Source organism: Vibrio sp. Isolate23 (assembly GCF_022398095.1).
GTDB lineage: Bacteria > Pseudomonadota > Gammaproteobacteria > Enterobacterales > Vibrionaceae > Vibrio > Vibrio coralliilyticus_A.
In genome coordinates, this window is sequence record NZ_JAKEUV010000001.1 from 979980 (window position 1) to 1037650 (window position 57671).

Genomic DNA, 57671 nt, shown 5'->3' on the forward strand with positions numbered 1-57671 from the left:
GCCGCTCGTCATCACCGCGGCGTTGCTGGGCTGGCTGGTCCTGTCTGCTTTGGCGGGCGCGGCGCGAGTCTGGCTCGGCGTGCATTATCCCGCCGATGTTCTGGCGGGGATGGGGCTAGGCGGTTTGATTGCGTTGGTGGCGATGGGGCTTTATCACTTTCGGTATGCCAGCCAAAAGCGCGCCATTGAATCCAAGCGGTTATGGGCGCTGCTGCTCGTACTGTGTTTATATGGCACGCTGCAATTGCTCCAGCCGCTCTACCTCTTCGCGTGGTTCGCCTGCCTCGGGCTCGTCATCGCGCTATGCTTGGGTGAACCATCCCAAGAGGTGAAGGGTCAGAATCCTTGGCGGCAGGTGCTGATCGCCGTCGCAGGGTTAGTTGTGGTGGCCATGGCCGCTAAGATGTTGGTGACCCCTGCGACCACCAGTGTGGTGATCCTGACGACGTATTCGGTCGCGATCCTCGTGGGGATGCTTTGGATGGTCGTCGGGGCGCCGAAACTGAGTCGATGCTTCAGGAAAACACCAAGCCCGTTAGCCAGTTAATAGCCCGCCTTGTGCCTTTGGGTGACGGCGGGCCGATTTGGAAATCGAGCGAACGTCATGTGGGGCACGTGTTATTCTCCGTTATTACGAATAATGGTCGTCATTTAAATTGGTATACCTTGTTCACTCTTCTCATTAATATACAACACAATAATTAGAAGAGTAAATGTGACAATAATATCGATATCGAATTTTAAATAATATACGGTATTTAAATATATATATTGCTGTTTTAACATGACGGCCGTTTTGCATTATTGTTCGTCCCGAACTAGACAATGTTCACTATTCAATACGTGGTCATACCATTTCTATATTTCGCACCATTAAATGGTACACCATTCTGCAGATGAAATGTTTTTATATGGTTTAATTGTAATTTTTTTTATAAATAATTGTTGCCATAAACGTACATGTATAATAGATTTATGTGCAATTCATTACACATGGTATGGTTTCCTATTTGCGAAAACACACGGTGTGGAATCCTATCGAAAATTACTTAAATATAATGAATGACAATCCGCAGGAATTCAGTTTTCGATAAGGGTTGTGATCCCAAAGCGCCGAGAGGGGCGCAGGGGGGATGTGAAATATGCCCTAACTAAATACGGCGCTACCGAAAGCGCAGACCGTTACTGAAAGGGACGGGAAAAAACGGAATTTATTGGTCGCGACCGTTTCGAGACCTTAAACCAAATAAGCGGCACGGGCACTGTAAGGTGCCCTTTTGTATGCGTATTGCCCTGAAGTGCGTATACAAAATCCACACTAGGGAGTGCTGCAGCATGGCTCTACGAATCGTCTATCTGACATCCATTACCTCTGATATTCCCGTTCAACTCGGGAGCAAAATTTCCCCCTCCTCTCGCCTTCTTCGCGTTAAATATTTCGGCTCTGAAGGCAACAAGTTTCTTTACGCGGCTTTGGTCCAATGCTCCGATTGCTCTTCCTACCACAATTGGAAGATCCCTGAGAGTAAGGTTGTCGCGGAAAAGAAAATATCGTTCAGCAAATTGTATTCACCAATCATCAACCACGCAGGAAAGGATCTGCGTGATGTTGCCAATCGGAGTTTGTTCAAGAAGCTTAAAAAAGAACGCCGTAAACAGAATAATCGGTCATTGACTGAAAACAATTGGACTCAGTTTGTCCGCCGAAAAGAAGCGGTCCGCTTCGCCTCTTTTGGTGTTTAAAACAAATGTCTGCTTCAGGCTAGCCATTCCTTGACCGAAGGTCGGTTCATTTCATACGAGCACGACGTCGCCAACAATGGTCAGCTTTCCACCCGTGAAAAGTCTTAAGTCACTCATCCCTTTGCGTTGAAAGGCATCAGAATGCATGGCGTTACCCGTCGTCTTCACTCGCTCTGATGGCGAGCCCAGCCAGGTGGTAGGTGGCATTACCCAATCACGCAATTCATAAATAAGAGTTGGATCTTATCCAATACATAAGGACAAGTAGGAAAATGATGAATAAAAATGAAATCGTTGCGCACATCAAAGAGAAAATTATCTTTGAAGATCTCGAGCTGAGCGAATGGGGACACCAATTGCGAGACATTAAAGATGATACCCTTTTGCTGGCAGAGGAAGGCCTGGCATTAGACTCTGTCGATGTTCTGGATATTTTTGTGAGCATCCAAAAAGAATACAGCATTGATTTGGGTGAAATCACGAAGGAACTCATGGAGACACACTGCCAATCTCCGTTAACCCTCGCTGAATTGGTGATGGATAAATGCGCAGCGCATTGAGAACAATCGTATTCATGACGATTTCAGTCAGTTAACAATGATATACCACGCCCTAAACGTCTTAGGCTCTGATTGTTCAACACGTAGACAGTACTAGATAACATGAAAACACTAATAATAACCAATTACCAATCAACCCTGGTTGATTGTATGGTGGGGAATCTCATTGAAGGCAACGTCGACTTATTCTCACTCAATAATACCGATGAGGTAAAAGCAGGATTGGTCGAGACGTTAGAAACCGATGGCTTGGCATACGACAATGTCATTATTGATGTACGGTATAATGAAGAAGCGTGCTTGAGATCAATATTTAATGGCGACGTTATCCATGGTGATGACAATATATTTTCTAGCAAGTTAGTTGATGACATTCATTATTTAATGAAAGTAATAAAGCGAATCGTGTTGACCAACATGAAGTTAGATAACGCTAAGTTTTTCTTCTTGTTAAAAGACGATTCGTTTGGGTATTTAGATGAGCATGATAGTTCGCCCACCTACAACGAAGCGATTATATCTATGTCAAAATCCCTTGCAAAAGAATATTCCCGCTACAATATGTATTTCAACTCTCTGATTATCCAACCTGAATTAAAAGAACTGAACCTCAATAGACAGAGCAAAGATCTCTTAAAGAACTACGCACTAAAATACAAATCAAATCGTTACTCGGACGTGTCGAATTTTATTTTCTCGATGATCGAAAATAACTTTCCACTGAATGGTGCGACGATACGACTGGGAAATGGGGTGGTTGATTATGTCTAAAAAAGTAGTGCTCGTCACAGGAGGGGGACGAGGCATTGGACGAGAAATCTGCATGGCATTCGCCTCTGAAAATACCCATATCGCATTGACGTATACGCGCGATGCTCAGAGCGCAGAACAGGTCAAGCAAACGCTGACCGAACGCCACATATCCTGCTCGGTGCATCCGCTAAATGTCCAAGACTTTTCCTTGTGTCAGTCGGTGGTTGACGCGGTGGAACGTGAGTACGGGACCATTAATGTTCTGGTGAACAATGCGGGGGTCACCTTGAGTAAACAGTTCGTCAATTGCGACGAGACGGAAAATGAAGCCGTGTTATCGACCAACCTTCAAGGCGCGATGAACATGACGTTAGCAACGGTGCCCTCGTTGAAAAAGTCGACCAAGAACGCTGAGCTGGGACGCATTGTTAACATCTCATCCAATACGTCGTTGTGCGGCAATGCAGGTCAAGTGGCGTACAGCGTGACCAAAGCCGGGGTAAATGGCTTTACTCGCGTCTGCGCAAGAACACTGGCCCACCACGATATCGTGGTCAATGCCGTTGCGCCTGGTTACATCGATACGGACATGACCCACGATCTTCCTAAAAGTACGTACTCTCATGTGCTAAAGGTGTCTGCAATGAAGCGAACGGGCCGCGTGGAAGACGTGAGCGCCATCGTACAGCTGTTGTGCGACGATCACTGCCAATACATGACGGGCCAAGTGATCCACATTGATGGCGGGAAATTCTGTTAGAGAGTGAATGAGGTAGGATAATGAAAGGCTCAATCGTGATTGCTGGGATGGGGTTGTATACCCCACCTGTCAAAGAATTAGACGAATTAACCCGGTTTTCGACCGATCATCACCGGTTAATCAACAACCAAGAGTTCAATGCCCTAGGGATCAAGAATGCCACCGTGTCCGTTTTCGACAAACAGAAGACGGAATCTTTTAACAAGCAAGGTTGGATAAACAATGCGTCCCTGTTTGCGCTCCGAGCGACCGAGGCAGCGATCAAAAACTCGGGCATCGACCTCTCAGCGTACGATAATCGTCGGATCTCTGTCGTATTAGGCAGTTATAATTCTGGTACCGACAGCTACTCAACCCTGTTTAATAAGGTGCTGAATAACGAACAGGACGCTGTTACAAACAGCGAACTGATGTCTTCGATGTTATCGCATTGCGGGAACGCGATTGCCGCGCGCTACAATATTCAAGGCAAGAAGATCGTGGTCTCGTCCGCTTGCTCGTCCAGCTTGACAGCGGTGGGGATTGCGACGGACCTGCTTCACTCGGATAAAGCGGATGTGGTGATTTGTGGCGGTTCGGACTGTGTCGATCTCCCTGTTGTCGCGGGCTTTAACAGCTTAAGTGCGTTGAATGAAGGTCGATGTGCGCCGTTCTCCGAGCCTAAGGGAATCAACTTAGGCGAAGGTGCAGGCATATTGCTCCTCACCAAAAAACCTGATCACCGTCGTGAACAGTGGTTCATCGGCGGATACGGTGCCTCCAGTGATGCGTATCATGAAACCTCTCCAGAGCCGAATGGGGCGGGGGCGATTCAAGCCATAGATGCGGCATTGGCGGCGGCAGGGTTAGGCCGAGAAGACGTGGATTTGATTTCAGCGCACGCCACCGGCACGGGCGCAAACGATATCCCTGAGTCAAAAGCGTATGAGGCCTTGTTTGGTCTTGATGTACCTGTCAGTGTGATGAAACCCTTTTATGGCCATACCTTAGGGGCGTCGGGGATCGTTGAGCTGATCAGCGTCTTATCCCTCTTAAATGCGGGCATCACCCCGGAAAACAACAATATGAGGGAGCTCAGAGAGGGGTGTAGCCCGATCAACCTCTACTACAAGGACTACCCAAGCGAGACGATTCAAACGGTGTTGGCAAACAGTTTTGGATTCGGCGGCAGCAACAGTTCCGTTGTGGTCACCAAGCAACCAACGCAGTGCGTCCCTAACTTTGGGAAGTCGCCAATCCCAATTGTCAAAGCGAGCGCCAACGATGGCGAAACCAAAACAGTCATCGATGCGTCAATAGGCGTGACGAAAGACGCGTGCCAGATCCATTTGCAAAATAAGCGATTCAAACGTGATTCGCCAGAAATCAAATACTGCATTGAGTCGGTAGGCGATGTCGTGAAAGGATTTGAACCCCTGTTACACAGTAATGCCCGAGCGGGGGTGGTGACGGGGAACTCGCAACGTCCCCAACGATGCTTGGAGAGCTTCCTTTCCTCGATTTATGAGGGCGATCCTAAGTATGCTAGTGCACGACATTTTCCGGGGCACATTGTCAGTGCCACTTGTGGTCAGGTGTCCATCGCACACAAGATCAGCGGCCACTCAACGGTCTTGTGCAGTCCCACCGCGGCGTTTGAATATACCGTTGATCTGCTGAGAAGTGAAACACAAGACTTTATGATTTCTTGCTCGAGTGATGAAGTCACTCCGACGCAAAAAACGTTGACGCATCCGTTGTTTGCCCAGGCAGACGCGTCGATGGCACAAGGCAGTGCCGCGCTTCTTCTTTCGAGCAGGGCACAACTGGCTCGGTCTGAACACCTACCCATTGCATGGATTCGAAGCGTGTTACATTCCTCCTACAACGGTTTGGTGCTCAGACATGACGAGAAGTTTCATACCCTTTTAGATCGCCTCATCCTCGAGTCCTGTGAAGAGGCTTGCATCAGCTTTAATGACATCGATCATTGCTTGGTGTCCAGTGCATTAGCGGATCCCCTCATCGTTGAGGAAGTGCAGCATGTAGTGGCTAGATATCACCCTCAGCTTGTGGTGGAACAGAAGAAGGAGAAGAGGCTCTCCGCCGACTTCATGACCCACATTGTGGACGCGACCGAGAGGATTTCGACGGGCGAGTATCGCAACGCATTGGTGATCGCCATTGACCTGTCTTCGAATGTGGGTGCCTGCATCGTATCGAGTCAAGACGGTCCGACAGCCTAACCGGGATCAACCGACATCGGCAGCGCTCGGTGTTCATTGGGGACAATGACGCGTGCTGCCAGCATTCTTATCCGGTTTCCGAATCAAACAGTATGAAGTCTTGGAGACAATTTCTCATGAGCCACCAAAATACGCATGGGGCCATTATTGAGCCCTTATCGAATGGATCATTCTCGATGCTATTTGACCGTGACTGTGCTTTTTTTGATGGGCATTTTCCCGCCCACCCTGTGGTCCCAGGTGTTCTGCTGCTCGACACCATCTACGACAATGTCGTCAAACTTGGGACGTCCGTGATCACTCGGATTGATAACGCGCGGTTTTACAAGACCGTTTTACCAAATGAAACGGTCATCGTTAACATCCGTGAGCTCACCGATAAAGTGGTGTGCACCGTCAACAGTGAGGCAGGGAAAGTCCTCAAAGTCACTTACAGGAAAGAGCAATAATATGATCGACTACGCGATTCAATCCGATGTCACGACCCTAGGCGGCGCGCTTCATCTTGATGTCACTGGCGACACTCTGCTCAGTATTGCTCAATCGTGTCGCAACCTCGTAGAGCACCAAAGCGGTCTGAATGCCCACAAGATCCCGCTGTCTCGACATCAAGACTATGCGCTTCGAACCGTAACGGAAGTGCTGCAAGAAGCCCAACGACGTGGGCTGAATCCCAACCTAGCCAATCGGTTTGAAAAGAAAATCATTGGCAACTGCCAAACCATCTCATTGCTGTGCCTTGGTCTCTTGCGAGAGCGATCGATCCCGGCACGCTATCGGTTCTGTCTGTGCGAGTATTTTGAACCGCAGTCGTACGTAGAACACATTGTCCTTGAGTACTGGTGCTCGTCCAGTGCCCAATGGCGGATCCTAGATCCGACTGTCACGCACGAAATGGTTGAGCACAACCACACCCAAGCGTGGGTCAATTTCGACTTCGATAACATTCCAAGACACAAAGCGAATCTTTTTACCGACTTATGGAAACAGTATCGGTGCGGCGATTTGGAACTCGAGGCCATTCATCATCGCTCATACAAAAAAGTCCTCGGACTAGAGCGATTTGTCTGGCGTACCCTGCAAGACGTGTTGGCTCTCCAGAAAGTCGAACTGTTTTATTGGGACTACTTTGATTTTAAGCAGTATGTGCAGGCTCCCCAATTAGTGGACGAGCTCATTGAATGCATCGATGAACGTGGAAAAACGATGAACCGAATCCCTCTTGAGTTTGATGGGTTCATTAATTTCCATCCTTATCAAAGGGATTACACGTCATGTTAGAGTTTATTACTGGGGCCCATGAGGCGCCGTTTTCCTTCGTGGCGACGGTTGAGGCCTTGTCGGAAGATGAAATGACGGCCACGGCCGATTTTTCGGATGAACAGACCTACTCGCAGTGTTGCCAAAATGCGTGGCCGCTGATCGTTGAGTCCTTGGCTCAAGCCGCCGGTATCCACATAAAAAACCAGCTGGACCCTTCTTATCATGGTTATCTGGTAGGGTTGGATGCGCTCGAGGTTCAGCACGCTGGAGATTTGATGCCCCACTATCGCTTGGTGACAAAAATGGTCAGTCGAGTGGATCGGAAATACGTCTATCACTGCGAAGCCTTTACCTCCAGCAACCGCTCAATTCTAGCCTGCAACCTCATGCTGTCGAGCGCCGATTAAACGCCTCTGCCTGGGGCACCACAATCACGATCCTGCTCATAGACGTTGAAGCGTCAACCGCCATGTTGTACCTGCCAGAGAATCCAACCACCAAAACGACCTAAAGCGTTATTGGTGGCCGGGCAATACTAGGGAATACGTCCACATTGAAATGCCGTGCTTTCCAGCGAACTTGGCAATTTTAATGCGCAACAAAAAGACCGATTGAAATAAATTGATGGATAAAAATGAATATTGTAAATGAACATTGTAAAAAGCCAGTTCAGGACTCTAACGAGAACCTGCCTCATGCTGACATGACGAGCTTTCACCTGGTCTTAGGTCAAGAGGTGACGTTGGATGCGATTGCGCACGCGGCAAGACACCATTGTCCTGTGACTGTCGATGATGGCATCATCCAGAGAGTGACGGCGTCACGCAATATCCTCGAGGGTATGGTATCGGACGACCGAGTGATTTACGGCGTCAACACGAGCATGGGCGGGTTCGTCAACTATATTGTGCCCATCGATAAAGCCAACGAACTGCAGAACAACTTGATCCATGCCGTTGCGACCAATGTGGGCGAGTATTTTGATGAAACAACTGTTCGGGCCACGATGCTAGCGAGAATCGTGTCCTTGTCTCGTGGCAACTCGGCCATTTCGATCGTGAACTTCCAAAAATTAATCGACATTTACAATCGAGGGGTCGTCCCTTGTGTCCCTGAAAAAGGCTCGCTCGGGACAAGTGGCGATCTCGGCCCGCTGGCGGCGATTGCGCTGGTTTGTACAGGGCAGTGGAAAGCACGATATCACGGTGAACTGATGAGTGGGTCAGAGGCACTCAAAAAAGCAGGGATCGCACCGATGAGCCTCAGTTTCAAAGAAGGATTGGCTCTGATCAATGGCACATCAGCCATGGTGGGCTTAGGGGCATTACTGTATGACGAAGTGAAGCGCTTATTCGACACCTATCTGACCATCACTGCGTTATCGATTGAAGGGCTGCACGGCAAAACGAAACCGTTTGAACCTGCGGTACACCGAATGAAACCCCACCTTGGGCAACTGGAGGTCGCGACTACCGTATGGGAAACATTGGCGGACTCTTCGCAGGCGGTGAACGAGCATGAAGTGGAAAAAATGATTGCGGAGGAAATGGAAGGCACCGTCAAAGCCAGTAACCATCAGATTGAAGACGCGTATTCGATACGTTGTACCCCGCAAATCCTTGGACCCGTTGCAGACAGCCTTAAGCACATTCAGCAAACCTTGACCAATGAGTTGAATTCCTCCAACGACAATCCGTTGATCGATCAAGCCACTGAAGATGTCTTCCACAATGGCCATTTTCATGGCCAATACGTGTCCATGGCCATGGATCACCTCAATATTGCACTGGTCACCATGATGAACCTCGCGAACCGCCGTGTTGACCGATTCATGGACAAATCCAACAGTAACGGCTTACCTGCGTTTCTGTGCGCAGAAAATGCGGGCTTACGTTTGGGATTAATGGGTGGCCAATTCATGACCGCGTCAATCACCGCTGAATCTCGAGCGTCCTGCATGCCGATGTCCATACAATCGCTGAGCACCACTGGCGACTTTCAAGACATTGTTTCGTTTGGGCTGGTGGCTGCTCGTCGTGTCAGAGAGCAGCTCAAAAACCTTAAGTATGTGGTGTCATTCGAACTATTGTGTGCCTGTCAGGCAGCAGATATACGAGGCACCACAGGCTTATCGACGCGAACGCGTGCGCTCTACGAACGAACACGCACGGTTGTGCCGTATTTGGAACAAGACCACACGATTACCGATTACATCGAAGGGATTGCTCAGACGGTGCTCACCAACAATCACGCACTCTAATCTTCGGCGGGTGTGTCGCGGCGTTGCCTCCACCCGCATCGTATTGCTGACTTAATCGAGCCACGATGCTGGCTCATAAAATGACCGATATTGGATGTCCGAACATGGAAAAATCTGAGATTGAACAATTACTTAAAAATGAAATTCGGGTGATCAACCATTATAGTGACAGCGTTGAGATTGCCGGTGAGGTCAAATTGAAAGATCTCCTTGATTCGGTGGATATTCTTCAGTTTATTTATAAAATCAACACCGAATACGAATTGTCATTTGGCAATAACATTGGTGACGACCAGCACCTAGAGACGCTCGATAAAGTGGTGGCTTGGGTGCATTCCGCTATCAGGGAAAAGGCCGACCATGACGACAAATAACGTAATATCAAGGATAAAGCGATTTGAGCATAATCACGATATCGCTTACTACGATTTCGAAAGAGAGATGCCGTTTTCAGAGCTGTATTTGGAGATCATGGCCATTGTGCATTACTTCGAATCTGCCGACATCACGCAAGGCAAAAAAGTCGTCTCTTTCTTGGATAAGTCCTTTTCAGAATATGCCTTGTTCTATGCGTGCCTCTTGAAAGGGGTGGCATTCTGCCCATTAGACAAAACGTTGCCGGCGAATCGTTTGGCGATGATCATCTCCGATGTGCAACCCGACATGATCATGGCGACCGAGTCTTACATCGGCGAAGAAAACGTCTTCAGACAAGCCTTGCACGTCCCACATGAGTGCATTGTGTCAAACGGAAATGTTGACATCGTCAGTGGCGACGAGCACCGTGGTGTCGACCTTGGCACCCAGGTGGATGCCGATACCGTGGCCTACATCATTTTTACGTCTGGATCGACCGGGAAGCCGAAAGGGGTCCAGATCACCCACGAAAACCTCAACGTGTTCCTCGATGCACTGTATCCACGTTATGTGAGCGAGCAGTCTGAAAAGTATTTGTCTATTGGCCCGCTGTATTTCGATATGACCATACTCGACAGTATCGTGCCGCCTTTGTATGGGCACTCGGTCTATGTGTACAAGCCGCCTTTCATACCGGCTATTTTCTCAAGCATCATTGAGAAGTATCAGATCACCCGATTAAGCTGCGTGCCCTCCGTCCTGAGACTGTTGCTGCCACAGCTTAACGACGGGACAGGAATGGACGCTCTGCATTCATTGAACTTGATCCTGTTTGGTGCCGAGAAACCGCACGGGCAATCGATCAGGACGTTGTTAGAAAACCTGCCTGATCTGAAAGTTATGAATGCGTATGGTCCGACCGAGGGAACCATGTGCTGCTTTGCTGCGGAGATCACTTTGAACGATTTAGCGGGGGGTATCAGTATTGGTAAGCCCTTCGATGGCACACAATACTTGCTTGAAACCCGTTCCGGTTTCGCCACATCTGGGGAAGGAAAGCTGTTGATATCGGGCAAGCAAGTCATGAAAGGGTATGTGAATCAATCCTCCGTGGATTCCCCCTTCATTCAGGTGGATGGCCACCAATACTATTGTACCCACGATGTCGTCACCGTGGACGAGGACGGCGTGTTTTATTTCCTTGGGCGATCGGATGATGAGGTGAAACTGAACGGGTTTCGGGTGCACCTACAGGACGTTGCGGAAAACATCAGGAAAACACTGAATATTGGTGATCTGTTCCTGCATAAGCACACGGATAACGACAAAGACTATTTGGTGTTGTCGTACGAGCATACGTCCCGTCTCAACCCTGAGCATTGCATGACGTTATTGGGTAAGCAACTCCCTAAATACATGATCCCTCAGGTCTTCGCCACGTTTGATGCCTTGCCTAAGCTGAGAAACTCTAAGCTCGATAGGAATCAAGTCAAAGCGTCGGTGAACTCGGAGCTGACCCGCTCAACCGGTGGTTTCACCGATAAAAAATTCATTGCATTACATATTAAATGATTCAGCCTAGGCTCTGCTCAGTGCTTGTGCTTTCAACGTGCCCTCGTTGACGGTCATGTGTGGCGTGAAGCTTGGGAACATCGGCTAACGCTGACGCGCGGATGGGGCTTGCTCCTCAGCCGATAAGATGCCGAAGACACCTGCGCAGGGCGAGGTCAAACAATAAGGAAAGGTGAATCGGTGAAAGCCGCTGACTTGAAAGGGGTGCTTCGTGCGCTAAGAGCACGTCACGCACACCAACGCGCGATCGTGATGGATGGGATCGCATACTCATACAAGGAGCTAGAACAACGCATTGAGATTTGCAATCAAGCGATGTCTCGTAGTCCTACCCCAGTCATTATTAATACCCAACACAAATTGAACGCCATCATACTGATGTTGTCCGCCATCGATTGTGGTGTGACATTCATCCCGGTGGATGCTGACAGACCGCGGTCATTTGTGGCGAAGATTGCCACTAAGTTTCCCCACGTTCGAGTGTTCACCGACGTGTGTTTTGATACGGGGCACTGTGTCTGGCATGTTCTTACTCACCCAGAAAAGACGCTGGAACGAACGAGTGACGCCGATCAGGAAGTGATGTCCATCATGTACACTTCCGGTTCTACGGGAGAGCCCAAAGGTGTGCAGGTCAGAGCGAGTTCCGTGCTTAATTTGCTCTACCGTCCCTCGTTCATTGCGTTAACCCATGAAGATGTGGTGGCGTCGTATTCGTCGCTGTCTTTTGACGCGTCGACCTTCGAAATCTTTGCGCCTTTACTCTGCGGGGGCACACTGGTGCTACTGGATAAGATGGTGGTGCTGGATGAGACGCGCCTGCATGACGCCATTGAACAAGACGCGATCACCTGCATGTGGATGACAGCGGGGCTGTTTCGACGCCATATGTTGCCCGGTAATTGTCGTGCCCTTACCCGTTTGAGGCATCTGATTGTCGGGGGGGATAAAGTGGACTTGCGCGCGGCAGTGTCGTTTTTGGAGTGCGCCGCCAGTACACAACTTTATAACGGGTATGGCCCGACTGAAAATACGGTGTTTACCACCGTTGCCGCGTTAAATCTTCATCAATTGACCGGTGAACAACGAGTCCCTATTGGACGAAAGGTCGAAGGCGTGGATCATTTGATTGAAGACGAGCACACGGGCGAATACCGAAAAGCGGGCATTGGAAGACTGCACGTCACAGGCGAGGGGCTCTGCGCCGGCTACCACGCCAACCCAGTCGAAACCGCCAAGGCGTTTACGATGATCAATGGGCGCCAATATTATAATACGGGTGACGTCGTTGAGTGCACCGTGGGCGGCGACTTCTATTTCCTAGGCCGGCAGGATCGTCAAGTAAAGTTGAATGGTCATCGAGTGGAGCTCGATGACGTTGAAAAGACACTGGAAAGCGATCCGTCCATTGTCAAAGCCGTATGCTTTGTCTGGAAAACCCATCTGGTGTCCTTGGTCGAAACGCAAGATCCCGCGGAGGCGCTCGAGACCATCATTGCACGATGGCGTCAGCAATTGAGTGCTTTTTCTGTTCCCGATTTCGTGATTGAAAACACACGATGGCCGCTGACGAAGAACAACAAAATAGACACCCAAACCTTAATCAACGAGACGGTACAACAGTTAGAAAGACGCCACAGCCGCTCTGGTGAACAGTCGGTCAAGTGCGTCGCTGAGCAGGTGTTGAACAAGCCTGTTGAAAAACTGGAGGTTGGCTTGTTCGATCTTGGGTTTGATTCTCTCTCTATGCTGACGTTTAACCATCAGCTGAACGAACAATTTGAAATTCACCTCAACCTTCTGGACTTATATACCGCTGGCACCTTGCTAGGTGTCGAACAACTAGTCACCGCTAAAATGTCGGCTTAATGCCTGCCTCGAAGGGTGTGAACGCTGTCGAAGTTATCCCCCCTCATACGAACAATCACGTTTTAAGTTGAGCTCAGAAATATTGAACGTTGGAGGAAGATTCATCCAACGTTCGATGCTTGTATACGTTTTTTATTAACCCCAAACAAAAGCGCCTCTTTGAGGTGCGCTAGAAATGGATCAATATCATGACTGAATATAATGAAATCGAACAAAAAAACCTTGAAATCGTTAAATCTTTGTACACCGACATTTTTGATACCGGCAATTGTCCGGTGATTAACGATTATTACCACCAAGATGCTCAGTGCCATTTAAAAGGCAAAACGCTGCAGGTAGAGCAGATGAAAGGCGGCATGGCGGAGTTTGTGGACAAACACGCGTCGATCTCAACGTCGATTGAGTCGCTTTTTGCCGTCGGTGACCGCACCTACGCCCGCCTCAATCGCCAAGCCACGTTAAAAGGTGAAGGGCAGCCTCGCGACATCGAAATCATGGTAGAGAAGCGATTTGTGGATGGCAAGGTAGCCGAGCTGTGGTTCATGGTCGATGACGACATGTACAGCGAAATTTGGCTAAAACAACCATCTGCATAACCCTCGATAACCCAGGCATAGGATGAAGATTCTATGCCTATGATAACAGGTAATATAAAATGGATATTGCGATCACTGGCTTCTCTTTTCTCTTGCCTGGCGCAAGTCACATAGAAGAGCTAGACGCGCTGTTGGAATCCGGGCAGGACGCCTTGACCGACCCGCGGGCGGCTGAGCACCTTCCACAAGAGTGGGTTAGCCGAGCAGGTTATGTGCAGGGCGCGGAGCAGTTTGACTACGACTTGTTCGGGCTGTCATTGCGCGACAGTTACATTATTGAACCACAGCAACGGATGTTCATTCAGTGTGCATGGCGTGCGTTGGAACATGCTGGCTACAACCCGACACACGGTAAACGCAATGTCGGTGTCTACTCGTCTTCATCCGATAGCGATTACCCCTCTTTTCTTTCTGACAGCGAATTGGCTCTCGATAAGTACGATCCTTTCGAAATCGAAATTGGGTCGAACAAAGAACAGCAATCGTTACGGTGTGCTTACTTGTTTGACCTAAAAGGGCCAGCCATCGGAGTGCAGTCGGCCTGTTCAAGCGGTTTACTGTCGGTTCACATGGCGATGCAGGGGATCGCGACAGGGGATTGTGATATGGCCTTGGCAGGCGGTGCGTGTCTACCTTACCCTCTTCATTCTGGGTACCAGTATCAACCGGGCATGAACCTCTCAGAAAGTGGTGTGTTGGCCTCGTATTCGAACACGGCCGATGGCATGGTGCCTGGGTTCGGCTGCGTGGTGTTTGTGCTCAAAGCTCTTCACAAAGCGCACACCGACAAAGACACCATATATGGTGTCTTGACCGCCAGCAGCATCAACAATGATGGGCGAGCAAAATCGAGTTACACCGCGCCTTCAACCAGCGGGATCGCAAACAATATCCAAAACGTACTGGCGAAGTCAGCGCTGACGGCGCAGAACATTGACTTTGTTGAAGGGCACGGTTCTGGAACCAAGATAGGGGACGTATTGGAAGTGGCGGCGCTGAAGAAAGCCTTCATGAGTCATGGTTGGACTCCTCATCATACAGCGCTATCGTCTGTCAAAGCCAATGTCGGTCATCTCGATGTCGCGGCCGGCCACGCTGGCTTGCTCAAGTCGGTACTGCAAGTGTGGCACCGTAAGGTGTATCCTGCGGCCAACTTCTCTTCGCTCAATCCAAATTTATCCCTGGAAGGGACACCTTTCTACATCCCGAGAGACAGCCGTCAAAAAGAAAGTGTCACGGGCTTAGTGAACTCTTTGGGGATCGGTGGAACCAACTGCGCAATGGTCATTCGCTCAGACACCGCGAGAACCTTGGTTCAGGACTGTGCGCCGCAGACCGTCGTTGTGATGATTGGCGCGGACAATGACAAACGGTTGGCGCACCTGTTAAACCAGCTTCACACCGAGTTGCACGCCGCTTCAGTGTCCTTAGATGATGTGGCATACACTTTGGCAAGACGTTCGGTAGGGAAAGCCTGCATTACGACGTTCGCCGTGACATCATTGCACGAACTTTACGAGCAAATTGGCGCCGCTTTGCGCGCAGGGGTGACTGGTCATCCCCTGACGGTGTGTCTGAAAGAGTACTCAGGGCACGCGATTGCGCTCAGCGCCAGCGAAATCGAGACCGAACGTGTGGTTGCACTAGTGTCTTCCCCGGTATCACTCCCTCCTGAGTGCGAGACGAACCAAGAACAAACCACCAATAGCACGGTGATGGTCGAAGACGCGTTGCGTCACATTTGGTTCGATAACCTGATGTTGGATTCGATTGACGAGGAAGACAGTTTTGTCGATCTGGGAGGGCACTCGATTCTTGCTCTGTCGATGGTCACCGATATCAATGCCGCAATGAATCTCAGTTTGACCATGGACTGGGTGGAAAAATACGACGTCTTCAGTACGCAATTGAAGGAGTTGAAGCGCTTGAACCACTCTCACAGCGAGTCTTCTCTGATCAAACCGCTTTTTGAGCCTGCAGGTGAGCCAAGAGCGACGCTGATATGGGTTCACGCCTCGATTTCTGGCGTGGAAATGTATCAGGGGCTGTCGACAAACATTGGTCATGATATCCAAGTGCTCGGGGTCGACTCATACAACCTCTACCATGAGCAGAAGATACACTCTATCGACGCACTGGCCGACACCTATGCACGCCAGATTGCTGAGCGTGTGAAAGGGTCCACGGCGCCCATCTTCCTTGGTGGTTGGTCCTTAGGCGGGCTGTTAGCCAGAAAAATCACACAACGGTTGATCCAAGAGTTCCCGATCAAAGGGAATCTATTGCTGGATTCGGTGTTGTACTCTCAGAACAGTTCGGTGCTTTTCACCGACGAGGCCCTTTCATACTTCATGGATCTGAGCTATTTCTCTCGGTCGATGTCCGGAGAAGTGCGAGCTAGGGAGCATCTCAATGCATTATTTGACATAGAAAGACGCATGGTGACGTCGTTTGACGATCCCAAGCTCAATTTGCCTCTGCTCAACGTTGTTGCGACGTCGCCTCTTGCTCCGATTGACGATACCGCGATGGCCAACGCGTTTGAGGCGCTGAAAAAGGCCAACAATAACTGGCCAACGGACGACGCCATGTGGGTGAGAACCCTCCATACCGACCATGTGGGATTAATGACCGAATCGAACATGCAGGTTGTGTCAGGATTCATTCGGGAGTTTTTAGACCACCATGTATAAACATATCATTTTGTTTAAATTTCAGGCATCCGTTTCTCAGACGGACGCACTGGAATTACTCCGCCAGTTGGGGGAGCTCAAGCGACAAATCCCTGAGATCAAACAATACAGCTACGGAATGAACGACAGCGACAATGCTCACAACGCGGGCTTTGAGTACGCGTTTGTTATGGAATTTCGTTCAAAGCAGGACAGAGACGCCTATCAGATCAATGAACATCATCAAGCGTTTATTCAGGACACCCTGAACGCTGCGATCTCTGAGGCGATTGTTTTTGACATGGGAGAAGTCGAGGAAAAAAGATGAACGAGAAAATCGCTGTGACCGGCATGTCTGGGCTATTTCCAGAAGCCAATAACTACCACGAATTTTGGGACAACCTGTGCCAAGGCCGGGTCTCCTATCAGGCTTATACCGATCCGGATGGGCACGTTCGCTCAAAGGGGCAGTGTCCGGATCCCGAAACGTTTGATGCGCAGCGCTATCGGCTTTCTGAGAAGGAAGCGCTGGTGATGGATCCGCAGTTGAGAAAGTTCATCGAACTGGTCGACTCGGCGCTGCTAGATGGTGAATACCACGATCTCAGTGAGCTGGGAACGGTGGCGGTGATTGCGACCCAAGGCAGCAATCATACCTATCATGATCAACTGCAACAAAGCGTGACACAAGGGCAGATGGCCGCACCGAATGCGCTGCTCCTCAACCTCAATAAGGGGACCGATTTTATGGCGACCCGTGTTGCCCATATCTTCGATTTCCAGGGCCCGTGTTTCAATCTGCAAGCCGCCTGCTCTTCGTCACTGACCGCGATTGTGGAAGCCTACTGGATGCTGCAAACGAAGCGCTGCGACACCGTGATTTGTGGGGGGGTGCACATTTCCTATCCGCTGGAAACGGGCTACAAATACGAACCCGGATCCATTTATTCTCAGACGGGGGTGTGTCGACCTTTTGATCAGTCTGCCGATGGTACCGTGCCCTCGGATGGCGGCGGGGTTGTCATTCTGCGCCGGCTTCGCGACGCTGAAGCAAGTGGGGAACCTATCCATGCCGTGATTACGAACGCGTTCAGCAACAATGATGGGGCGAACAAAACCAGTTATGCGGCTCCTTCGGTCAGTGGCCAGGGACAGTTGTTGTCTCAAGTTTATCGTCATCTGGCCATCAATCCTCGTCAGTTGCAGTTCATCGAATGCCACGCCACCGGAACGATAGTTGGCGACCCGATGGAAGTGCAAGCGCTTAGCCATTTGATGCACAGCTACGAGCTTGATGACACGCTGTCGCCGGTCGTTGTCGGGTCGGTCAAAGGGAACATCGGTCATCTGTTTTGGGCGTCCGGTATCGCGTCTCTAATCAAGTCGGTGTTGGCGCTCAAGCACGGCGTCTACCCTGGCACCGGCAACCTCTCTCAGCTCAACGAATTGCTTCGAGAGTCAGAAAAACAGCATCTATTATATACGGCGGACAGCGTACCGTTGGATCTCAAGAAACCGGCCCTCGCTGCAGTCAGCTCAATGGGCGTCGGGGGAACCAATGCACACATTGTGATTGAAGGGTACGACCAAGCCCATCGCCATCCTAAGAACGTCCAGACGAACAAAGAAACGCAGTGCCGAGTGTATTCCTTCTTTACACAAGCACCCTCAACCAGTGATGCCCACGCAGAGTCGACACCGTGTACAGAACCCACATCGCTGAGCGCGTCATCGCTATTACCTCACATCCTAGCCTTCTACCGACAAGTGCTCGGGGAGGAAGAGGTCGAGCCAGGCAGTGACTATTTTGATCTGTATGGCGATTCCGTCACGGCCGTTGAGCTGTTGGCCTTATTGAAATCCGAGCTGGGTATCGAGGTCACCACCGACGCCATCTACGAGCACTCAACGCCTGAGGCGCTGGCAAACGCCATCGCCCAGTCTCCGTTGACGTCTGTTCAGCCTGTCTTGCAGCCAACGCCTAACAGCGACATCGAAGACCCACATGATGTGTTGTCGCCCTATCAGCAGCGTTTCTACTTGTTGGAAAAGCTGCAGCGAGGGGAAGGCAGTCAATATAACGTTCCCATGGCTGTTGAGATCCCCAAAGCGTTTCCGATCGCGTCCTTCACGCAAAGGTTGGAGAGCATTCTCAGCCAGCTTCCTCAGTTCTGTCACCAATACAGGATCGCCAAACACGGGGTGGCGTTAGGGGATAGGCGAGGTCTGATCGTGGAAACGGACGCGGTGGAGGTGCCCGCTGACGCGGCCCTAGAGGTGTCGTTACAGGCGGTGTACGAGCAACGGTTTGAACTCGACAGAGGGCCGCTGTGTCGAGTGACCACGTTGCGACGCGGTGAGCAGCGATGGCTTGTGCTGAATTGCCACCATATCGCGATTGATGGGATGGGCTTGCACAACTTATTGGAGGTGTTGGCCATGGCGCAAGCCGCGTCAGCGCCGCTCGACTCAGCCTACCTTCCTTTGCGCACGGCCCCCAGTCTGAGTGATGCCAGCCTGGCGTTTTGGCAGGAAAGGTTGAGAGGTGTATCACCGACGGCCTTGCCGGTTGAGCCTCACCAGTCACTGAACGCGACCCCCTTGGTCAGCGGGACGGTTGTCTCTCGCCTGTCATCGCAACAGGTGTCAAGGATTCACCATTTCGCACGGGGGCATAAAACGCCCCTTTTTGTTGTGCTCTATGCGCTGTTCAACACCACGTTGTCAGAGTTCCTCGACACCCCGGTGGTGTGCACCGGCATGACGTTGGCCAACCGCTCTGATTCCGAAAGGGCAGCGATTGACTGTCGAATGAACAATATTCCCGTTGTTGTCAATTGCGGTTCCGGGGAGTTCATTAAGATCCTCAATGAAACCGACGCGGCCCTAAAAACCAGTGGGCCACACGCTCACGTGCCGTTAGAAACCATCTCGTCATTAGTGGGGCGAAATGGACAAGGGGTGTACGACATTCTTTTTATGTATCAGAACCAAAACAGAGGGAATGTCCTGAACTATCAGGGACTCGCACTGAATGAATGTCCGACCCGTTACCAACCTGTGTATGGCAATTTGACGGTCAATATTGTGCCTGAGCACGCAGGGATCGCCATCGAGATGACATTCAATCAAGCGCACCACTCCAAGGACACAGTCGCAAGCCTAATGAATAGGTTTGTGTCGAACATCGACCGTGACTTGACCAATCTCTCTCCCACACAATACATGGAAACGTAATGAACTCTGCATTTATCGATAAATTTGACGCTATCGCGCAAACTCGCCCAACCCAGCTTGCGCTCATTACTGAGAGGGCGTCCATCACTTACGCTCAACTCCAACAAAAGGCAAAGCACATTGCCGCGGGTATCCAGTCTGAAATCGATGACGATGTCGAGGGCGTGGTCCTATGTCTGAAGAGAGATGACGCCCTGATCGCCACGATTCTAGCGTGTCATTATCTGAAAATACCGTATGTTCCCGTAGATCCGAGGACCGCCAACGAGAAAATCGATCATATCCTAGCTCAAGCGCGCTACTTATACATCAGCAATGCGAAGACGAACCAATGTCAACCAGCGGTGAGCATCACTCAGTTACTGAAGGTCGACGCGTCGTTTGAACCGGAGAGTAGGGCTCGGGCAACTCAAGAAGCCTATCGAATTTACACGTCGGGGTCGACTGGGGATCCCAAAGCCGTGATGGTCAGCCATGATGGGTGTGCCAATTTGATCGAGTATTTTGGCACCTTGTTGGCATTCCAGCCTGAACATACATGGCTCTCCTCGACGTCAATTGCCTTTGATATTTTCTTCTTGGAATACGCCGTGCCTTTATCCTGTGGTGGGACCGTCATCGTGCTGACAGATCAAGAGATCCAATCAGCGCAACAGGTTGCAAGACAGGTGCAACGGTGGTCGCCTACCGTCTACCAAGCCACGCCGTCGCTGTTCAAAGGCTTGTTGGGCTATCTCGAGACAGGATGGCGATTCCAAAAGGTCTTGGTCGGAGGGGAAGCCCTGTCCCCTCAGTTGTCGACGTCACTGTTTGAGCGAAGCGATTGGTTGTGCAACGTGTATGGGCCCACAGAAACCACCGTGTGGTCAACTGCGCATGTGATTCTCCAGGCGGGAGACACTCGTATCGGTCGACCCATACGTCAGACCCAGATCTGGGTATTGAACGAGGAGCGACAAGAGTGCGCGCCCGGCGAGCCGGGACGGATTTACATTGCGGGTGATGGCCTAGCGTTGGGGTACTTTAACAACCCAACTCTGACGGCAAGCAAGTTCACCGAGGTGTGCGTGGGAGGACACACGCAGCGCGTGTATGACACCAATGATATTGGGTATGTGGATCACGAGGGCGTCTTCAACTTTCTGCATCGAGAAGGTGGGTTTATCAAAGTGAATGGTCATCGAGTGGAGCCTACCGAAATAACGGACGCGCTTGAAACCATCGAGGGGGTGTCCGGTTCCGCCGTCACCCCCCTCTACGATGCCCGCTCAGACTCAACAAAACTGATCGGTTGGGTCGAATGTTCAGGGTTGACGGAGGCAACGATTCGGGCACATCTGGAAGCCAAGTTGAGCTACTATTTGATCCCTCATCATCTCTACACTCTCCAAGCCTTGCCTTATACGCTGAGTGGTAAAATCGACGGGAATCAGCTGGAAGCAATGAGTCGTCAACGGATGAATGAAACACCCATTCCGTCCGCGTTTCCGTCGAAGGAGGAGGCGATCGCCTCCCACCCTGTGGGGAAAATCCTAGGCCAATATGTGGACATCACTCGGATGTCAAAAGACGACAACTTCTTTGAGCGGGGGCTGACGTCGATGCAAGCCATCTCTTTTCATCTCGATATGCTTGACCTGTATCCCAACTTAGAGCTGCATGAAATCTTTGAACGGCCATCTTTTGATAAGCTGACATCAGAACTTGAATGCATATAAATTATCGAAATCTTCTTAGACTCATGGGGTTTGTTCAAGTGTCCAATGGGTCTGAGAAATGGAGACATACATGAACGATTCTCTCGCGCTCGAGAAAAAAGCCATTTGGTTGATGGCCTTGATCCAATTAGTTAATGCCGTGGACTTTATGATTGTGATGCCCCTTGGGGCGGATTTCGCCCGGGCGTTGCATATGTCGGCGGCCAATATTGGTTACCTTGGAGGCAGTTACACCCTAGCGGCGGCCGTTTCTTCATTACTAGTGGCGAAGTACATTGATCGGTTTGACCGAAAACACGTGGTGTTGGTCATGTTGATTGGGCTGTCAGTGGCCACGTTGATGTGTGCCAATGCCTGGAATATGGAAAGCTTGATGGCGACCCGTATGCTAGCAGGTTTTTTTGCGGGTCCCTTAGTCGCCATCGCCCTGGCAATAGTGACAGACTGCGTGCCCGTTGAGCGTCGTGGCCGAGCCATGGCAATCGTGATGGGGGCGTTTTCTATTGCTGCCATTGCGGGCATACCTTTGGGGCTTAAATTGGCCAGTTGGTATGATTGGTCGGCGCCATTTTACATCGTCGGAACGTCAGGGATGATGGTGGCTGTAGTGGTGATGGTGTTGCTGCCCAGTCTGAAAGGACACCTTCAAAGCACCGCGTCCACACCCGAAGAGGTGTCCCTCTTGGCATTGTTGAGTCATCGCCAAGTGCTACTGGCGATGGCATCGCTTGGCGTGGCCGTGTTCAGCACGTTCCTGCTGGTGCCCAATCTGGCGGTGTGGCTGCAACTGAACGTGGGTGTGGCTCGGGACGATTTAAGTCTGTATTACTTAGTCGGTGGCGTGACCAGCGTGATTGCTCTGCAGGTCGTGGGTCGCATGCTCGATAGCATGGGAGGGCGAGTGGTCGCGATGGGATTAGCGGTCGGTATCGTTGTCGTGATTGCTGACGGCTTTATGCACGTCTCGGTCTTACCACCTTTGGTCATCTTTACCCTGTTCATGGCGCTGACCGCCACACGAACCATCGTCGCGACGACCGTTAATACCATCGTGCCTGCTCCGAAGGTTAGAGGGGCATTTATGTCGCTTCAAAGCATCGGCCAACATGTGTTTAGCGGCCTAGCCGCCATCCTCTCTTCCTCTCTCTTGGTGGAAGAGCAACATCAGTTGCGTAACCTCGAGCTTGTGGCCGCCTGTGCGTTAGCGTTATCGATTTTGCAACCCCTCATCTTGCAACGATTGCTCAAGCAGCAAGCGTTGTCGCCAGCCACTTCATAACAATCCCCCGCTCGAGCCTTACATCGCTCAGGAGGGGGGCGGCCACTCGTTGGCGTAAGGATTTGACGTATGTCTCCATTTCTGATCACCAGTGAAAGGGTGAAATCCCCACGGTTTCAGTCTGCGGTTCTCTGGTTCAATGCGTTTGAACGCCAGTACTTCGAACCCTCACTGTTCTCAGACTTTGGCATCGACTGTCCCGCGCCTTTGTCCCGAGCCACCACCAAAAGGCAGGCTGAGTACTTTGCTGGCCGACTGGCGGCGCAACGTGCACTCCAGGCTCTTGCGTGTCAAACCCATGAGGTGCCCATGGGGGAGGATCGGTTGCCCCAATGGCCTTCGGGCTACCGAGGGTCGATTTCACACACGCAAGGGCTAGCGGTTGCAGTGGTCTGCCATCGCCATCACTATCAGGCAGTGGGCATCGACACAGAAACAGTGTTCACGGCAGACCAATGCACTAAGCTCACGAAGGCCATCGTGTCAGCCGTTGAATGGCATGACATCACCCATAGTGGGTGTGATCTTAGCTCGTCGCAGTTGATCACCTTGATGTTTTCAGCCAAAGAGGCCCTCTACAAAGCGCTCTATCCCCAGACGTTGCAATTCCAAGATTTTAGCGCTGCCAAACTGACAAAGGTCTCAGCCCTATCGGCGCAGTTTCAGATAGAACTGACCTGTGACTGGAGCGACGCCTATCGCGCAGGTACCCAATTTAACGGGTGGTTTCAGTTTCTCTCCGACACGGTGGTTACGGTCATTGCTGACGGCGCTTTCGCGTAACTAGGTCGCACGTTATGGGGAATTGTACGCCACATTCATTTTTCCACTGACAGACTCACTGAGATGGCGAGGCTGACAGAAACGCGGTGCCTCGCCCCTGACGTCAGGGGCCAGTTCTGTAAGTTATCAGAAAACGCCGAAGAGGAATGACTCTGACCCACCAATTAAAAAGGCAATGATTTTGAATTTTGACACGATGAAAGTGTTCTATGCAGAACGCACACCCACCCAATATGACGCTCTGTATCGCGATTTACCCAATGCTGTGAACGGCATTTTTCAGGCTGCACGAAATATCGTGGAGCACTATAAGGGGATCAATAAATACAGAATAAGCCCCGACAGATACCACGACATTGATATCAATCAGCCCGACATCATCCTGCAGCGATTGGCTCGTTCGGGGGTGACATCCGTTATTCACCCGATCCCCTTCGAGCATAAGCTTGTTGGACACTGCTTGACCATCGCCATCATGGCGCTTGATATGCTGCGGTACAAAAACATTCCAGCAAGACTTCGCTACGCCTACTGTACCTACTTCAGCCAAGACATCTACCCAGAGCAAATTTTGATTGAATATTGGTGTGAGGACAGGCAGGCGTGGTTATTGGGTGATCCCTCGATGAACCAAGAAGTGCTGGACCATCACCAGATTGCCGTCAACGTGGATTTTTGCGATGTAGACACGGCACTGTCTCAACCGATCCCTTGGGTGTGGCATCAGTTGAGAAAAGGCCAACTGAATTCTTCGATGTATCGGGGGATCCATGACAAGCAAGAGAAACGGCAGGTCTTAGAAGAAGTGGCACGGATCTTTGTGAATGACCTGGCGATGATGAACAATCTCGTATTGTCGATTTACGACTACGTCCTCTTCCCATATCAATCGGATCACCTCAGCGAAGAGTTGCTCGACTGCTTAGATGAGATTGCGGACGCGTTGTTGGCCTCACCCGCTACGATGGTGGAGTACGATGAATCCAATCTGATCCGCTGTCAGCCGAGCAGGGTCGTGAGAAAAAGTGTCTTCCGGCAAGAAGAACACGTGTTTGACGTTTAGGCGCCGGTGTCCTCCACCCGTCGTCGTCCTGTCCGTACGTCGGTTCAACGCTGTTACGCGTACACCAACGGACGTGTCAGGTTATCCCAGATCCTTTGACAGGCTCGGTCAAAGGATCAACCCTATCCCGACTCACTAGGCAGGCCCAGCCTGCCTGTATCACCTCTCTTTCTCACCTTGAGCATCGCTGCCTCTCCCTTGGCACGTTCACATCCGCTCACTTTTCTCTTTAAGCATTATGACACGCTGACCTCTTTTCTATGTGTTGTCGTTTGGGCGACCTAAGTACGCTCAGTCCCCGTGGCTTGATTTTGTAAGTGCTGAATAAACATCGGGATCTTCTTTGCTAAGTGCTTTCGAGACGCGTAAAAGGCATACAGCACCAAATCCGCCGGTGAGTACTCCATGTCTAGTTGGATCAATGTGCCCGCCTCTAACTCTTGTTGGCAGGCTTCAACTGGTAATAGAGCGGCACCAAGTCCGGCCAGAGCGCCTGTTTTGGCAAGATGACCACTATTGACCTTAAACGTGGAGTGCACCTTTTGTGTGATTAGCTCGCCAGTGGCATTTTGGAATACCCAAGGGCTGCCATTTAACGCCGTGTAGCTGGTGATGCAGGATACGCGGCTTAAGTCGGTAATATGGAAGGGCGTCGGGTGGCGATCAAGCCAAGTTGGGGAAGCCACCACCACACTGGGCCATCGGGCGATCTCTTTCGCCACCCAGTTGTAGTCTGTGAGTTTCCCTCGGTGAAAGCTGATCACAATGTCAAAACCATCTAGGGGATCGTCTTTGGGGTTAATACTCGTGTCGCAGCACAAGGAAATGGACGGATGTTGATGGCAAAATGACACAACGGCTTCGGCCAAGGCGGGCGAGTCTGGCATGAGCACTTTGAGCTGTCCTTGTACTTCATGAGAGTGCTGGGTCACTTCTTCGAGTGCATCATTGAGCTTGTTCAAAAGGGGTTGGGTGCGTACATAAAGGTGCTCCCCTGCATCCGTTGGACTGATGCGCCGTGTGGTTCTGTCAAACAGCCGAATGTCCAGCCGCTCTTCCAGCAACGCGATGTGGCGGCTGATGTTGGAGGTGGGCAACCCGAGAAATTCGGCCGCCCGTTTGAAGCTGTTGTTTTCGTAAACACAGTGAAAGCTGTTGAGCCATTGTTGGTCAATTTTATCTAACACTTTTAATCCCATAATATTAGATTGTAAAACCCATTTAACGCACTTTATTACCAATAATTGGCTTATACAATGATTGATTCGTAAGTTATTAGAAAAAGGTTCCCATGGGTTGGCTAGAAAATCTCTTTGATAGAAAAAATAAAATCAGTACTCGTCGTGCGTCGATTCCAGAAGGTGTCTGGACCAAATGCACCGCGTGTGAACAAATCCTCTACCGCTTGGCGTTAGAAGAAAACTTGGATGTGTGTCCCAAGTGCGATCACCACATGAGAATGAAAGCACGTCGACGGTTAGACAGCTTTTTGGACAAAGAGCATCGAGTGGAACTCGGAGACGATCTTGAACCGAAAGATTTGCTCAATTTTAAGGATCTAAAACACTACAAAGACCGCATCGCACAGGCCCAGAAAGCCACTGGCGAAACCGATGCGTTAGTGGTCATGAAAGGCAAGCTGTTCGGGATGCCCGTCGTCGCCTGCGCCTTCGAGTTTTCATTCATGGCCGGATCGATGGGGTCGGTGGTTGGGGCTCGATTCGTCAAAGCGGTGGAAGCGGCGATTGAAGCCAATTGTGGCTTAGTGTGTTTTTCTGCCTGTGGTGGTGCCCGCATGCAAGAATCTTTAATGTCATTGATGCAGATGTCAAAGACCAGTGCCGCGCTCAACCGATTATCCAGTCATGGATTGCCGTATATATCGGTACTCACCGACCAGACATTTGGCGGTGTGTCCGCCAGCTTGGCGATGTTGGGGGACATCAATATTGGCGAGCCAAAGGCCATCATTGGCTTTGCTGGTCGACGCGTCATCGAACAGACCGTGCGTGAGCAACTGCCCGACAACTTCCAGCGCAGTGAGTTCCTGCTCGAACATGGTGCCATCGATATGATTGTCGATAGACGTCAGATGCGCCAGCGGGTTAGCGGGCTGATCGCGAAAATGACCAATACCACCTTGCCTGTCGATGCTCATACCAATGCCTCAAATCAGCGCGACGCTCCAGTCATGACGAAAGAAATGGACGCCACCGCGGTAAGTTAAGGCGAATTGGTCTGGATTCCGCCCCGTTGGACAGGCAAAGCGGGAGCGGTATCGTTGTACGCCAAAAAGGGTCCCCGTTTTATTCGAGATGTTGGTGAGGGTAACTGCATGGATAAGCCGCTGGTGCTGTCCATCCCACCTTCCAATGGATCATGATCTCGTCAGTTCACTTCCTTCCCTCAGACGTCCTTGTCTATGGTCGACACGACGCCATAATCCTCTTTTTCTATAGACAACTGATTGTATATTTTTAGCGAATTGATATTCGTATCACATTTCCCTTGTTTATGTATGTAATCAAATAGGTGCATGATTGCAATGAAAATTATTGCATTATAGTTTCACCGCCCAGAAAACGATAAGCCTAATGAAAGCCCAATATATCTTTATATAACAAGGAAATAGAATGAAAAAAATAACAATTAAAACCCTACGAGAAATGAAAGCAAAGGGAGAAAAATTCAGCTGTATCACCTCGTATGACGCTACTTTTACCCACGCTATTAACGAAGCAGGTGCTGAAACCATTTTGGTCGGGGATGCTCTGGGTATGGTGGTTCAAGGTCATGAAACGACCGTACCAGTCAAAATGAGCGACATGGTCTACCATACTGAAGCCGTTGCCCGGGGCAATAAGTCGTCTTTGATCATGGCTGACTTGCCGTTTATGGCTTACTCCAATAAAGAACAAGCTCTGGCCAACGCGACAGCGCTGATGCAAGCCGGCGCACACATGGTGAAGATGGAAGGCGGAGCGTGGCTTTCAGACATTATTGCTTCACTGACGACCATGGGAGTGCCGGTGTGCGCGCACATGGGGTTGACACCGCAGTCGATCAATACCATGGGCGGCTATCGCGTTCATGGCAAATCAGTTGAAGAGGCCGATGCTATTAAGCGAGAAGCAAAAGAACTCGAAAACGCCGGAACTGCCATGTTGGTGCTGGAGTGTGTGCCCACTCAATTGGCGAAAGAAATCAGCGAGGAACTCTCGATTCCTGTCATCGGGATTGGTGCTGGGGCGGATACCGATGGACAGGTTTTAGTACTGCATGACCTCCTCGGTTTATCTACGCATACCCCTAAGTTTGTGAAAAACTTTATGCAGGGCCAAGACTCTATTCAGGGTGCCTTAAGCGCATTCGTCAATGCCGTAAAACATCGAGATTTTCCAGAAGAGAAGCACACATACTGCTAAGAACGCGTCGTTGATTCAATACACTTCCACGATCCTGAGATGAGGGCACATCATTGAAGATGGCCCTACTCCGGGGCGTGACTCGAAACAGGCTTTATAGGAGTTTTGGATGTCAAACATCATTTACCCTGGCACCCCCCCTCATGCAAGTGAGGAAATGCTGATCCAACGCGGCGAAGGGATATACGTTTTTGATCAACATGGAAAGCGCTATATCGAGGCCGTTGCTGGCCTTTGGCAACGAGGAACTGATCGAGGCGGCAAACCAACAAATGCGTAACATTGCGTTTACCCATATGTTTACCAGCACATCTCACGAAGTGGGCATGGAGCTCGCTGAGAAGCTCACTTCGATGGTCCCAACGAAAAACGCGAAAGTGTTTTTTGGCTGTTCCGGCTCCGACGCGAATGACACACTGATTAAGATCCTGCAATACCGTGCCAGTGCTCACGGCAATGAGAAACGCAAAATCATCACACGCGAAAGAGCCTATCACGGGACCGCCGTCGGTTCTGGTTCCCTGACCTGTCTGCCGGGAACCAGCACGCACTTTAATCACCCACGACAAGATCTCGGGGTCCTTGTCACCGACCACCCGCATTATTACCGAGGTAAGTGGGAAGGGGAGTCCGAAACGGAATTTGTCGATCGGATCGTGAACAACTTGGAAACTCTGATCGTGAACGAAGGGCCAGATACGATTGGCGCTTTCATCGCTGAGCCCGTGATGGGGGCAGGGGGGGTGATCGTACCCCCGAGTGAGTATTACCCAAAAGTGCAACAAGTGTTGCGAAAGTACGACATCTTGTTCTGGGCCGATGAAGTCATTTGTGGTTTTGGAAGAACCGGGAGCGATTTTGGTTCGACCTCGGTGGGGATCGAGTCGCCCGATATGATGAGTTTCGCTAAGCAATTGTCCTCGGGCTACATTCCAATGAGTGCTGCAGTCATGAGCGGAACGATTTACGACGAAGTGATGACATTGGCGTCTCAAGCGGGCTCCTTTGGTCATGGGTTTACCTACACAGGCCATCCCGTCTCATGTGCCGTCACGTTGAAAACCCTGGAGATCTATCAACGCGATGACTTGTTTGCGAAAGCCGACATGACGGGCCGCTATTTGCAGGAAAAACTGCAGGGATTCAATGACCACGAATTAGTTGGCGAAGTGCGAGGCCGGGGCCTCATGGCGGGGGTTGAATTGGTGGCGGACAAGCAACGCCATACACCATTTAGTGACAATCGTGTGTGCAAAACCGTGTATGAGGAGTGTAAGAAACGTGGCCTCATCATCCGTCCACTAGGTAACAATACCGTTGCATTCTGCCCACCATTGATCATCGAACCGTGGCAAATCGACGAAATGTTGGACATCTTTGCACAGGCGCTGGATGCCACCGCCGTCTACGTGTCCAAAAATGGGATCAAGTAACTCACGGACGTTTTTCAATTCTGAGGTTTAACGATGAAATTAACAAACAAAGTCGCCCTAGTGACAGGGGGGGCATCGGGTTTTGGGCAAGCGATTTGTGAAAAGTTTGCTCAAGAAGGTGCCAGTGTGTTGGTGGTCGACATCAACGGTCAGGGCGCTGAAAAAGTAGCGCAAGATATCGGCGGGCGTGCGTGGGCGTTTCAAGCGGATGTGTCCAAAGAATGCGATGTGCAACGTCTTTTCGCTCAAGTCAGAGAGCAACTGGGGACTGTGGATATCTTGGTCAATAACGCGGGCGTGACCCACCCAAGAAAAGCACTTGAGGCGGTCACAGAAGCCGAGTTTGATCGAGTCTTTTCGATCAACGTCAAATCGATGTTCTTTACCGCCAAATATGCCGTGCCGATGATGCGAGCGTCAGGGGGGGGAGTGATCATTAATACGGCTTCAACGGCAGCGTCCAGACCGAGACCTGGGTTGACGTGGTACAACACCTCAAAAGGTGCCGTGGTGACGATGACGAAATCCATGGCAGCTGAATTGGCCCAAGACAACATCAGAGTCTGTGCCCTAAATCCGGTCATTGGTGAAACGGGAATGCTCGAAGAGTTCATGGGGAAACCCGATACACCAGAAAACCGACAAGCGTTCCTCGACACCATACCATTAGGTCGATTCCTCAAACCGGTGGATGTCGCCAAAGCAGCACTGTTCCTAGCTTCTGAGGAAGCGTCTATGGTGACGGGTGTGGACTTGGAGGTCGATGGCGGCCGCTGTATCTAACTCAGCCTAGACTGTTCCCTACGGGAACAGAAACCAAAAGGGCAGCGTTCATTGTCTTGACGAACTGCCCCTTTCATTAACATCTCGAAAAGGCCACTTATGGAAATCATTGCTTATCTGCACAACAACTTTCTCGGTATTCCCACCTTTGATATTGGGAAATGGCTGAAAGAGGTGGACAGCAATATTCAGATCCATCTCATTACCTCATGCGCTGAGCAACATATTGATCACTCCCTGTTCGAGTCCATCCATTGGGTTGAAAACTGCCGTTCAGACATCGATGCCATCTCAGAGAGGTTGATACACCGTCACAATATTGAACTGCTTGTGTCACATTATGAAACCGACATGGAGAGAGTTTCGCAATTAAGAGAAAAACATGGGATCCCTGGGCAAAGCTTTGCGTCGGCCAGTGCTTACCGAAACAAGAGTGTCATGAAGTCCTTGTGTCAAAAGAAGGGCCTACGGGTACCTAAATTTAAGCAATACAGCTCCATCTCCCAACATGCTCAGGAGATAGAGGAGACGTTTGGTTTCCCACTGGTCACCAAGCCAATCAGTGGAGTGGGGGCGGATGCCACCCACATCATTCATCACCGAGAACAACTCGAACACTTGGGTGCTGAGGAGAGAGCCTGTTTGGTGGAAGAATATATACAAGGGGATATGTTCCATGTCGATGGCGTGGTAACGGATGGAGCAGTCGTCTTTAGTACCTGTCACAAATACTATGGTACGCCGCTCAACTTCCAGAATGGGGATGAAATTGGTACCTACCTAATCAACCCCGAGCTGGCGTTGGCCCAACAGCTTCGAGGCTTCGCACACGATGTGGTCGGTGCGCTACCACAGACCAGTGATTTTGTTTTCCACTGTGAATTGTTTGTGAAAAACGACGGTGAAGTCGTCTTTTGTGAGATCGCTTCTCGTCCTCCTGGCGGTCTTATCGCCATGGGGATTGAGCAAGCCTATGGTGTCCGCCTCAATGAGATTCACATCAAACAACAGGTGGGCGTCAAATACCCGAAGACGTTTTTCCCTACTCGACCTAATCAATACAGCGCGTCCGTTACGTATTCTCCGAAAAACGGAAAGCTGAAACTACTCGAGCCCGTATTGCCCGACGATAAAGGTGTTGTCTTGTCGTTTGAAAACTACGTGGAAGGGAAAGAGTACCAAGTCGGTGAGTCTGTGGCGGAGTATTTGCTTGGGGCAGTGCTGGTGGGCGCCTCGTTCGAGGATATGATGGCACGCTATCAGGCGCTGTCTGATTGGTTCTACGGCAATTTCTTGTTTGTAGAACAGCGGGATGGCCAAACGGCATAAAGTATCGAGATGGGGCCATGGTTGCCTTTGATAATAGTAGGAGTAGACGATGAGTGTCTGGACCGTCCTCGGAGGTGGGGCCATTGGAGGATTTGTGGCGGCCTCTCTAATGCGAAGTGGGATGTCGGTCAGTTTGTGTCTCAGTGAGCGATACCGAAACAAACCGTATCACCCGCTTAAGTTTGAAAGTGCAGAGGGGGTGCATGACGAGTTCTCACCTGATTGGGTGTTTGCACCTGTGGCGCAGACCAAGGTCTTACTGGTTTGTCTCAAATCGTATCATGTGGTTGCGGCGCTTGAGAAACATCAGCGTCATATCGACCCAAAATGTGTGATTGTCTTGCTGCACAATGGCATGGGCGTGTCTGAATCGGTCCAGCAACGTTTTCCTCATAACCCTATCGTGCTGGGTACCACCGCCAACGCGGTGGTATCTGTGGGCGATTTGTCAGTAAAACAGATGGGTTACGGGGATACATGGCTGGGCACATTAGAGGCGCACGACGGCCTAACGAACGCTACCCTCGCACGATGGTTTCAGGCGATCCCACGATCGTATTGGACCCAGAACATTGCCGAAAAAGTATGGCTAAAGCTTGCGGTCAACTCGGCAATCAATCCGATCACTGCGCTCCATCAATGTCGAAATGGTGCGTTGATGGAAGAGGCCCATCGTCCTCTTTTCGAACAGGTGGTACAGGAAATCTACGCGGTGTGCACAGCTGAGCGCTTACCATGGTCACAGCAGGAGTTACGCCGCAAGATTGTTGAAGTGGTTGAGCTGACCGCCCAAAACTATTCATCGATGAATCGTGATGTCTTTTACGGTAGGAAAACCGAAATTGAATCGATATTAGGACATCTGATCAATCGAGCCCATCTGAGCGGGATCATGCTCCCTAACTGTCGGCGTCTGTACGACGGCATCAAACAGATGGAGTCCCATTACCTGACTCAGAGCGACACGGACCAATACTGCGCGACGTTGGTGACGTTCTGATTGAACATATTTCCGGTGGATTGTATGAACACTATTGTAATTATTGGTGGTCAAGATGAAATCTTTGAAGAGCTGCATCTTGAACACTGTCAAATCCTCGCAGTCAATATTCCCTATTTTATTGGTGATGCGCTGCGAAATACGGCCAAGCAGATCATTGTGATTGATACGTTTAACGACGAAGCGGTCCTCAATGCGCTGATTGAGCTGTCCAATACGTATTCCATTGATGCGGTCTTCTCTTATTCAGAGCTGGGTGTACTTCCCGCATCGTTTGCGACGAAGACGCTCAATTTGCCCGGTATTGAACACGACATTGCTCGAAGTTGCCGAAATAAATCCACGCTACGAGAGCGCCTTGCTCACACCGATTTTGCTCTCCCTTTTTCCGCGTGCGTGACGGAAAGTGATGTGCACAACGCATTGACGGAAATGGCGCTTCCCATTGTGGTCAAAGACCCAATGGGGGCGGGAAGCGCAAATGTTAAAATTTGTAGCACCGACGAAGAGGTAACGCAGTTTTCATCGCGCCTCTTTAAGCAAGGCTTTGAACAGGTGCTTTTGGAAAAATACTGCACCGGTATCGAGTACAGTGTTGAAACGTTGACGTTAAACGGTCAGCACCATGTCTTAGGGATCACTGACAAAGCGCTTATTGAAGGGACGGTGGTGGAATCGCATCATGTTTTCCCTACGGCATTAAGTTTAGCGGAGCAAGATGAAGTAAGTTCATACGTTGTGGCGTTACTGGACGCCATCAATCATCGTCACGGGCCAATGCATATTGAAGTGAAGAAAGATGGTCATCAGCTTGGCTTGATTGAGATCAACAACCGATGCGGGGGGGATTATATTTGGGAAATGGTCTCCAAAGTTACCGGGGTCAACATGTATCGAGCATCGATCCTAGCCCATTTTAATGGCGAAACGGATTGCCATCGCTGGGCCGATGCACCTCAATATCACACCATGTGCTACCTGTCATTGTTTGGTCACATCACGCCAAGCCAACTGCGAGATAGGTTGCCTGCCTCAGTGGATATCGTGAGAGCAGAGTGGCCCGAGAAGACCTCCCTATCGAACGACATTGGCGATTCAACGCAGCGACCCGGGTTCGTATTGTTGGGAAGCAAAGACGGTGAGGTGCATATGGCAAGCCTAGTGGCAGACATCCAAGGCACCATCAGCTCTTTCGTCTGAGTATGCTAAGCACCTCCCCATTTAACCATTCATTTAACTGAGGCCCTCGATGGCAGAAGATATACAAACACAGAATGAAACGCGTTCCTATATTCGGCAAGTTCTCGCGCTTCCTTCTCAAGTTCTCTCGATTCTGATATTTGTCTTACTGACCAGAATGACGTATTTCATGGTATGGCCATTTCTGGCAATCATACTGACGACCGAATTTGGTATGAGCCCGATCGAGATCGGATTGACGATGACGACCAGTGGCCTAGCAGCATTTGTCTTTGGCTTATACGCCGGTTCCGCCTCCGATAAAGTGGGTAGGAAGCGCGTTCTCGTCGTTGGTTGTATGGTGGCCTTTTCAGGGTACGTTTTGCTGGCGTTGAGCGCACACATCATTTTGTTTGGGTTTGGGCTATTTCTGATCGGAATTTCATACTCATTTATTGATGGACCGAGTCGAGCGTTAACCAGCGATATACTGAAGGACCCACATCGACGCGAATTGGCGCTGCAAGCTCGCTACTTCATTGTGAATATTGCGGCAGTGTCGGGTCCCTTGATTGGTATTGCGGCGGGGTTGAACTCGCAACGAGTGACGTTCTTTATCACGGCGTTGACCTATATCCCATTTCTGCTTTACGTTTTATTAAAAATCAATGATGTAAAAGTGAGAGAATCGGCCACTACAGAAACGTATTCTCATATCGATAGCATCAAAGTGGTGGCGCAGGACAAAACTTTCTTAAGCTGTTTGTTTTGCGGCTTCTTGTGCTATTTTCTCTACTCTCAAGTGGAGTCCACCATCCCCCAGTATCTGATGAGCTTGGATGCTGAGTCGGCGGTTAAGATCTTGTCCTTTATGCTCATTGTGAATGCGATTACAGTGATCGTTACACAGCCCATCGCAATGAAGCTGCTCGCAAGTGTGTCGACAGAGAACCGGATTTTGTTGAGCGCCGTATTGCTTTCTCTATCGCATGCCACCATTTTTATTTCTGCCGATCACGGTATGATTCTGTGGCTGGTGATCACGTTTATTTTCAGCGTTGCGGAGGCCATCTTGGTGCCGAACTTAAGTGTTCAACTGGATAAACTGGCACCGGAAAAGCACCGAGGGATCTATATGGGCACGTCGTCAATGGTGATCATTGGATTATCCATTGGCCCTTTAGTCGGCGGTGCGGTGTTTCAGTTCTTCGACCACTTTGTCTTTTTGTTCCTTTTTGGCTGTTGTTTGATCATTCCGCTGGTCCAACGATTGATGAAGTCTCGATACGAGGAACGCTATGATCAAGATAATCTCGAGCCCGCCTAGCGGGCCCGTCATCCTCACTGCGCTTTCTTATACCTCGCGAAAAGGCAGTATGGTGGAGCGCTGATTCGGATCACAAGTTCAATCGTGGGATTCTTACCGATGTCAGTCCTGAACGTTTGGCGTTGCTGACGTTTAGCTACTTTCATGCGCGCGTGAGGCTCTCGCGCGGTTCTGGCTTTGACGTGCGTCGTCTTAGCCCATGACAGTGAAGGCTCCTCGATTGATTGATAGCTTGGGGTATGGCCAAGAAAGTGGTAGGGAAGTTGTGGGTGAGGCTCTTTCCCTACCAACAGTTCTGAGTAAATGGCACGCCAAAGAGACGGGCAAATTTTTCGACGTCGGTGATCACATTCTCTTCCATCCAGACAAAGTACTCACATTGCCAACGCTGTGTTCGCTTGGCCGACTCAGAAAACACTTGAGACTTCTCCTCACCCCGACTCGAAGTCCAGGGAGGGAAGACTCGCAAGGCCATTTTCCCTTTCGCTTTCTCTGACCTGACCACCCCTTTCTTTAGCAGCACCGTTAAGGGAAAGATAAACATCCCTTGTTTGGAGGTTTGGTTATCATGGACCTCCACAAACAGATAATCCAAATCCGGCTTCTCAAAAGGCCTCGTCTTTTTCGAGTCGGGACCCTCCCCATCAGAGCGCTTCCAGATGGTGAGGAAGTGCCCCGGCCTATCGGGCGTAACATGGCCCTTTCTATACAGGATTTGTTGACCATCAATGGAGAACGCGAGCGCTTCATACTGACGATTCTGAGGGTAAGGGTCTAACGCGATGGGGCGGGTTAACGTGTAGCCATTCGCCAAGACGTTGTGACGCAAAAACCAATCCAACGCCTGGACATACGAATTCTGTGACAAAAGTATTTCCCCTTGAAACACGCCCGTGGCGCACATTCATGATCAAAGGCGTGCAGGGCAAAGTGAATGGTAGAGCGCCCGCGAAAAGCATGAGTGGGGCGCTCAGTATGGTGACGTGACGGTCAACGCATTGACCTAACCTCCTTTTGCGTGTCTATGACACGGAGAGATCGCGCGATCGCTTGCGTTTATCTCGTGACCAATAATGCGCGAGTATTGAACCTGACAAGTTATGCCAGATAGAAAAGAGCGCCGCAGGCAGTGCCGAGATGGGGGAGAAAAATTTGAGCGCTAATGCCGTGGCCAATCCAGAATTTTGTAAGCCAACCTCGATGGCAATCGTCTTACAGGTCACATAGTCAAACTTGAGCGCTCTGCAAACCCAGTAACCCAAAACAAGCCCCATGACATTGTGCAAGATGACCGCCAGCGCGACCCCCAATCCGACGATGGCAATCTTATCATGGTTAAGGGCCACGATAATGGCGATGGCCATGACAATCGAGAGCATTGAAACAAGCGGCAACACAGGGGCTATTGCCGTCACTGGACGACGAAAGAAGTGGTTGAGGGCGATCCCAATGGTGATCGGGATAATAACGATTTTCACCAGGTTGAGCACCATTGGTCCAACGGGGACGTCGACGTTCACGCCCAGAAGGGCATCGACTAAAAACGGGGTCATCACCACGCCTATCAAGGTGGAAAAAGCGGTCATGGTGATGGATAAGGCGACATTGCCCTTAGCCAGATAACAGATCACATTTGAGGCGGTGCCTCCCGCGACACTGCCTACCAACACCATACCAATGGTGAGCGCCATATCCATATCAAAGGCGTGAGCAACAAACAGAGCACTCAGTGGCATGACTGAGAACTGAAGAATGAGCCCAGCCGTCACCGCCTTCACACTGGATGTGACACGTTTAAAATCATCGAGTGTTAGCGTTAAGCCCATGGACAACATGATGAGCATCAACAAAGGGACGATTTGGGGTTTGAGTGGTGTAAATAGCGCAGGTTGCAGGTAAGCGGCAACGGAACCCAATACCACCCAGAGTGGAAACGCATTGATTATTATTCTAAGCATAAGTGATTCAATCTTTTCAACTTTTGGCTCTCAATAGTACATCGATTGTGTGCACTAACTAAACAATAATTCACCCTTTAGTATGCTGGGCTTCTTGCTTGATACCCGTGTAGCAAATTGGCTCATTGTCGAAAAGGCTGAAAGTTAGGCACCAACAACACGGCGATGGTATCGGATCATTGTGACAGGGAGACAGAGATGTTGATTACGCTTGATATTTGTTCATCGTTTCAACTAAGTTATCCAATGAAAATCCACGATATTCAATGTCATACCCCTTTAGATTTAACTTTTTCAACAGGTGATGGGATTTCTCTATTAATTTGGCCTCACTGTAACGTTTCTGCTGCCTCTTTACTTCGGCAATGAGTATTGTCTTATCTAAGTCATTGATCGCCACTATGTCGATCTCATTGTGGCCTTTGGCATCCCAGTATCCACCAATCTTTCCAAATTGCTTGGATTCAACCAAGATAGCTTTGAATAGGCTCTCCAATTCCAGACCGGAGTAAACGGTGAAGTCTCGTTCAATGTATCTTCGGATGTATTCGTAGTTCTCCATCTCAACAGCACTTTTGTTGGCATGGATGAATCGAAACCAGAAGTTTAGAAAGGGATCGGAAATGGCGTATCGAATATCTCGCGAGTTCTCTTTTGAGCTGATCGGGCGCAGTTTAGTAATCACATCAAACACTACATCCAGCTTTTCCAGATGAACGCCAACGCTCATATCTAAGAAGTTTTCAATTCGCGCACGGCTTGTGTTGCCTTTTGATATCGCACCAAGAATATCGAAGTAAATGCGATGTTCTGAACCAAAATCTTCAACGAGTCGATGCGTTCCTTCTTTTATGAGTGGTGAAAATTCGGAGATGACCGCCTCAAAGAGATCATCGCTCTCCGCAGAGAAGCGGGTTAACCACTCAAGGTATTTGGGTATCCCGCCAGATAGACACCACCATCGAAGCATGTTTTCAGCATCAAATTGATCATGATCTTTCATGACCTCGGCAAGATAAGAAGGTTGCAAAGGCTGAATGTGAAAGAATCTGTCATCGCGATTGAACAGAGGCTCATCTTTGCCTTTGAAAATCTTTGTCATCATACTGTAGAGGGAGCCACAGCACACGAGGTGCATCATCGAGTCTCGCTTGTTTGCATCCCATAAATTTTGAATGTCGGAAAAGAGAGCAGGGTTGACGATGTCGATATCTTGAAACTCGTCCAGAATGATTGTCATCGGTTTTTGCTTGGTATAATCCAACAAGAACTCAATGATATCCCGCAGTGTTTGGGGTTGGAAGAACTTAACACCGAGCTCACTATGGATGATTTCTGCGAATTCAGCCACTAAGGCGCTTTCACTCTTTCGACTAATGAAAAGGTAAAGGAATGGGGTATTGTCTTGGTGAAAAGCTTCGTTTAAAAGACGGGTTTTACCGACGCGTCTTCTCCCAACCATCACGCTAAGTTGGCCTTTTGTATCGACTATCTGCTCCGAAACAGTTTGTAGAGCGTTTAGCTCCCTCTGACGGTTATAAAATTTTTTCATGGCTGTCTACTTTGGCGTTCATGTATGAGCGATAGAATAGGGCATAAAGGTATTAGTGTAAATTAAGTTACTGTGAAAATTATTACAGTAAATATTTTTACATTAACAAATAAACCATGAAAGAGTCTTTAGGCACTAAGGGGTGTTGGTTTTACTGACCCCGTTGTTTTGTTTGACCTGTCTCTCTCGATAGATTGATTGAGCCCCGAAATACACCTCATCAAATTGAAAGAAGCTTCACCTGCGCTAAGCGTGTGTTTGAGGTGAGGGCTTGATTTAAGCATGTCGAAGTACATCCTCGATGGATTTAAATTCAGGCTCAGACGACTTTGTCAGGGCTTCAAGTCACCGACGGTCTCATAAAGCATGAGAAACTGGCGCAATGAGATGTTGCCCGTTAACTCAAACTTTCTGATCGTCGCGTAAGGCACACCAGAGAGAACGGCCATTTTCTGAACACTGAGTTTGTCTTTTTCCGAGCAGACTTGATGAACGCTTTGAGCTCAAGCTGCAAATCATAAGCGGTATAAAGCGATAACATACAGATTAAGGAAGTTGCTATTATGGTAGCAATTTTACCCCTAAAAGATGGCTTAATTGCTATTTGGAGCGATGAGTAAATGTTCACTGAGCGCTTCCCATACACAGGTGACTGCGCGGCTACGCCCCTTCTTGCCCAAACACACCAAATGGATCGGCTGCTTATCTGGGTGCGTGTAGTCGGTTAAAACAGGGACTAACTCGCTTGAGCGTAGTTCTTGGTCGATGAAGGCAGGGTCGATCATGATGATCCCTTGTCCTAAAGTGGCAAGCTGCACGAGGCCTCTCGCGTCGTCACTGATCATCGCTGGGGTGATTTTGATGTCATTGACGCCACCGCTGGGATGCACAAAGACCCAATTATCCAGCGTCACCGCCTTATTTTTAAACACCAGACATCGATGGTGAAGCAGCGAATCCGGCGACTCCGGTGTGCCGTTTTGAGCCAGATACGCCGGACTGGCATACCAACCAAAGGTTTTTTCACCAATCTGTCGCGCCAGCAGCGAGGAGTCCGGTAAATGGCCAACACGAATAGCAATATCAACGTGGTTATCGATGAGATCAACGACTTCGTCAGTGAGATTGAAGTCAAAGCAAATATCGGGATAGGTATCGCTAAGCGCATGAATGTGCGGGATCAAGAGTCGATGGGCCATCAGCGTTGAACAGCCAATGCGGACTTTGCCCTGCGGCCGTGCATGAACTTGTTCGCTGAGCGTTTCCGTATGGTGCAGTACCTGTTGAAGCGGCTCGGTGCTTTTGAGCAGTTCATGGCCACTTTGTGTTAACGATAGCTTTCGCGTGCTGCGTTCAAGCAAGCGAAGGTTCAGCGTTTGCTCAAGCTTCGCAATGCGTTTGCTGACCGATGAGCGTGGCAGTCCGACTTTGTCCGCCGCCCCTTGAAAACTGCCACTCAAGGCGACCAGATGAAAGAGGTATAAGTTTTCTAACTGTTTATGAAAGGCCACAGATTGTTTCTCTTTGGGAACATATAAAGTTCATTTTTGGTATCTATTTAGATTTAATACGAATTGGTATTCTGAAGCAACCAAATAAATGGAGGGTAAGGAATACCATGTCTTTTCAAACGATTTTAATCACAGGCGCAACCTCAGGTATTGGTTTTGAAGCGGCAAAACAGTACTTAAAACAAGGTTGGCGAGTGGTGTTTACCGGCCGTGATCAAGAGAGAATTGCCAACGCTACCGCAAGGCTATGCGATGACGCCCATTCGCCGGATCAGATACTTGGCCTATTGTGTGACAATGCTAACGCCCAGCATTACCCAACACTTGTGTCTGACATTCGCCACAACGTCGGCACACTCGACGCGGTGATTTTGAATGCGGGGGTGTTTCACCCTGGGCACTTTAGCGAAACCACAAAGAGTGAGCTGATGAGAACGATGTCGGTGAATTTCACCGGCCCAGCGATGCTTCTTCAAGCCTTACTGCCTGTCCTCAATGATCCCTGCAGCGTGGTCTATGTTTCAAGTATTGTCGTCGAGCGAGCCTTTCCAACCGCGTCGAGCTACAGCGCCAGTAAAGCGGCCTTCGAAGCGTACGCGAACGTTTTGAATCTGGAACTGGCTCCCCAAGGCGTCCGGATCAACTATCTCAGACCGGGCGTGACGGCCACCGAGATCCAAAGTAAGGCAGGCATGAGCGAGCATCAAATTGACGAGCTTAATGCAAGCTTAGCGAATTTGCCTTTAGGCCGAATGCTAGAGCCGACAGAAATGCTGTCCAGTCTTGAATTTCTCACCAGCTCAAGTTCACTCGCGCTGCGAGGGGCCCACATCACCGTTGACGGCGGTTATTGCTTGTAAATGGTGTGGTGCTGTCCATCCAGTGAGAGGGGCGGTTATTCGTCGAGGGTAGTTAACTCCGCCGCCAAGAGATCAAACACGCGGCGTCGTTTTGAGTTCCTCATGACAGACGAGCCTCAGTGGGAGTTGCATGGTTGGAAACAAACCGTCCGGCGCTCGCATCAGTTGTGGCTCTTGTGCCGGAATGTAGTTCAGATAAGGATCGGTTGACCGATCTTTCTGATGAGAGACAATAGGAAATCTGTTTATAGGTTTCCTATTTTTTATGTCTATTCAAAACTGTTTTGTTGAATTTCTTGAAGAAAACTCTGTTGATGTCGCCCAACTCACCACCTTCTCTGAACACATTCCCGATGAGTGGATAGCCAAAGCCGCTGTGCTCTCAGATAAAGCAACGATTCGTCGACGTCGATTACCCAGTGATATGGTCCTTTGGCTCATCGTTGGAATGGCATTCTTCCGCAACGAATCTATCGCTGAAGTTGCAAGACGAATGAACGTCTGTGCTGAGGGATTAGCGGACGAGGTGCTGAGGGATTAGCGGACGAGGTGCTGTGAGCTGAAAGTGCATTAACACAAGCAAGGCAGCGCCTTGGGAAAGCAGCTCCAGAGTGGTTATTTAAGCAAGGTGGACGTACTTGGGGTCTAGAGCGTTATCCAAGCGACACGTGGCAAGATTTACAAGTCTTCGCGGTAGATGGCGCTCTTTTTCGGACGGCGGATACCCCAGAACTCAGAGAACATTTTGGGTCAGGAAATACCAGTAATAACAGGCAGACACCTCACCCTATGTTAAGGGTAGTGACCATAATGAACGTTCGTTCACACATCATCGTTGATGCCGCCATCAGTCCCTATCGTCGTGGCGAAATTCCCCTAGCGATGCCCTTCGTAGACGCTCTACCCGATAACTCAGTGACCTTATTAGATAAGGGGTTTTATGATGCCGACTTACTGTTGTCCCTTGAAAGCAGTGGTCTTAATAGGCATTGGTTAATACCTGCGAAAAAGGAGTGAAATACACACTTCTCGATGATGAAGAAAGCGACGATATGCTTGTTGAGATGAAGACCTCTCAGCAAGCTCGTAAGAAGAATCCTAACCTTCCGGAAACATGGAAAGTTAGAGCCGTCACCTATGACGTACAAGGGAAGGCCAAAACCGTGTTTACCTCGCTGCCTCGCGACCAGGTATCTGAGCTATACCATGAGAGGTGGGAGATAGAGCTTGGTTATAGAGACATAAAAATCTCAATGCAACACAACATTTTAGTGCTGAGAAGTAAGACCGTAGACCTTGTTTACCAAGAACTATGAGGGCTGTTACTTGGGTATAATTTGGTAAGAAGAGAGGCCAGCCAAGCTGCTGCTGAACACGGTCATTCGCCGAATGAAATCAGCTTCAAATACGCTTGTCAGTTCATAGCCAGTCAGTTGAAAGTAATGAGCAAGGCAATATCACCAGGGAATACACCTAAGCGCCTGAAGAGCTTACGTGGTGACTTATCTGTCCTTTTTATAGACAAACGCCCTAAGCCAAATCGGCCTAGGGCGGTAAAAATATCAAAGACCCGCTATCCGGTTAATCGCAACGCAGCACAGCACCGCTTAAGTGAACTACGTTGCGGCATGACCGGGCTTTTTTGTGCTGAAAGTAAGCAAAACGGATTTGCTTGGCAGAGAGGACGAACTTTGATTTAACAGTTGGTATTTTCAACCCGTACGGTACAGACACAGCCCTCTGCTGGACAGGTGCTAGAAGACCTTCCTCCAAAGGAATCATAGATGACATAGCAACCCTGCGGCAGAGTGGTGATGTTGCTACTGTTAAGTTCAGTCTCAGAAAAAGAGTGTTCAAAACCAATCACAGTATGCCGATTGCCGATGGCTGTTGTGAGGTCATCGCTTGTGCCAAGAGTTATAAAATCAAGCATGGTCAATGCGTCACCTGATTCGCCCTCACTTTCTGGGCACAGTGCTCCCCAATCGACCTCAACGGTACCGATACCAAAATCCAATACATAATCCTGTTGATTTCCCGGATTAGACGTACTTGGTGTTAATCCGTTAATGTAGGCTTTCGCACTAACCTGATTAATCACGCCTTCCATTGCGTTGGCAATACCTTCCAATGTGGCTTCACGAGCAGAGGATTGAAGGTTAAGAAATCTAGGCGCTGCCACGACAGCAAGAATGCCTAAAATAACCACGACAACGACCAACTCGATTAATGTAAAACCAGTTTTTTTCATCAAACTCTACTACGTTTATTTGCTACCACATGGCAGGGTTACCTGCATGAAAATGTTTATAAAGAAGGGGGTAATTATGACTATAAATAATTGATTACAACAGAGCCTAATCCCTAATTACATTACTAAGATTAATAATTGAAAACCAAAAAAGCCACTGAAATATTGAGATATTTATTAGGAATACACAATCCACAGGTGAAATGCTCTTATGCCTTATTTAAATAGAAGTCTCTTCTCTTGACTGATTTTTCAGATGTTGAATAAACATCGGGATTTTTTTGGCTAAATGTTTTCTAGACGCGTAAAAAGCATACAAAACCAAGTCTGCAGGCAGATGCTCCATGTCTATCATGGCCAGCTCACCAGTCGCTAACTCATGTCGACAACTCTCAATTGGCAATAGGGCTGCGCCGAGTCCAGCTAATGTTGCTGTTTTGGCGAGATAGCCACTGTTGACCTTGAAGGTGGAACTGACCTTTTGAGTCACTAACTCGCCCTCAGCGCTTCTAAACACCCATGGGCTGCCATTTAAAACTGTGTAACTGGTGATGCAGGGAATATGGTTGAGGTCGGTAATTTGATACGGAATTGGGTGGGTTTGTAGCCATTTGGGAGAGGCAACAACAGCACTGGGCCATCGCATGATCTCTTTAGCTACCCAGTTGCAGTCATCGAGTTTGCCACGGTGAGAACTGATAACAATATCAAATCCATCTAATGGGTCGTCCTTTGGATTAATGCTTGTATCACAGCATAATGAAATTGAAGGGTGCTCCAGACAGAATGAAACGACCGCTTGGGCTAAGACGGGTGAGTCTGGCATCAGCACTTTTAGCTGTCCTTTAACTTCATGAGAATGCTGGGTCACTTCTTCGAGGGCGTCATTGAGTTTGTCTAAAAGAGATTGAGTTCTGATGTAAAGGTGCTCCCCTGCATCTGTTGGGTTGATTCTACGTGTTGTCCGGTCAAACAGTCGAACATCAAGGCGCTCCTCCAGTAAAGCGATATGGCGACTGACATTGGAGGTTGGTAGGTCGAGAAATTCTGCCGCTCTTTTGAAACTGTTGTTTTCGTAAACACAGTGAAAACTTTTGAGCCATTGTTGGTCAATTCTATCTAACATGTTTATCCCAAAATATTGGATTATAAAACCAATTTGACCCACTTTATTACCAATAACTGGCTTATACAATGTTGGCTCTGCAAGTTATTGAAAGGGCTCTCATGGATTGGTTAGAAAACCTCTTTAATAGAAAAAACAAAATCAGTGCTCGTAAAGCATCGATCCCAGAAGGCATCTGGACCAAATGCTCTTCTTGTGAGCAAATCCTCTATCGTTTGGCGTTAGAAGAGAACTTAGAGGTTTGCCCAAAGTGTGCTCATCATATGAGAATGAAGGCTCGTCACCGATTAGACAGCTTCTTGGATAAGAAGAATCGAGAAGAAATTGCCAGTGATCTTATGCCGAAAGATTTACTCAATTTCAAAGATCTGAAGCTATATAAAGATTGTATCTCGCTTGCTCAAAAGACGACAGGCGAAACCGATGCTTTGGTGGCCATGAAGGGGGCTCTGTTCGGGATGCCAGTCGTCGCATGCGCATTCGAGTTTGCTTTCATGGCGGGCTCTATGGGGGCTGTGGTCGGCGCTCGATTTGTGAAAGCGGTTGAAGTAGCGATTGAGGGTAATTGTGGATTAGTGTGCTTTTCTGCTTGTGGTGGTGCCCGTATGCAAGAATCACTCATGTCTTTAATGCAAATGTCCAAGGCCAGTGCAGCGCTCAACCAATTGTCCCATTGTGGGTTACCTTATGTTTCGGTGCTGACTGACCAGACATTTGGCGGCGTGTCCGCTAGCTTAGCCATGCTTGGAGATATTAATATTGGGGAACCTGGAGCGATTATTGGCTTTGCGGGGCGTCGAGTTATAGAGCAGACCGTGCGTGAACAATTGCCTGAGAACTTCCAACGCAGCGAGTTTTTGTTAGAACATGGAGCCATCGATATGATTATTGATCGGCGTGAGATGCGACAGCGTGTCAGTGGATTAATCGCGAAAATGACCAATACGACACTGCTTGATGATGCTAATGCGGTCTAGTTTGCCCGGCAAAGCACTCTTCAAAGCAAGGCTAGTTGCTTATTTTTCAAAGTAATAAGAATCAATTGCATTAACCTCATGTTATCACTATCCTAACAAGTTGATTTTGATTCTATAAATATCGCCACTATGAGCTCAGACGCTTTCTTCGATCACCTATTCGAATACGCGCAACAAGTAACGCCTTATCTGGCTGGTGTGATTGCACCGATCCCCGAAGATGCGCCTCAGCAAGACATCATTCACGTCGATCATCCGTGCAGTGAAAATATCCAGGATTTGTATGAGCGCCTTAAAGCGGCTCATCCTGAAGCTGGCTCTGCCTATTGGCTAACCCGAACGTGGGATCTGATTTGTTGGCAACCAGTTTACCTTTCATTCATCTCGATTTATGCGTTGCATGGTTTACCTGATCTCACTCGTATTGGACAAAAAGTGCAGTCGGAGTTTGTAGCAGGCTTTCAATTCGAATCTACAGAGCATGTTCATGGCACAGAGGCGGAGTTAGTAGCAAAAGCTGGTATTCAACTGCAGACCTTGTTTGCTTTTTTTCGCGAAGAAATGAGCCAGTGGACGCGGATTCGTCCGGGCTTTACCAACCACTTGTTCGCTGATGGTGTGCTGGGTTGTCTGGTCAAGCTGAGTAAGTTTGCCCCTGATATTCCGAATGACTATTTGCTTGAACAGGCTTCACTTTGGTTGGATGCGTGTGGGTTGCCAGCTAAATTGGCTACAACACTGACCGTGGATGAACAAAGTGGAGAGTTGAAACTGGTGCGTACCAGTTGTTGTTTGGTATACAAGTGTCACGGGCGTAAACTCTGCGAGGATTGTCCGCGACATCCAGATAATAAAACCTAGCTCTGCGTTCCTAACGTTCCGGCGCTACGTTGTTTCAGCGCCATGGTGAGGATGATCGCGGAAAGGCCAATACAACTGAGTAAAGCCCCTTTTGTCGTTTTCTTGTTATAAAAAAATCCCCACTAACAAAGTTAGTGGGGATTCAAGATTGTTTAAGTCGCTTAAACGAGTGGTATCGGTATCACTTAAGCGTAGCTGAGCTTGTGATGTTGCAGCTCGGTGCGCATGCCCATCAACAGACTGACACACATGGTCAGCAGAATCACAGTAAATGGTAAGCCAGTTGAGATGGTTCCTGCTTGCAGCGCTTGAATGGCTTCTGTGCCACCAATCCAAAGCAACATTGCTGCGATAGCTCCTTCTACCGATGCCCAGAAAATGCGTTGTGGAATCGGTGCATCCACTTTTCCGCCTGAAGTTATGCTGTCGACAACCAGTGAAGCAGAGTCAGATGAGGTGATAAAGAACACCATGATTAATATAATAGAGATTACAGAAAGCACTGTCCCCATCGGCATAGCGTCAAAGGCATAGAACAGTGACAAAGTAATATCTGTAAGGCCATTTTGACCTAACTCACCAACCTGATTGATGACCTGTTCGATTGCGATTCCCCCAAAGGCTGACATCCAGACAAGAGTGATAGCGGTTGGTATCAGAATCACAGCCGTCAGGAACTCTCTTACTGTTCGGCCTTTGGAAATACGAGCAATAAACATACCGACACATGGTGACCATGATACCCACCAAGCCCAGTAGAAGACGGTCCAGCCATGCATCCAAGCTTCGTCTTCGCGACCATAAGGGTTACTCAGTGGCAGCATATTTTCAACGTAACCGGCGATGGTAGTTGGAATAGTGCCGAGTGCCGTTGCAAAACCAGCAATGATAACAAACATTAGCAGCGCAAAAGCCACAAGTAAGTTGGCGTTACTCAGTACTTTGACCCCGCCATCAATGCCGCGAATAACGGAGATAATGGCTAGGCTGGTAACAAAAGCGATCACACCAAGTTGAAGGCCGAGTCCACTCTCGATACCAAAAACATGGCTGATACCACTGGCGGCTTGTTGAGCGCCAAGCCCAAGTGAGGTCGCGAGACCAAACAAGGTAGCGAGAACTGCAAGCACATCAATGATGTGACCAAACCAGCCCCAAGTACGGTCGCCCAAAATAGGATAAAAAACCGAACGGATCGATAAAGGTAGGCCTTTATTGAAGGCAAAGAAGGCCATTGCCAGAGCTACGACTGCGTAAATTGCCCAAGGGTGAAGACCCCAGTGGAACATGGTTGCACCGAGTGCCACTTTAGCTGCTTCTTCAGTGTATGGCTCGACACCCAGCGGAGTTTCAAACCAACCAGTGAAGTAAGCAACAGGTTCTGCAACGCCCCAGAACATTAAGCCGATACCCATACCCGCAGCGAACAGCATGGCAATCCACGAAAGGTTGGAATGCTCAGGTTTGGCATCGACACCACCAATGCGAATTTTGCCATAAGGTGATAAAACTAGGCCAATACAGAAAATTAGGAATACATTTCCAGACCACATAAACAGCGTGTCAAAAGACTCGATGATTTGCAGCTTTACGCCATCAATAGTGGATTTTGCAACGGTGGGATCGGTGATAAGAAGGGCGACAAGAAAGACAATGATCAGGCCCGCGCTGGCTCCAAAAACAGGGTTATGCACGTCAAAACCCCATTTCTGAACGTTGTCTTGACCGACGGTATAATCGGTATTTTCAATACTATATCTATCCTTAGTACTACTCATTAATCCTCACTAATTATTTAGAGCTCGAAGTAAAATTCGTGCAGAGGTTACCAGAATACTTGGTAAAACTAAAGAAAATCAGGTTTATTAAAAATAATTAAGTAAATAGTGGAGGAGGTATTTAGTAGAGGTCTAACTAAATATAGGGTAAGCCATATGATGTTGTTTCTTGCCGTAATGCGAGTGATACATGTCGCAATTCTTTATGGTTGAGAGTCCTGAATTATCTTGGCTGGGAGGGGGAACAAAACATCATGTTATAGGAGTGAGTCAAGCCAGTTTCACTGTGTTTATGCGATCCTAAGTCGAGCCATCTGTTTAACAAAATGCTAGGTGAAAGTATAAGGACAGCCTAAAGGTGTGAAACTCCCCTTATTCTAGCGTTTTAAATGCTGGTCTTAGCCTCTAAAAATACGCATATGGTCTACTATTATCAGTACGTTACTAATGTGGTCGATGGGGATGGTATGGTAATAAAACGAAGGCTGGCTAAATGGTTTTTTTTCCTAGTATTTGCCTTACTGGGTGCGTTGGCGATCTACTACTTTGTGATCAAAAATACAGAAAAAAGTCTCTCTCAAGTAAAAGAGGCTTTGCAAGTGGAGTCGATGACCAAGGCCGACTACTTTCGTGAGCATATAGAAAGAAACATCGCCGCTGCTAAATTTCTTCACTCGACACCACCTATTTCAGGGATCACGAGAGCGCTCAGTAATGACGGTTTAGATGTAGCTGATGGCACTACATTGGAACAATGGAAAGCGCGTCTGAGTATTATTTTCAAAGGGATGATAGAGAATACCCCAGATATCATGCAGTTGAGTGTGATAGTGGCAGATGAGGCAGGACAAGAGTTTATTCGAGTTGATCGTATTCAGGGGAAAGTACTTATCCTGCCTGACAATCAATTACAGAGTAAGGGTAAAGAATCCTACTACGGTGCGCTCAAAACGCTTAATTTCAGCGAAATCTACATCACCCCGATTAACTTGAATCGTGAACATGGCCGAGTAGCGTTTCCTTTTCAACCTACTTATCGGATTTTTATGCCGATTTTTTATGAATCTGGGAAGCGCTTTGGTGCGCTGAAAATTAATATCGATGCGAGTTCTTTATTAACCTATCTGACCCAGGCACATGTTTTGGCGGACGATAACTGGCTGGTAGACAGTGATGGGTATTTCATTACTGCCGAGAACGAAAAAAAACAATTTACACGCCAGTTGGAGCCATCCGCAAATATCCATCTGCTATACGATATTCGAGAGGTCGAAAATGGATATTTTGATATTACGTCGAAAGCAGGAAGCGGAAGTTGGCTAGCAACCAAGGAAGAGGTTTATCTTGGTAACAATGATTCAAAGCAGCTTACCCTCTACAGTGTGATTAATCAGCTAACGGTACAAGACATCATTCAAGAGGAGCTCACCGAGTTATGGTTAGTGGTGGGGTTTGTTCTTGTGTTTGCTCTTGTTGCCCTTTCATTGTTCTACCGTTCATACCAGTCAAGTCTACAGCTCAACCAAATGAACTCTCGATCGAAAACGGTCATTGAAAATGCTTCTGATGCGATCATCTGCCTTGATGCTTCTGGAGCCATTACCACTTGGAACCGCTCTGCTGAAAAGCTGTTTGGCCAAGCTGAGCATTATGTGATGAATAAACCTCTATCGAGTATTGTGACATTATCTGAGCATGATTTATCCGAAGTATTAGAGCAGGCTAAAAATGCACAAGCGATACAGTTTATCGAAGACAAAATCACGATGGACGACACAGTATTTATTGAGGTAAGTGTTGCCCCTATTGTTTCTGATGGCCAGCGAAGAAGTGACTCCTTGGTGGTGAATATTCGTAACATCACTGGCGCCGTAAAAGCGCAAGAGGCATTAGAAAATTATAACTCTGAGCTAGAAGAAAAAGTTGCCCAGCGGACAGAAGAGTTGCAGGCGTACAGCTTTCAACTAGAAGACGCCCATGAAAAGGCGCTAGAAGCCAGTCAGGCCAAAAGTAAGTTTATTGCCACCATTAGCCACGAAATGCGTACTCCTCTCAATGGGATGATGGGGATGTTGAGTTTAATTAAGACCGGTGGCCTGAGCGCGTTGCAAAGTAACTACCTCGCTATGGCTGAAAATAGTGTCAACACGCTTGCTGTATTGATTAACGATATTCTTGATTTATCGAAAATTGAATCCGGGAAGTTGGAAATTAATCACATCCTTTTTTCACCAAGAGATGTGCTAGAAACTCTAGTGCAAACTTGTGCGGTCAAAGCCCGAGAAAAGGGGCTCGAGGTGATTTTAGATACAGTAGATATCGACTACAAAAAGGTGTTTGGTGACCCAAATAGAATAAAGCAAATTGCGAGTAACCTGATCAATAACGCAATCAAGTTCACCAATGAGGGGGAAGTCAAGGTTCTGGTCTCAGTGACTCAACAAGAGTCCGGTGTAGTGAGGTTGGTTGTGGATGTTTACGATACGGGAATAGGGATTGCGAAAGAGAATCAGCATCGTCTTTTCCAACCATTCTCTCAAGAAAAGTCTGAAGTTTCAGAGCAATATGGTGGCACTGGACTGGGGTTATCGATATGTCGACAGTTGTGCAAACTGATGAATGGCGAGATTGAGTTTGAATCTGAAAAAGATAAAGGCAGCCATTTTAAGTTCTTCGTTGATTTTGATGAGAGCCAGTGCGAGCAGGAAGAAAAAGCGTTGATTTTGTCGGGACAAGTAGTGGCAATCGCACTCAATAATGAATCTCTATTAGAATCGGTTACTCGCACGGTTCATTCATTAGGGGGAGAGGTCTTGCACATAACAGACACTTCCTCAGAGAGCCTGAAACAGTCTGATAGGGTAATTTTTGATGATGTTCACCCGCTGCGACAAGAGATAATCTCAATGGTTAAAGCTAGAGCTAAAACAGATAGCTCGCTACATGCGATTGAACTGTGCGCACACTTAAACCAATCTTCGGGGCATTACCCTAATTCTTTTAGGATATCGAAGCCAAGTACTTATTTGGACTTTTTGGTTGCGTTTAGAGGGGAGCAAACAAAAGATGTCAATGTTGAGATCATAGAAAATGAAGCCCTCTCTATTGATATCGATCTGTCCGGTACCCGAGTGTTGGTTGTCGACGATAACGAGATAAATAGAGAAGTGGCTCGCGGGTATCTGGAGCGAGTCGGTGCGTTAGTCTTTTTTGCTCATGATGGCGAGCAGTGTCTTGAAGTTGTTAAGAAGTCGTTTATGAAAGGGGTACCTTTCGATTGCATCTTATTGGACTGTCAGATGCCAGTGATGAATGGCTACGACTGCTCCCGTCAATTAAGGTACAACAGCCAGACATATGGCAGTGGCAAGCTACCAATTATCGCCATGACGGCGAACGCTTTCTCTGGTGAGCGAGAGAAATGTATTTCCTATGGAATGAACGATTTTATTTCCAAACCCGTTGATGCAGAACTTCTCATCAAGAAAGTTGAGCAGTGGGCGGGGTTGCCTGATGAGGCGTTTTCCATGAATTATGCAGAGGGTTTTTCCGAAGAGATGGTAGAAGGTGGTGAACCTGAGTGGGATAAAGATAATGCTCTTGTAAGAATGCGTGGGGACCATGAGCTTTTGCACACTGTTGTTGAGATTTTTAGAGAAACGGCATCAGAGCATATTGAAGCATTAGGTCAATCTATTAAGGAAGGTAATTCACAAGAGATATTTGAATGGAGCCACAAGTTAAAAGCCGTTTGTGGCGATATAGGAGCTGATAAGCTAAGAGAACTCTTTAGCAAAATTGAAAGTGAAGCCCGTAAAACAGAAGGCATGAATATAAACTATATCTCTGAAATTTATAAAAAAGTACTGTATTCAGATATCCGTTTACGCAGGGAAATTGATGCTTACCTTGCGTAGTATGCGGGCTAGAATCGCTTGATTTAATGCCTGTATTATTAATGGTCATACACGATATAAGGTGGTACGCGACGCAAACCCAACCACCTTTAATCGTGTAGCATTTCTGTTCTTTGCGTTGATTCAGACGTTGGAATTACTAGAAGAATTATACGAATACATCCAGATGTTATCTCTAGGGAACCAGCCCAGTTTCTCATAGAATTTTTGTGCATTGAGGTTGTCGTCGTGGACAAACAGATGAGTTTTAGCAATGCCGATATTGGCTAGCGCGTTAATGGATTGGCTTATCAACTGATAGCCAATTCTCTGACCGCGAAACTGTGGTAAGACCGCTAGGTGTTGTAGATAGCCCCGCCTACCATCGGTGCCAACCAAAACAGCGCCGATAATGTGACCTTCACTGATTGCTACGAAGCTTAAATTGGGGTTTCTGTCGAGGTAGAGTGCAATGTTCTCACGAGAATCGGCATCCCTTACGGACATGCCTTCAGTCTGAAGCCACAACCGAATTACGGCGTCGTAATCTTCGATTGTCATTGGGCGAATGGTCACCAATTTAGCCACCTTGCTATGCCGGTGATTGTTGGACGTAACAATGTTTTAAATCAATACTTATCAATAAGTTACCGATTTGTCAAAATTGGCGCTCAATAGCCGCTTTCCTGAAGAGAATGAAACTGTGCTGAAAGGTGGTTTTTACTCATCGTACAAATAAGTAAGCCTTGCTGAGCATTATCGGATGTGCCATAAGAGCAAAATACACAGCAGTCGCCTGGTAGTGGCTTAAGGAGTTCGCCACAGCTTTTACATTCGTAGAAGTAAACGCTGGTGTTATCTGGCATAGATTCTAGGCTCGAAAAACCGCACTTGGGCAAGTCAGTTTGGATTCTGTTACTACTTCCATGGTTGCACCTCCACCGTTTGCAGTATTTAAGCATAGGTGCGAATATCAGACTAGGGCTTCAACCACTTTAATCCACGGTAAGGTCTTGATTTTAAGCTTTTTAATCGGCTTTCCAAACTTCCACAGTGAACCTCCAGTTTATGCCCATCGGGGTCGAGAATATACACAGAGGAACCTTCACTTTGGTTACTTTTCCATTGCTCAGCTTTGTGTTTATTCAGGTGTTCACATAGGGTAGCGAAGTCTTCCTCAGCGACATTAAATGCAATATGGCTGTAATCGGTTTTAGGGCAAGGGGAGTCTAGAGATAGGCACAACCACAATTCCCCTATCGAGAGGTAAGCGCCTTTCTCCCATATGACCTCTCCTTCAAAGCCGAGAACGTGAGTATAGAAGTCCAACGAACGTTCTACGTTACTTACAGCGAGAGTGATGTGGTTGAGTCCGGTTATCATCATTATCCAACAGGGTTTGTTTGATTAGTCTGCGCTTGGCTTTTCACAACGGAAGAAAATGAAATTAGGGTTGTTCTTCAAACGCTGATAGGTAGCTTCACAAACGGATTTCACTTTTTCATCCACGTTACCTTCGGTAATACGAGATATCTTTAGCCCAGACGCACTAATTGCCTCACTGATTTCCATCAGAGAGCGTCGATAGAAGCTCACTTTGACCGGCGTACCGACCGTATTCCACTCTTCTTCGATGGATTCTCGTTCAAAGTAATTGCCCGAGATCGAACATTCAAAATCTGCAAAAGGGTGGTGGGTTGAAAATACGATGTAACCACCGGGTTTAAGAACTCGATACACATCTGAGAAGACTGGTGTGAGATCTTCGATATAGTGCAACACTAGAGGGCAGACGATGACGTCGGCGCTACTGTCTGACTCCTGAGGAAGGCCTTTCGCAATATCCTGTACGTAAGCGCTGACTTGATCGCCCAGTTTGGCCTGAACAAGATCGATCATATCGCTAGACGCATCAACACAAGTTAGTTGCTTCACCGATTGGCCGATAAACCACTCAGCATACACGCCGGAACCGCAGCCCATGTCAACGACATCAGCACCTGAAAGGTCATCGAGGAGCTCCATGGTTGAAGGGCGTTCTAGCAAGGCGTTGTAAATGTTGTCCTTGACGACAGCATCGTACTGTTTAGCGTGTTTGGTGTACATTTCAGACATGATAGAGACCTTTTGTGTGAGCAGTGAATCCGCTATAGGAGGGAAGCGTATTGTAAGCGCGAACGCCTGGCGTGAACAAATGTTGATCTTTTATTGATCGCGTAATGAATCGATCGCGGCGTGAATGGAATCAAATTGAATCTTTATAATACAAACTTGAGCTTTGCTAAATTCATGTGCCTGAATTAGGTCGGTTATTTCGATCAAGTCGTATGTTTTTGGCGTCATGTTTAACCCGATTGTTTCAGAGTCTGATGCCAGTTGGAAACACCTTCCAGCAGAATCGATGACCAAATCGTTGGTGTCGAGTATCAGTGATTCTAGCTCTCGAAAAAGCATATCTTGTGAAGCGAGGTAAACGAGTTCGTTATCACCTTCGAGCTTAAGAAAAGCGGGCCATTGGATCTCATTGTTCTCGTGGTTGATGGTATCTATCAAAATGAATTCCTTTGATTGACTGGTCTAGACAAATTAAAAGCAAGAAGGTAAGTAAACTATTGCTGGTGTTGCTTAACGTGGCCTGACATCATTAATTATCGCGTTATACCTTAAAAGTAAAAAGCGCACCACTGCTTGGGTGGGGCGCTTTTTATCTGTTGATTGAGCGAGAGTGTTAAACGCGTTCAGATGTCACAAACTTTTTGAAGAAATCCGATAGATCAATGGTCGCAAGATCTTTGAATTCACCGGCATCATAGAAACGACCTTTACAAGTAGGGCAACTTTCAAACCAAATATGTGGCTGTTTTGGGTCGACGAGTCTCAACATCTGGTTGTTTGGGCAAATTGGGCATTGAATACGATCGATTGCGTTGTACGCTTTGCCAATTTCCTCATCACCATTGTCGATGACATCTGCAAGTGGCTTCATCGCTTCGATTTCATGGGCATCTAACCAAAGCCCTTTACAATCAATACATCTTTCCACATCACCTAGCGGTGTCTGAAGTTGCTCAAAGTTAGAGTCACATTTTGGGCATTTCATGTTTTTACCTTTTATCCAATCTGAATATCGTTTTGCTGATTATTGTTGTCTTTGATTACCCGCGAAGTCGCTATGTGCGATGGAAATACACTCTAGGCATAATTCTCGGGAATCTCAGTGTTTATTGTATAATTTCCCATTATATCAAACAGTAAGAATGCAAACGAGTATGTGTGCATCAAAATGAGTAATTGGACAATTGAGGGTTTGAAGCTCAGAGATTCAATCTTGCACTGGAACTACTCAAGCTTATCTAGCGCTTGGTAACGATCAAAGTCCACTTTGTTGTAGGTGCCTTCATCGATCTTAATGGTGTGAAACTCTGCCTCACCTTCAGAGTTGATGAAATTGACTTCAAGCCACACCTGATCGTATTCGTCGAGTAACCAGACACGCCACAGCAAGTTAGAATCGATGACACGTTGGTAAATTTCATAGGTGTCGTACAGATGGTGATTCACATCCCCAGAAGCGCTCTTTAGATCGTTCGGTAGCTTAGTGACTTGAACGAGGTAATCCAATTCAATCATGTCGCTGACCTCTGTTTAATGTACTTGGAGTCGAGCTAGCCAGCTCGGCGGCAATATGACTAATACAACGTACTGCTGATTGACTGACAGCAGAAAGCTGATAAAAGCCATGTATGACGCCTAAATATCGCTCACAATGCGCTTCTACACCATGTTTCAACAGCAGGCGGTAAAGCTGCTCACCTTCGTCTCTTAATGGATCAAATTCTGCTGTGATAATAGAAGTTGGAGGTAAACCTCGAAAGTCACCACATAGCAGCGGGTTGAGTTCAGGGTTTGCATCAATGTGCTCTGGACTTTTATCACCAAGATACATATCAAAGCCAGATAGCAGCATTTTGTCGGTAATGATGTAGTCGGTTGCATTGGCTTTGTAGCTGGCCGATGAACCATGTGGATCAAGCATTGGGTAAATGAGAATCTGGCGCTCAGGGAGCCAGTTTTGTCTTTGCTTAAGGCGCATTGTTGTCACTAATGCGAGATGGCCGCCAGCACTATCGCCTACCAAGGAGATACGTTCAGTATCACCACCATATTTCGAGCCCATTTCTCGGATTGCGACAACGGCATTGTAGGCATCATCGTGAGCGGCAGGATAAGTGTGCTCTGGCGCCAATCGGTATTGAACGCAGATCACCACATTGTTGGATTCGGCCGCGAGTTGACGCAACTGCTGTTCATGGGTGTCAAAGCCTCCACTGATAAAGCAACCTCCGTGAAAGTAAATCGTTATCGGCAAGTGAGAAGCGTCGCTGGGTCTGAAAATTTTGAGCGTAAGCCCGTTAACGATATCGATATACGCCTGCGCCATCTCAGGGCCTTTGCCTGCCAGCTCAACTGTTGATTGATAACCGGCACGCCTTGCTTCAACAGGTTGCTCTGAAGGACAAGGTTTTCCAGCGTCAATGAATCCTTCAACCAGTTCTCGGATACCTGACTCCAAGTGTTCAATCATTATTATTCCTTACTGCTAGATTGCATAGTCATGATTCTAATTTTATAAATTTAATATGTATATACATACAGTTCGGCTTTTGGGAGAGAAAAGCCTTAGGTGAGTAAAGGCAAAGTAATCTCAGCTCTCAAGAGGTTTCAAACAGATCGCCCTGAGCCGCCTCCAAACTTCGTCGATGATGATAGGCGCTACCCTGCGGAGTTTCATGAGAGTCAACGCCATGACCATGTTCCAGAACCGTCTCCACGGAAAAGCTGGTGATCACGATTTCACCAATGTGGTCTAGCTTAGAGCGAATATTCATGACGCAGCGGATAGAAGAGCCATGTTGGAAGCTGATTTGTTTGCTCAGAACATCTTGTTTGAAGCTGATATCTTTCATCGTAAAGCTGATGTTTTGCCCTTGCCAGATGCCTTTCCATCGATAGTTGCCTTGCCTTAATACTGGCGAAACTATTTCTATCACTGCATCATCTATGGTTTGCATCGGTAGGCGGTGAGTAGGTAAAACATATTGCTTAAAGGCGGATCGGCTGATGTGGGATTCGGGCAAAGCTTCCTCTCCGGATTCAGTGAGACTGTTGACGCCTAATTGGATCACTTTCGGATAATTGTCTAAGTGCTTAAACAGGTTCGAGCGACGAGTAATCACCTTGTAGTTTTCGTTAACAACTTCTGCAACTTTGGAAATGGTTTCAGGTGTGACATTGTCAGACTTTACTTCAGCTTTGAGCTTTTCGATTCTCAACTTGCGCTCTTCAATGCTTAAACGTAGCTCTTCTTTCTGGAGGCGTTCAAGCTCAGAGTCTGATTTTGGGAGAAGAGGGAGGGCCAGTGAGGCAATACCGACGATCACTGAAAGCATGCCAGCATTGGCATTAGCTACCTTCCAGATATCGCGCAAACCGCCTTCCTGATGAGCTTCACTTTCTATCAGAATATTCTCTTCTAGTGCGTTAGCAATTTCCAACAGTATGGCAATGATCTCACACTCACACTGATTACGTACCATTGCATCCATGGAATGCGAATGATCATCAAAATAATAATGCACCTGAAATTTGCTTGCTAGCACCTGTTTATCCATACAGTTATTTTGTATTTACCAATACAAGATACGGACTAGATTT

At 48.4% G+C, this 57671-nt stretch carries 51 protein-coding genes and 2 pseudogenes (1 of these 53 only partly in view); 34 read left to right on the top strand and 19 right to left on the bottom strand.

Annotation, left to right across the window (positions count from 1 at the left end; all coding sequences use genetic code 11):
- Both L1D31_RS04400 and L1D31_RS04405 read left to right on the top strand, forming a co-directional pair.
- A protein-coding gene (locus tag L1D31_RS04400) for a phosphatase PAP2 family protein (protein WP_239835856.1) crosses the window boundary here: on the top strand, positions 1-547 show its final stretch. The gene continues 953 nt to the left of window position 1, outside the view; the window shows 547 of its 1500 coding nt (coding positions 954-1500); its start codon lies off the left edge, out of view; the stop codon is at positions 545-547.
- 788 nt (positions 548-1335) lie between these two features.
- Positions 1336-1743 carry a hypothetical protein gene (locus L1D31_RS04405; RefSeq protein ID WP_021455623.1) on the top strand — a complete coding sequence of 136 codons (408 nt, stop codon included), beginning with the start codon at positions 1336-1338 and terminating at the stop codon, positions 1741-1743.
- Positions 1744-1794: 51 nt separating this feature from the next.
- On the opposite strand, the gene L1D31_RS04410 is transcribed toward L1D31_RS04405, so the two are convergent.
- Positions 1795-1950, bottom strand: coding sequence for a hypothetical protein (locus L1D31_RS04410; RefSeq protein ID WP_239835857.1), 156 nt, complete (start codon positions 1948-1950; stop codon positions 1795-1797).
- Positions 1951-2015: 65 nt separating this feature from the next.
- On the opposite strand from L1D31_RS04410, the gene L1D31_RS04415 reads away from it, so the two are divergent.
- The 19 genes from L1D31_RS04415 to L1D31_RS04505 all read left to right on the top strand — a co-directional run bounded on the left by L1D31_RS04415 (position 2016) and on the right by L1D31_RS04505 (position 24710).
- Entirely contained in the window at positions 2016-2303 is a 288-nt protein-coding gene (locus tag L1D31_RS04415; RefSeq protein WP_239835858.1) for a hypothetical protein, read from the top strand.
- 150 nt (positions 2304-2453) lie between these two features.
- Positions 2454-3074 carry a hypothetical protein gene (locus tag L1D31_RS04420; protein WP_239835859.1) on the top strand — a complete coding sequence of 207 codons (621 nt, stop codon included), beginning with the start codon at positions 2454-2456 and terminating at the stop codon, positions 3072-3074.
- Positions 3067-3816: an SDR family oxidoreductase gene (locus L1D31_RS04425; protein WP_239835861.1), complete on the top strand. Its 750-nt coding sequence runs from the start codon at positions 3067-3069 to the stop codon at positions 3814-3816. The genes L1D31_RS04420 and L1D31_RS04425 overlap by 8 nt, the downstream gene beginning before the upstream one ends.
- A gap of 20 nt (positions 3817-3836) precedes the next feature.
- Positions 3837-6041 carry a beta-ketoacyl synthase N-terminal-like domain-containing protein gene (locus L1D31_RS04430; RefSeq protein ID WP_239835863.1) on the top strand — a complete coding sequence of 735 codons (2205 nt, stop codon included), beginning with the start codon at positions 3837-3839 and terminating at the stop codon, positions 6039-6041.
- Positions 6042-6157: 116 nt separating this feature from the next.
- Positions 6158-6490 (top strand): hypothetical protein, encoded by a 333-nt coding sequence (locus L1D31_RS04435; protein WP_239835864.1) that lies wholly within the window; start codon positions 6158-6160, stop codon positions 6488-6490.
- Position 6491: 1 nt separating this feature from the next.
- A complete protein-coding gene (locus tag L1D31_RS04440) occupies positions 6492-7322 on the top strand; it encodes a hypothetical protein (RefSeq protein WP_239835866.1) in 831 nt (276 codons plus the stop codon).
- Positions 7316-7711, top strand: a complete 396-nt coding sequence (locus tag L1D31_RS04445) for a hypothetical protein (protein WP_008222397.1) — start codon at positions 7316-7318, stop codon at positions 7709-7711. The genes L1D31_RS04440 and L1D31_RS04445 overlap by 7 nt, the downstream gene beginning before the upstream one ends.
- A 227-nt stretch (positions 7712-7938) precedes the next feature.
- A complete protein-coding gene (locus tag L1D31_RS04450) occupies positions 7939-9564 on the top strand; it encodes a phenylalanine aminomutase (D-beta-phenylalanine forming) (protein WP_239835867.1) in 1626 nt (541 codons plus the stop codon).
- 65 nt (positions 9565-9629) lie between these two features.
- Positions 9630-9938: a hypothetical protein gene (locus L1D31_RS04455; protein WP_239835869.1), complete on the top strand. Its 309-nt coding sequence runs from the start codon at positions 9630-9632 to the stop codon at positions 9936-9938.
- Entirely contained in the window at positions 9925-11493 is a 1569-nt protein-coding gene (locus L1D31_RS04460) for an AMP-binding protein (protein ID WP_239835870.1), read from the top strand. The genes L1D31_RS04455 and L1D31_RS04460 overlap by 14 nt, the downstream gene beginning before the upstream one ends.
- Before the next feature lie 180 nt (positions 11494-11673).
- Complete coding sequence (locus tag L1D31_RS04465) at positions 11674-13362, top strand: non-ribosomal peptide synthetase (protein ID WP_239835871.1); 1689 nt, start codon at positions 11674-11676, stop codon at positions 13360-13362.
- A gap of 188 nt (positions 13363-13550) precedes the next feature.
- Positions 13551-13958 (top strand): ester cyclase, encoded by a 408-nt coding sequence (locus L1D31_RS04470; RefSeq protein ID WP_008222387.1) that lies wholly within the window; start codon positions 13551-13553, stop codon positions 13956-13958.
- Positions 13959-14017: 59 nt separating this feature from the next.
- Positions 14018-16651, top strand: coding sequence for a polyketide synthase (locus tag L1D31_RS04475; RefSeq protein WP_239835872.1), 2634 nt, complete (start codon positions 14018-14020; stop codon positions 16649-16651).
- Positions 16644-16958, top strand: coding sequence for a Dabb family protein (locus tag L1D31_RS04480; RefSeq protein ID WP_008222380.1), 315 nt, complete (start codon positions 16644-16646; stop codon positions 16956-16958). Before L1D31_RS04475 ends, L1D31_RS04480 begins: the two co-directional genes overlap by 8 nt.
- On the top strand, positions 16955-19867 hold the full coding sequence (locus L1D31_RS04485; protein WP_239835873.1) for a beta-ketoacyl synthase N-terminal-like domain-containing protein: 2913 nt from the start codon (positions 16955-16957) through the stop codon (positions 19865-19867). Before L1D31_RS04480 ends, L1D31_RS04485 begins: the two co-directional genes overlap by 4 nt.
- Positions 19867-21585, top strand: coding sequence for an AMP-binding protein (locus tag L1D31_RS04490; RefSeq protein ID WP_239835874.1), 1719 nt, complete (start codon positions 19867-19869; stop codon positions 21583-21585). Before L1D31_RS04485 ends, L1D31_RS04490 begins: the two co-directional genes overlap by 1 nt.
- A 70-nt stretch (positions 21586-21655) precedes the next feature.
- Complete coding sequence (locus tag L1D31_RS04495; protein WP_239835875.1) at positions 21656-22864, top strand: MFS transporter; 1209 nt, start codon at positions 21656-21658, stop codon at positions 22862-22864.
- Positions 22865-22933: 69 nt separating this feature from the next.
- Positions 22934-23647, top strand: a complete 714-nt coding sequence (locus L1D31_RS04500; protein WP_239835876.1) for a 4'-phosphopantetheinyl transferase superfamily protein — start codon at positions 22934-22936, stop codon at positions 23645-23647.
- A 181-nt stretch (positions 23648-23828) separates the two neighbouring features.
- Positions 23829-24710 (top strand): hypothetical protein, encoded by an 882-nt coding sequence (locus L1D31_RS04505; protein ID WP_239835877.1) that lies wholly within the window; start codon positions 23829-23831, stop codon positions 24708-24710.
- 281 nt (positions 24711-24991) lie between these two features.
- On the opposite strand, the gene L1D31_RS04510 is transcribed toward L1D31_RS04505, so the two are convergent.
- The gene (locus tag L1D31_RS04510) at positions 24992-25909 is read right to left on the bottom strand and encodes a LysR family transcriptional regulator (RefSeq protein ID WP_239836379.1); all 918 of its coding nucleotides are present in this window, start codon (positions 25907-25909) and stop codon (positions 24992-24994) included.
- Between the two features lie 92 nt (positions 25910-26001).
- Between L1D31_RS04510 and accD (L1D31_RS04515) the strand changes: the two genes are divergently transcribed.
- The 8 genes from accD (L1D31_RS04515) (at position 26002) to L1D31_RS04550 (ending at position 35186) form a co-directional block, all read left to right on the top strand.
- Entirely contained in the window at positions 26002-26937 is a 936-nt protein-coding gene (accD, locus tag L1D31_RS04515; protein ID WP_239835878.1) for an acetyl-CoA carboxylase, carboxyltransferase subunit beta, read from the top strand.
- Between the two features lie 406 nt (positions 26938-27343).
- Complete coding sequence (gene panB / locus L1D31_RS04520; protein ID WP_045985501.1) at positions 27344-28135, top strand: 3-methyl-2-oxobutanoate hydroxymethyltransferase; 792 nt, start codon at positions 27344-27346, stop codon at positions 28133-28135.
- Between the two features lie 200 nt (positions 28136-28335).
- The gene (locus L1D31_RS04525; protein ID WP_239836380.1) at positions 28336-29568 is read left to right on the top strand and encodes an aminotransferase class III-fold pyridoxal phosphate-dependent enzyme; all 1233 of its coding nucleotides are present in this window, start codon (positions 28336-28338) and stop codon (positions 29566-29568) included.
- A 33-nt stretch (positions 29569-29601) separates the two neighbouring features.
- A complete protein-coding gene (locus tag L1D31_RS04530) occupies positions 29602-30351 on the top strand; it encodes a glucose 1-dehydrogenase (RefSeq protein ID WP_239835879.1) in 750 nt (249 codons plus the stop codon).
- A 99-nt stretch (positions 30352-30450) separates the two neighbouring features.
- A complete protein-coding gene (locus tag L1D31_RS04535) occupies positions 30451-31680 on the top strand; it encodes an ATP-grasp domain-containing protein (RefSeq protein WP_239835880.1) in 1230 nt (409 codons plus the stop codon).
- 49 nt (positions 31681-31729) lie between these two features.
- The gene (locus L1D31_RS04540; protein WP_239835881.1) at positions 31730-32680 is read left to right on the top strand and encodes a 2-dehydropantoate 2-reductase; all 951 of its coding nucleotides are present in this window, start codon (positions 31730-31732) and stop codon (positions 32678-32680) included.
- Between the two features lie 24 nt (positions 32681-32704).
- Positions 32705-33880 (top strand): ATP-grasp domain-containing protein, encoded by a 1176-nt coding sequence (locus L1D31_RS04545; RefSeq protein WP_239835882.1) that lies wholly within the window; start codon positions 32705-32707, stop codon positions 33878-33880.
- A gap of 49 nt (positions 33881-33929) precedes the next feature.
- Entirely contained in the window at positions 33930-35186 is a 1257-nt protein-coding gene (locus L1D31_RS04550; RefSeq protein WP_239835883.1) for an MFS transporter, read from the top strand.
- Between the two features lie 283 nt (positions 35187-35469).
- On the opposite strand, the gene L1D31_RS04555 is transcribed toward L1D31_RS04550, so the two are convergent.
- The 5 genes and pseudogenes from L1D31_RS04555 to L1D31_RS04570 all read right to left on the bottom strand — a co-directional run bounded on the left by L1D31_RS04555 (position 35470) and on the right by L1D31_RS04570 (position 40207).
- The gene (locus tag L1D31_RS04555) at positions 35470-36090 is read right to left on the bottom strand and encodes a MepB family protein (protein ID WP_345772824.1); all 621 of its coding nucleotides are present in this window, start codon (positions 36088-36090) and stop codon (positions 35470-35472) included.
- 118 nt (positions 36091-36208) lie between these two features.
- Positions 36209-37144, bottom strand: coding sequence for a bile acid:sodium symporter family protein (locus tag L1D31_RS04560; protein WP_239835885.1), 936 nt, complete (start codon positions 37142-37144; stop codon positions 36209-36211).
- A gap of 205 nt (positions 37145-37349) precedes the next feature.
- Positions 37350-38696, bottom strand: a complete 1347-nt coding sequence (locus tag L1D31_RS04565; RefSeq protein ID WP_239835886.1) for an ATP-binding protein — start codon at positions 38694-38696, stop codon at positions 37350-37352.
- A gap of 276 nt (positions 38697-38972) precedes the next feature.
- Positions 38973-39237: pseudogene (locus L1D31_RS22650) on the bottom strand (transcriptional regulator).
- A 52-nt stretch (positions 39238-39289) separates the two neighbouring features.
- On the bottom strand, positions 39290-40207 hold the full coding sequence (locus tag L1D31_RS04570) for a LysR family transcriptional regulator (protein WP_239835887.1): 918 nt from the start codon (positions 40205-40207) through the stop codon (positions 39290-39292).
- Between the two features lie 107 nt (positions 40208-40314).
- On the opposite strand from L1D31_RS04570, the gene L1D31_RS04575 reads away from it, so the two are divergent.
- Both L1D31_RS04575 and L1D31_RS04580 read left to right on the top strand, forming a co-directional pair.
- Positions 40315-41067, top strand: a complete 753-nt coding sequence (locus L1D31_RS04575) for an SDR family oxidoreductase (RefSeq protein ID WP_239835888.1) — start codon at positions 40315-40317, stop codon at positions 41065-41067.
- A gap of 265 nt (positions 41068-41332) precedes the next feature.
- Positions 41333-42674, top strand: a pseudogene (locus tag L1D31_RS04580) (IS4 family transposase); the annotation flags it as partial.
- Between the two features lie 89 nt (positions 42675-42763).
- Here the strand turns inward: L1D31_RS04580 and L1D31_RS04585 are convergent.
- Together L1D31_RS04585 and L1D31_RS04590 are read right to left on the bottom strand one after the other, a co-directional pair.
- Entirely contained in the window at positions 42764-43318 is a 555-nt protein-coding gene (locus L1D31_RS04585; protein WP_275658286.1) for a prepilin-type N-terminal cleavage/methylation domain-containing protein, read from the bottom strand.
- Positions 43319-43538: 220 nt separating this feature from the next.
- On the bottom strand, positions 43539-44444 hold the full coding sequence (locus L1D31_RS04590) for a LysR family transcriptional regulator (protein WP_239835890.1): 906 nt from the start codon (positions 44442-44444) through the stop codon (positions 43539-43541).
- A 101-nt stretch (positions 44445-44545) separates the two neighbouring features.
- Here L1D31_RS04590 and accD (L1D31_RS04595) point away from each other — a divergent pair, with 101 nt between their 5' ends.
- A complete protein-coding gene (gene accD, locus L1D31_RS04595) occupies positions 44546-45421 on the top strand; it encodes an acetyl-CoA carboxylase, carboxyltransferase subunit beta (protein WP_239835891.1) in 876 nt (291 codons plus the stop codon).
- 129 nt (positions 45422-45550) lie between these two features.
- Positions 45551-46282 carry a siderophore ferric iron reductase gene (locus tag L1D31_RS04600; RefSeq protein ID WP_239835892.1) on the top strand — a complete coding sequence of 244 codons (732 nt, stop codon included), beginning with the start codon at positions 45551-45553 and terminating at the stop codon, positions 46280-46282.
- A gap of 185 nt (positions 46283-46467) precedes the next feature.
- Here L1D31_RS04600 and L1D31_RS04605 read toward each other — a convergent pair whose 3' ends face one another.
- Entirely contained in the window at positions 46468-48060 is a 1593-nt protein-coding gene (locus tag L1D31_RS04605; protein WP_239835893.1) for a BCCT family transporter, read from the bottom strand.
- 389 nt (positions 48061-48449) lie between these two features.
- Here L1D31_RS04605 and L1D31_RS04610 point away from each other — a divergent pair, with 389 nt between their 5' ends.
- Entirely contained in the window at positions 48450-51977 is a 3528-nt protein-coding gene (locus L1D31_RS04610; protein ID WP_239835894.1) for an ATP-binding protein, read from the top strand.
- A gap of 123 nt (positions 51978-52100) precedes the next feature.
- Here L1D31_RS04610 and L1D31_RS04615 read toward each other — a convergent pair whose 3' ends face one another.
- The 9 genes from L1D31_RS04615 to L1D31_RS04650 form a co-directional block, all read right to left on the bottom strand.
- A complete protein-coding gene (locus L1D31_RS04615) occupies positions 52101-52535 on the bottom strand; it encodes a GNAT family N-acetyltransferase (protein ID WP_239835895.1) in 435 nt (144 codons plus the stop codon).
- 92 nt (positions 52536-52627) lie between these two features.
- On the bottom strand, positions 52628-52867 hold the full coding sequence (locus L1D31_RS22565; protein ID WP_345772830.1) for a GDCCVxC domain-containing (seleno)protein: 240 nt from the start codon (positions 52865-52867) through the stop codon (positions 52628-52630).
- Positions 52868-52934: 67 nt separating this feature from the next.
- Positions 52935-53339, bottom strand: coding sequence for a fosfomycin resistance glutathione transferase (fos, locus tag L1D31_RS04620; RefSeq protein WP_239836381.1), 405 nt, complete (start codon positions 53337-53339; stop codon positions 52935-52937).
- A 24-nt stretch (positions 53340-53363) separates the two neighbouring features.
- Positions 53364-54071 (bottom strand): class I SAM-dependent methyltransferase, encoded by a 708-nt coding sequence (locus tag L1D31_RS04625; protein ID WP_239835896.1) that lies wholly within the window; start codon positions 54069-54071, stop codon positions 53364-53366.
- 90 nt (positions 54072-54161) lie between these two features.
- Positions 54162-54509 (bottom strand): DUF4144 domain-containing protein, encoded by a 348-nt coding sequence (locus L1D31_RS04630; protein WP_239835897.1) that lies wholly within the window; start codon positions 54507-54509, stop codon positions 54162-54164.
- Between the two features lie 175 nt (positions 54510-54684).
- Positions 54685-55056, bottom strand: coding sequence for a zf-TFIIB domain-containing protein (locus L1D31_RS04635; protein ID WP_045986485.1), 372 nt, complete (start codon positions 55054-55056; stop codon positions 54685-54687).
- A gap of 239 nt (positions 55057-55295) precedes the next feature.
- Positions 55296-55586, bottom strand: coding sequence for a hypothetical protein (locus L1D31_RS04640; protein ID WP_239835898.1), 291 nt, complete (start codon positions 55584-55586; stop codon positions 55296-55298).
- A complete protein-coding gene (locus tag L1D31_RS04645) occupies positions 55579-56541 on the bottom strand; it encodes an alpha/beta hydrolase (RefSeq protein ID WP_239835899.1) in 963 nt (320 codons plus the stop codon). The genes L1D31_RS04640 and L1D31_RS04645 overlap by 8 nt, the downstream gene beginning before the upstream one ends.
- A gap of 127 nt (positions 56542-56668) precedes the next feature.
- On the bottom strand, positions 56669-57616 hold the full coding sequence (locus L1D31_RS04650) for a hypothetical protein (protein ID WP_239835900.1): 948 nt from the start codon (positions 57614-57616) through the stop codon (positions 56669-56671).
- Positions 57617-57671 lie beyond the last annotated feature (55 nt).

What these genes read in the sequence shown, in the direction of transcription:
- L1D31_RS04405 (WP_021455623.1), top strand. Translation starts at nt 1,336, where the DNA reads ATGGCTCTACGAATCGTCTATCTGACATCCATTACCTCTGATATTCCC.
- L1D31_RS04410 (WP_239835857.1), bottom strand. Translation starts at nt 1,950, where the DNA reads ATGCCACCTACCACCTGGCTGGGCTCGCCATCAGAGCGAGTGAAGACG.
- L1D31_RS04415 (WP_239835858.1), top strand. Translation starts at nt 2,016, where the DNA reads ATGATGAATAAAAATGAAATCGTTGCGCACATCAAAGAGAAAATTATC.
- L1D31_RS04420 (WP_239835859.1), top strand. Translation starts at nt 2,454, where the DNA reads ATGGTGGGGAATCTCATTGAAGGCAACGTCGACTTATTCTCACTCAAT.
- L1D31_RS04425 (WP_239835861.1), top strand. Translation starts at nt 3,067, where the DNA reads ATGTCTAAAAAAGTAGTGCTCGTCACAGGAGGGGGACGAGGCATTGGA.
- L1D31_RS04430 (WP_239835863.1), top strand. Translation starts at nt 3,837, where the DNA reads ATGAAAGGCTCAATCGTGATTGCTGGGATGGGGTTGTATACCCCACCT.
- L1D31_RS04435 (WP_239835864.1), top strand. Translation starts at nt 6,158, where the DNA reads ATGAGCCACCAAAATACGCATGGGGCCATTATTGAGCCCTTATCGAAT.
- L1D31_RS04440 (WP_239835866.1), top strand. Translation starts at nt 6,492, where the DNA reads ATGATCGACTACGCGATTCAATCCGATGTCACGACCCTAGGCGGCGCG.
- L1D31_RS04445 (WP_008222397.1), top strand. Translation starts at nt 7,316, where the DNA reads ATGTTAGAGTTTATTACTGGGGCCCATGAGGCGCCGTTTTCCTTCGTG.
- L1D31_RS04450 (WP_239835867.1), top strand. Translation starts at nt 7,939, where the DNA reads ATGAATATTGTAAATGAACATTGTAAAAAGCCAGTTCAGGACTCTAAC.
- L1D31_RS04455 (WP_239835869.1), top strand. Translation starts at nt 9,630, where the DNA reads ATGCTGGCTCATAAAATGACCGATATTGGATGTCCGAACATGGAAAAA.
- L1D31_RS04460 (WP_239835870.1), top strand. Translation starts at nt 9,925, where the DNA reads ATGACGACAAATAACGTAATATCAAGGATAAAGCGATTTGAGCATAAT.
- L1D31_RS04470 (WP_008222387.1), top strand. Translation starts at nt 13,551, where the DNA reads ATGACTGAATATAATGAAATCGAACAAAAAAACCTTGAAATCGTTAAA.
- L1D31_RS04475 (WP_239835872.1), top strand. Translation starts at nt 14,018, where the DNA reads ATGGATATTGCGATCACTGGCTTCTCTTTTCTCTTGCCTGGCGCAAGT.
- L1D31_RS04480 (WP_008222380.1), top strand. Translation starts at nt 16,644, where the DNA reads ATGTATAAACATATCATTTTGTTTAAATTTCAGGCATCCGTTTCTCAG.
- L1D31_RS04485 (WP_239835873.1), top strand. Translation starts at nt 16,955, where the DNA reads ATGAACGAGAAAATCGCTGTGACCGGCATGTCTGGGCTATTTCCAGAA.
- L1D31_RS04490 (WP_239835874.1), top strand. Translation starts at nt 19,867, where the DNA reads ATGAACTCTGCATTTATCGATAAATTTGACGCTATCGCGCAAACTCGC.
- L1D31_RS04495 (WP_239835875.1), top strand. Translation starts at nt 21,656, where the DNA reads ATGAACGATTCTCTCGCGCTCGAGAAAAAAGCCATTTGGTTGATGGCC.
- L1D31_RS04500 (WP_239835876.1), top strand. Translation starts at nt 22,934, where the DNA reads ATGTCTCCATTTCTGATCACCAGTGAAAGGGTGAAATCCCCACGGTTT.
- L1D31_RS04510 (WP_239836379.1), bottom strand. Translation starts at nt 25,909, where the DNA reads ATGGGATTAAAAGTGTTAGATAAAATTGACCAACAATGGCTCAACAGC.
- accD (WP_239835878.1), top strand. Translation starts at nt 26,002, where the DNA reads ATGGGTTGGCTAGAAAATCTCTTTGATAGAAAAAATAAAATCAGTACT.
- panB (WP_045985501.1), top strand. Translation starts at nt 27,344, where the DNA reads ATGAAAAAAATAACAATTAAAACCCTACGAGAAATGAAAGCAAAGGGA.
- L1D31_RS04525 (WP_239836380.1), top strand. Translation starts at nt 28,336, where the DNA reads ATGGAAAGCGCTATATCGAGGCCGTTGCTGGCCTTTGGCAACGAGGAA.
- L1D31_RS04530 (WP_239835879.1), top strand. Translation starts at nt 29,602, where the DNA reads ATGAAATTAACAAACAAAGTCGCCCTAGTGACAGGGGGGGCATCGGGT.
- L1D31_RS04535 (WP_239835880.1), top strand. Translation starts at nt 30,451, where the DNA reads ATGGAAATCATTGCTTATCTGCACAACAACTTTCTCGGTATTCCCACC.
- L1D31_RS04540 (WP_239835881.1), top strand. Translation starts at nt 31,730, where the DNA reads ATGAGTGTCTGGACCGTCCTCGGAGGTGGGGCCATTGGAGGATTTGTG.
- L1D31_RS04545 (WP_239835882.1), top strand. Translation starts at nt 32,705, where the DNA reads ATGAACACTATTGTAATTATTGGTGGTCAAGATGAAATCTTTGAAGAG.
- L1D31_RS04550 (WP_239835883.1), top strand. Translation starts at nt 33,930, where the DNA reads ATGGCAGAAGATATACAAACACAGAATGAAACGCGTTCCTATATTCGG.
- L1D31_RS04555 (WP_345772824.1), bottom strand. Translation starts at nt 36,090, where the DNA reads ATGTGCGCCACGGGCGTGTTTCAAGGGGAAATACTTTTGTCACAGAAT.
- L1D31_RS04560 (WP_239835885.1), bottom strand. Translation starts at nt 37,144, where the DNA reads ATGCTTAGAATAATAATCAATGCGTTTCCACTCTGGGTGGTATTGGGT.
- L1D31_RS04565 (WP_239835886.1), bottom strand. Translation starts at nt 38,696, where the DNA reads ATGAAAAAATTTTATAACCGTCAGAGGGAGCTAAACGCTCTACAAACT.
- L1D31_RS04575 (WP_239835888.1), top strand. Translation starts at nt 40,315, where the DNA reads ATGTCTTTTCAAACGATTTTAATCACAGGCGCAACCTCAGGTATTGGT.
- L1D31_RS04585 (WP_275658286.1), bottom strand. Translation starts at nt 43,318, where the DNA reads ATGAAAAAAACTGGTTTTACATTAATCGAGTTGGTCGTTGTCGTGGTT.
- L1D31_RS04590 (WP_239835890.1), bottom strand. Translation starts at nt 44,444, where the DNA reads ATGTTAGATAGAATTGACCAACAATGGCTCAAAAGTTTTCACTGTGTT.
- accD (WP_239835891.1), top strand. Translation starts at nt 44,546, where the DNA reads ATGGATTGGTTAGAAAACCTCTTTAATAGAAAAAACAAAATCAGTGCT.
- L1D31_RS04600 (WP_239835892.1), top strand. Translation starts at nt 45,551, where the DNA reads ATGAGCTCAGACGCTTTCTTCGATCACCTATTCGAATACGCGCAACAA.
- L1D31_RS04605 (WP_239835893.1), bottom strand. Translation starts at nt 48,060, where the DNA reads ATGAGTAGTACTAAGGATAGATATAGTATTGAAAATACCGATTATACC.
- L1D31_RS04610 (WP_239835894.1), top strand. Translation starts at nt 48,450, where the DNA reads ATGCTGGTCTTAGCCTCTAAAAATACGCATATGGTCTACTATTATCAG.
- fos (WP_239836381.1), bottom strand. Translation starts at nt 53,339, where the DNA reads ATGATAACCGGACTCAACCACATCACTCTCGCTGTAAGTAACGTAGAA.
- L1D31_RS04625 (WP_239835896.1), bottom strand. Translation starts at nt 54,071, where the DNA reads ATGTCTGAAATGTACACCAAACACGCTAAACAGTACGATGCTGTCGTC.
- L1D31_RS04635 (WP_045986485.1), bottom strand. Translation starts at nt 55,056, where the DNA reads ATGAAATGCCCAAAATGTGACTCTAACTTTGAGCAACTTCAGACACCG.
- L1D31_RS04640 (WP_239835898.1), bottom strand. Translation starts at nt 55,586, where the DNA reads ATGATTGAATTGGATTACCTCGTTCAAGTCACTAAGCTACCGAACGAT.
- L1D31_RS04645 (WP_239835899.1), bottom strand. Translation starts at nt 56,541, where the DNA reads ATGATTGAACACTTGGAGTCAGGTATCCGAGAACTGGTTGAAGGATTC.